General features: G+C 66.2%; 45 protein-coding genes, 6 pseudogenes and 2 riboswitches. Of the genes and pseudogenes, 36 read left to right on the top strand and 15 right to left on the bottom strand.

All coding sequences use genetic code 11. The features are described 5' to 3' along the window. Positions 1-182: 182 nt before the first annotated feature. From ABDV69_RS05125 to ABDV69_RS05115, 3 genes and pseudogenes are all read right to left on the bottom strand, one after another. Positions 183-929 carry a cutinase family protein gene (locus ABDV69_RS05125; RefSeq protein ID WP_343572251.1) on the bottom strand — a complete coding sequence of 249 codons (747 nt, stop codon included), beginning with the start codon at positions 927-929 and terminating at the stop codon, positions 183-185. Between the two features lie 152 nt (positions 930-1,081). Next, positions 1,082-1,642 (bottom strand): annotated as a pseudogene (locus tag ABDV69_RS05120) (hypothetical protein); the annotation flags it as partial. A gap of 11 nt (positions 1,643-1,653) precedes the next feature. Then, entirely contained in the window at positions 1,654-2,151 is a 498-nt protein-coding gene (locus tag ABDV69_RS05115; protein WP_343572249.1) for a hypothetical protein, read from the bottom strand. 421 nt (positions 2,152-2,572) lie between these two features. On the opposite strand from ABDV69_RS05115, the gene ABDV69_RS05110 reads away from it, so the two are divergent. Both ABDV69_RS05110 and ABDV69_RS05105 read left to right on the top strand, forming a co-directional pair. Then, positions 2,573-3,136, top strand: a complete 564-nt coding sequence (locus ABDV69_RS05110) for a hypothetical protein (protein WP_343572247.1) — start codon at positions 2,573-2,575, stop codon at positions 3,134-3,136. Positions 3,137-3,237: 101 nt separating this feature from the next. Continuing rightward, on the top strand, positions 3,238-3,666 hold the full coding sequence (locus ABDV69_RS05105) for an SRPBCC family protein (RefSeq protein WP_343572246.1): 429 nt from the start codon (positions 3,238-3,240) through the stop codon (positions 3,664-3,666). A 16-nt stretch (positions 3,667-3,682) separates the two neighbouring features. On the opposite strand, the gene ABDV69_RS05100 is transcribed toward ABDV69_RS05105, so the two are convergent. Together ABDV69_RS05100 and malQ are read right to left on the bottom strand one after the other, a co-directional pair. Continuing rightward, positions 3,683-3,862: a hypothetical protein gene (locus ABDV69_RS05100; protein ID WP_343572245.1), complete on the bottom strand. Its 180-nt coding sequence runs from the start codon at positions 3,860-3,862 to the stop codon at positions 3,683-3,685. Positions 3,863-3,888: 26 nt separating this feature from the next. Next, positions 3,889-6,024 (bottom strand): 4-alpha-glucanotransferase, encoded by a 2,136-nt coding sequence (gene malQ / locus ABDV69_RS05095; protein ID WP_343572244.1) that lies wholly within the window; start codon positions 6,022-6,024, stop codon positions 3,889-3,891. A gap of 360 nt (positions 6,025-6,384) precedes the next feature. Between malQ and eccB the strand changes: the two genes are divergently transcribed. Together eccB and eccCa are read left to right on the top strand one after the other, a co-directional pair. Then, positions 6,385-7,899, top strand: a complete 1,515-nt coding sequence (gene eccB / locus ABDV69_RS05090) for a type VII secretion protein EccB (RefSeq protein ID WP_343572243.1) — start codon at positions 6,385-6,387, stop codon at positions 7,897-7,899. Next, on the top strand, positions 7,896-12,080 hold the full coding sequence (gene eccCa, locus ABDV69_RS05085) for a type VII secretion protein EccCa (protein WP_343572242.1): 4,185 nt from the start codon (positions 7,896-7,898) through the stop codon (positions 12,078-12,080). Before eccB ends, eccCa begins: the two co-directional genes overlap by 4 nt. 30 nt (positions 12,081-12,110) lie before the next feature. Here eccCa and ABDV69_RS05080 read toward each other — a convergent pair whose 3' ends face one another. Together ABDV69_RS05080 and ABDV69_RS05075 are read right to left on the bottom strand one after the other, a co-directional pair. After that, positions 12,111-13,304 (bottom strand): PPE family protein, encoded by a 1,194-nt coding sequence (locus ABDV69_RS05080; RefSeq protein WP_343572241.1) that lies wholly within the window; start codon positions 13,302-13,304, stop codon positions 12,111-12,113. A gap of 84 nt (positions 13,305-13,388) precedes the next feature. Further along, positions 13,389-14,591: a PPE family protein gene (locus tag ABDV69_RS05075; protein WP_343572239.1), complete on the bottom strand. Its 1,203-nt coding sequence runs from the start codon at positions 14,589-14,591 to the stop codon at positions 13,389-13,391. Between the two features lie 849 nt (positions 14,592-15,440). Here ABDV69_RS05075 and ABDV69_RS05070 point away from each other — a divergent pair. The 3 genes from ABDV69_RS05070 to ABDV69_RS05060 all read left to right on the top strand — a co-directional run bounded on the left by ABDV69_RS05070 (position 15,441) and on the right by ABDV69_RS05060 (position 19,354). Continuing rightward, entirely contained in the window at positions 15,441-16,691 is a 1,251-nt protein-coding gene (locus tag ABDV69_RS05070) for a PPE family protein (protein WP_343572238.1), read from the top strand. Positions 16,692-16,773: 82 nt separating this feature from the next. After that, the gene (locus ABDV69_RS05065) at positions 16,774-18,063 is read left to right on the top strand and encodes a PPE family protein (RefSeq protein ID WP_343572256.1); all 1,290 of its coding nucleotides are present in this window, start codon (positions 16,774-16,776) and stop codon (positions 18,061-18,063) included. 52 nt (positions 18,064-18,115) lie between these two features. Beyond that, a complete protein-coding gene (locus ABDV69_RS05060) occupies positions 18,116-19,354 on the top strand; it encodes a PPE family protein (protein WP_343572237.1) in 1,239 nt (412 codons plus the stop codon). A gap of 363 nt (positions 19,355-19,717) precedes the next feature. On the opposite strand, the gene ABDV69_RS05055 is transcribed toward ABDV69_RS05060, so the two are convergent. The 4 genes and pseudogenes from ABDV69_RS05055 to ABDV69_RS05040 all read right to left on the bottom strand — a co-directional run bounded on the left by ABDV69_RS05055 (position 19,718) and on the right by ABDV69_RS05040 (position 23,055). After that, entirely contained in the window at positions 19,718-20,125 is a 408-nt protein-coding gene (locus ABDV69_RS05055; protein ID WP_343572236.1) for a DUF732 domain-containing protein, read from the bottom strand. A 238-nt stretch (positions 20,126-20,363) separates the two neighbouring features. Next, a pseudogene (locus ABDV69_RS05050) lies at positions 20,364-20,885 on the bottom strand (nitronate monooxygenase); the annotation flags it as partial. Positions 20,886-21,019: 134 nt separating this feature from the next. After that, entirely contained in the window at positions 21,020-21,214 is a 195-nt protein-coding gene (locus ABDV69_RS05045; RefSeq protein WP_343572235.1) for a ferredoxin, read from the bottom strand. A gap of 176 nt (positions 21,215-21,390) precedes the next feature. Continuing rightward, positions 21,391-23,055: a serine/threonine-protein kinase gene (locus tag ABDV69_RS05040; protein ID WP_343572234.1), complete on the bottom strand. Its 1,665-nt coding sequence runs from the start codon at positions 23,053-23,055 to the stop codon at positions 21,391-21,393. 389 nt (positions 23,056-23,444) lie between these two features. On the opposite strand from ABDV69_RS05040, the gene ABDV69_RS05035 reads away from it, so the two are divergent. The 8 genes from ABDV69_RS05035 to eccA all read left to right on the top strand — a co-directional run bounded on the left by ABDV69_RS05035 (position 23,445) and on the right by eccA (position 32,007). Then, positions 23,445-23,744, top strand: coding sequence for a PE family protein (locus ABDV69_RS05035; RefSeq protein ID WP_343572233.1), 300 nt, complete (start codon positions 23,445-23,447; stop codon positions 23,742-23,744). 165 nt (positions 23,745-23,909) lie between these two features. Next, positions 23,910-24,206, top strand: coding sequence for a WXG100 family type VII secretion target (locus ABDV69_RS05030; RefSeq protein ID WP_343571997.1), 297 nt, complete (start codon positions 23,910-23,912; stop codon positions 24,204-24,206). A gap of 20 nt (positions 24,207-24,226) precedes the next feature. Continuing rightward, the gene (locus ABDV69_RS05025; protein WP_343571996.1) at positions 24,227-24,511 is read left to right on the top strand and encodes a WXG100 family type VII secretion target; all 285 of its coding nucleotides are present in this window, start codon (positions 24,227-24,229) and stop codon (positions 24,509-24,511) included. Between the two features lie 88 nt (positions 24,512-24,599). Then, positions 24,600-25,511 carry an ESX secretion-associated protein EspG gene (locus ABDV69_RS05020; protein WP_343572232.1) on the top strand — a complete coding sequence of 304 codons (912 nt, stop codon included), beginning with the start codon at positions 24,600-24,602 and terminating at the stop codon, positions 25,509-25,511. Positions 25,512-25,685: 174 nt separating this feature from the next. Continuing rightward, on the top strand, positions 25,686-27,200 hold the full coding sequence (eccD, locus tag ABDV69_RS05015; RefSeq protein ID WP_343572231.1) for a type VII secretion integral membrane protein EccD: 1,515 nt from the start codon (positions 25,686-25,688) through the stop codon (positions 27,198-27,200). Positions 27,201-27,255: 55 nt separating this feature from the next. Further along, entirely contained in the window at positions 27,256-28,995 is a 1,740-nt protein-coding gene (mycP, locus tag ABDV69_RS05010) for a type VII secretion-associated serine protease mycosin (protein WP_343572229.1), read from the top strand. Next, positions 28,992-30,170 carry a type VII secretion protein EccE gene (gene eccE / locus ABDV69_RS05005; protein ID WP_343572227.1) on the top strand — a complete coding sequence of 393 codons (1,179 nt, stop codon included), beginning with the start codon at positions 28,992-28,994 and terminating at the stop codon, positions 30,168-30,170. The genes mycP and eccE overlap by 4 nt, the downstream gene beginning before the upstream one ends. A gap of 4 nt (positions 30,171-30,174) precedes the next feature. Next, positions 30,175-32,007, top strand: coding sequence for a type VII secretion AAA-ATPase EccA (gene eccA / locus ABDV69_RS05000; protein WP_343572226.1), 1,833 nt, complete (start codon positions 30,175-30,177; stop codon positions 32,005-32,007). 70 nt (positions 32,008-32,077) lie between these two features. Here eccA and ABDV69_RS04995 read toward each other — a convergent pair whose 3' ends face one another. After that, positions 32,078-32,413, bottom strand: a complete 336-nt coding sequence (locus ABDV69_RS04995; protein WP_343572224.1) for a type II toxin-antitoxin system HicB family antitoxin — start codon at positions 32,411-32,413, stop codon at positions 32,078-32,080. Between the two features lie 130 nt (positions 32,414-32,543). On the opposite strand from ABDV69_RS04995, the pseudogene ABDV69_RS04990 reads away from it, so the two are divergent. The 6 genes and pseudogenes from ABDV69_RS04990 (at position 32,544) to ABDV69_RS04965 (ending at position 37,996) form a co-directional block, all read left to right on the top strand. After that, positions 32,544-33,203: pseudogene (locus ABDV69_RS04990) on the top strand (transposase). 106 nt (positions 33,204-33,309) lie between these two features. After that, positions 33,310-33,496: riboswitch (M-box (ykoK) riboswitch) on the top strand. A 192-nt stretch (positions 33,497-33,688) separates the two neighbouring features. Beyond that, entirely contained in the window at positions 33,689-34,981 is a 1,293-nt protein-coding gene (locus ABDV69_RS04985; RefSeq protein ID WP_343572223.1) for a PPE family protein, read from the top strand. A 232-nt stretch (positions 34,982-35,213) separates the two neighbouring features. Continuing rightward, positions 35,214-35,948, top strand: coding sequence for an MgtC/SapB family protein (locus ABDV69_RS04980; protein ID WP_343572222.1), 735 nt, complete (start codon positions 35,214-35,216; stop codon positions 35,946-35,948). A 22-nt stretch (positions 35,949-35,970) separates the two neighbouring features. Continuing rightward, positions 35,971-36,454: pseudogene (locus tag ABDV69_RS04975) on the top strand (sterol desaturase family protein). 151 nt (positions 36,455-36,605) lie between these two features. Further along, entirely contained in the window at positions 36,606-37,187 is a 582-nt protein-coding gene (locus ABDV69_RS04970) for a LysM peptidoglycan-binding domain-containing protein (RefSeq protein ID WP_343572221.1), read from the top strand. A 143-nt stretch (positions 37,188-37,330) separates the two neighbouring features. Continuing rightward, a complete protein-coding gene (locus tag ABDV69_RS04965) occupies positions 37,331-37,996 on the top strand; it encodes a hypothetical protein (RefSeq protein WP_343572220.1) in 666 nt (221 codons plus the stop codon). Here the strand turns inward: ABDV69_RS04965 and ABDV69_RS04960 are convergent. Then, positions 37,993-38,157 (bottom strand): annotated as a pseudogene (locus ABDV69_RS04960) (nitroreductase family deazaflavin-dependent oxidoreductase); the annotation flags it as partial. The gene ABDV69_RS04965 and the pseudogene ABDV69_RS04960 overlap by 4 nt on opposite strands. A 199-nt stretch (positions 38,158-38,356) precedes the next feature. Here ABDV69_RS04960 and ABDV69_RS04955 point away from each other — a divergent pair. The 3 genes from ABDV69_RS04955 to ABDV69_RS04945 all read left to right on the top strand — a co-directional run bounded on the left by ABDV69_RS04955 (position 38,357) and on the right by ABDV69_RS04945 (position 41,175). Then, on the top strand, positions 38,357-39,079 hold the full coding sequence (locus ABDV69_RS04955; RefSeq protein WP_343572219.1) for a TetR/AcrR family transcriptional regulator: 723 nt from the start codon (positions 38,357-38,359) through the stop codon (positions 39,077-39,079). 101 nt (positions 39,080-39,180) lie between these two features. Further along, positions 39,181-39,681, top strand: a complete 501-nt coding sequence (locus tag ABDV69_RS04950) for a VOC family protein (protein ID WP_343572218.1) — start codon at positions 39,181-39,183, stop codon at positions 39,679-39,681. A 15-nt stretch (positions 39,682-39,696) separates the two neighbouring features. Beyond that, positions 39,697-41,175, top strand: a complete 1,479-nt coding sequence (locus ABDV69_RS04945) for an FAD-binding protein (RefSeq protein ID WP_343572217.1) — start codon at positions 39,697-39,699, stop codon at positions 41,173-41,175. On the opposite strand, the gene ABDV69_RS04940 is transcribed toward ABDV69_RS04945, so the two are convergent. Continuing rightward, positions 41,172-43,082 carry an ABC transporter ATP-binding protein/permease gene (locus tag ABDV69_RS04940; protein WP_343572215.1) on the bottom strand — a complete coding sequence of 637 codons (1,911 nt, stop codon included), beginning with the start codon at positions 43,080-43,082 and terminating at the stop codon, positions 41,172-41,174. The two genes, ABDV69_RS04945 and ABDV69_RS04940, sit on opposite strands and share 4 nt — an antisense overlap. Positions 43,083-43,222: 140 nt before the next feature. On the opposite strand from ABDV69_RS04940, the gene ABDV69_RS04935 reads away from it, so the two are divergent. The 12 genes from ABDV69_RS04935 to gcvP all read left to right on the top strand — a co-directional run bounded on the left by ABDV69_RS04935 (position 43,223) and on the right by gcvP (position 56,479). Continuing rightward, the gene (locus ABDV69_RS04935; protein WP_343572213.1) at positions 43,223-44,860 is read left to right on the top strand and encodes an acetolactate synthase; all 1,638 of its coding nucleotides are present in this window, start codon (positions 43,223-43,225) and stop codon (positions 44,858-44,860) included. Between the two features lie 78 nt (positions 44,861-44,938). After that, the gene (gene secA2, locus ABDV69_RS04930; protein WP_343572212.1) at positions 44,939-47,296 is read left to right on the top strand and encodes an accessory Sec system translocase SecA2; all 2,358 of its coding nucleotides are present in this window, start codon (positions 44,939-44,941) and stop codon (positions 47,294-47,296) included. Between the two features lie 13 nt (positions 47,297-47,309). Further along, positions 47,310-47,894 carry a CDP-alcohol phosphatidyltransferase family protein gene (locus ABDV69_RS04925; RefSeq protein ID WP_343572211.1) on the top strand — a complete coding sequence of 195 codons (585 nt, stop codon included), beginning with the start codon at positions 47,310-47,312 and terminating at the stop codon, positions 47,892-47,894. Continuing rightward, complete coding sequence (locus tag ABDV69_RS04920; RefSeq protein WP_343572210.1) at positions 47,887-48,804, top strand: DUF881 domain-containing protein; 918 nt, start codon at positions 47,887-47,889, stop codon at positions 48,802-48,804. The genes ABDV69_RS04925 and ABDV69_RS04920 overlap by 8 nt, the downstream gene beginning before the upstream one ends. Positions 48,805-48,838: 34 nt before the next feature. After that, positions 48,839-49,171, top strand: coding sequence for a DUF1290 domain-containing protein (locus tag ABDV69_RS04915; protein WP_343572209.1), 333 nt, complete (start codon positions 48,839-48,841; stop codon positions 49,169-49,171). 16 nt (positions 49,172-49,187) lie between these two features. Then, on the top strand, positions 49,188-50,021 hold the full coding sequence (locus ABDV69_RS04910) for a DUF881 domain-containing protein (protein ID WP_343572208.1): 834 nt from the start codon (positions 49,188-49,190) through the stop codon (positions 50,019-50,021). A gap of 35 nt (positions 50,022-50,056) precedes the next feature. After that, entirely contained in the window at positions 50,057-50,452 is a 396-nt protein-coding gene (gcvH, locus tag ABDV69_RS04905) for a glycine cleavage system protein GcvH (protein WP_343572207.1), read from the top strand. Between the two features lie 202 nt (positions 50,453-50,654). Further along, complete coding sequence (gene garA / locus ABDV69_RS04900; protein ID WP_343572206.1) at positions 50,655-51,125, top strand: glycogen accumulation regulator GarA; 471 nt, start codon at positions 50,655-50,657, stop codon at positions 51,123-51,125. Continuing rightward, on the top strand, positions 51,125-51,862 hold the full coding sequence (locus tag ABDV69_RS04895) for a MerR family transcriptional regulator (protein WP_343572205.1): 738 nt from the start codon (positions 51,125-51,127) through the stop codon (positions 51,860-51,862). The genes garA and ABDV69_RS04895 overlap by 1 nt, the downstream gene beginning before the upstream one ends. 108 nt (positions 51,863-51,970) lie before the next feature. Next, positions 51,971-52,462 (top strand): bifunctional nuclease family protein, encoded by a 492-nt coding sequence (locus ABDV69_RS04890; RefSeq protein ID WP_343572255.1) that lies wholly within the window; start codon positions 51,971-51,973, stop codon positions 52,460-52,462. A 243-nt stretch (positions 52,463-52,705) separates the two neighbouring features. After that, the gene (locus ABDV69_RS04885; protein ID WP_343572204.1) at positions 52,706-53,350 is read left to right on the top strand and encodes a MerR family transcriptional regulator; all 645 of its coding nucleotides are present in this window, start codon (positions 52,706-52,708) and stop codon (positions 53,348-53,350) included. 68 nt (positions 53,351-53,418) lie between these two features. Beyond that, a riboswitch (glycine riboswitch) is annotated at positions 53,419-53,516 on the top strand. A gap of 131 nt (positions 53,517-53,647) precedes the next feature. Beyond that, positions 53,648-56,479, top strand: coding sequence for an aminomethyl-transferring glycine dehydrogenase (gene gcvP / locus ABDV69_RS04880; protein ID WP_343572203.1), 2,832 nt, complete (start codon positions 53,648-53,650; stop codon positions 56,477-56,479). A gap of 3 nt (positions 56,480-56,482) precedes the next feature. Here gcvP and ABDV69_RS04875 read toward each other — a convergent pair. Next, positions 56,483-57,183: pseudogene (locus tag ABDV69_RS04875) on the bottom strand (hypothetical protein); the annotation flags it as partial.

The following is a 57,183-nucleotide window of genomic DNA, read 5'->3' as shown; positions in this document are numbered from 1 at the left end:
ACCCGCCAGCCCCAAAAACCACCCCCCACCAGCAATAACAGGAGTCTGCCTCAAGCTAGCCCGGAAACTCCCGCTAGCCTTGGAGGGGGCCACGCCGTCGGCCCGGACGCTGCGCGCACGGCCAGGCATGGCTCCGCCGGCGCCGTCCTAGCTCGAGCTCGCGGCCGAAAACCGTCAGCGGATCAGTTGCCGAAGCCCCGGTGCTGCGTCGCGGCGGCAGAAGTGCCACTACCCTGCAGGCGGCTCGCCGCAAAGTCCGCGCCCTGTGCGATGTAGCTTCCGTCATCCACATAACTGTTGTGCGCGGAGAAGTTCATCCCGTCCGAGCAGACTGGGTCTTCGGTGGCGCACACCTCGATGGTCTTGGGCTGGTAAAGCGGGCCGATCGCGAGCTGCGGCTGGCCGAGGAAGTTCATCGCCCGCTCGTTGGGCGTGCCGAACAGCACAACGGCCGCAACATGGTTGGCCACCGCGGGGTCTAACGGTTTCGGTATAGACGCCGGATCGATGTCGTCGGGCACTGAGTCCGGGACAGCGGGGGAGGTGACAAAGCCCATCACCGCGGCCCCCTGCGAGTAACCGCCGAGCACCATCTTGGTGTTGGGGCAGGCGCTGGCCTCGTTGACCACGTGCGTGCTGGCGTCTCTGATGCCGTCCAGGCCGCCGGTCGACCACTGGTCGCTGGCCGGATAGTTCACCGGGTAGACGTCTATCGATCTTCCGCCGATTCGCGACCGCAGCGTATCGACGAAGGCCTGTCCGGTCGGACCCACCCCCGGATCTTCGCCAGTGCCGCGGGCGAACACCACCTCGGTATCGGGGCACGATCGAGCGGATGCGGAAGGAATTGCGTCGGCAGACACAACCGAGGACCCCAGTCCCCATGTCGCGGCGGCCACCGCACCAAGTAGGCAATAGAAGGGTTTCATACCGATCGATGTTCCCACACGAACGCTTGTCCCAAACTAAGAAATCTCTGCGAACGACCCGAGCAGTTGCAGATCCGCTGACAAAGCCGAGTTGCCAACTCGCTCACGCCACCAGTCGGCCACTGCAGCACAATGATCCAGACCGAGGCGGCTACTTTGCTCGGCGCGTCGCAACGCTTGACCAGTCGCACGTCCGGCCGTCCCGAGACGGCATCGGTGCGAAGCCACCGAAACGCTAGTTTGCCGCGGGGATAGTCGAGTGTCGTCAGCGAGTTCAGGTGCGTCGTGTGCCGCTGTTGGTGGCTATGAAACTGGTTCCACACCAACAGCTTCGGAGAATCTGCAGTGCGGCGGTCGGTGGGTGATGACAAGCGCCTCATCCTGGTCGAGCACAAAGCTGCCGTAGAAGTAGCAGGCGTCGCGGGCCGACCAGCCGAAGTTGACATCTGGGAGCTGGTATGGCTCGGCGAATTAGTTTGCCGCGTAGACGATTCCCAGCGGATGAGTGTCATCGATGCGGGCGCTCGCCCGAAGGCGTGCAGCGGGCGCGTCGAGCGCCCCGATCTGCCAGGTGGTCGTGCGTACGGTCAGGGGATCGGCCTACGGGGCGCGAGCCACCGGCACCGCCGCCTCAGGCGTCGGTCCCAGCTCGAACGAAAGGCGTCGATGTCGAGGTCGTCGTCACGCACGATGGCGACGATGCGACCACTAAAGATCACTCACTTCAAACGGGCGGTTGGTCCTGCGGACCGTCGGCCGGAGGGGCATCAGGGTCAGGAGGCGGCGGAGGCTCGGGAGCGACCACGTTCACCAGGATCGGTGGCGGCGGGACGTCCTGCACGGCTTCAGGGTCGACGGGCAGATACATGTGGTGGTTGAACTGTGGCTGAAAGGCGCCGCCGCCACCGATTCGCACGCCGCCGCCGCCTTCGCCGCTGGAAACCGAAGTGCCGTCCGGCAGCGTCACCGCGGTGTGACCGCTGTTCCAGCCGATCACCAGAGCGCCGGGGGCGGTGCCGTACTGGAAGCCACGTGCCAACAATGCCGACTCCTCGTTCCCGGTGTTGAAGCGGTCACCGAAGGCCGGCCGGTCGGTCGCCACATTCGACACCAACGAAGCCAGGCCCGAGCAGTCGACTCCTGCCGGGGAATCTCCACCCCTGATGTAGGGCGTGCCCGACATCTGCTGAAGCAGAGTCATCAGCGTTGCTAAAACAAACATGGGCCGCGACGGTACTAACAAGATCAATTGACAACCAAAATTTGTGCGCGCCATCACTTTTACGCGTGCGCAATGACACACATCTCATTCCTGAGCAAAAACCCTGGTAGGCAAGGATTTCCGAAACGCAAATTTCACACGCGTGGAAGAGATACCCGTTCTTGGCTTTTCGCGGTAACCCGCCGTGGATGCTGCAACTTTAGGTCAAAATCGGCCGTTAGCAAAGAGTTATCTGCCATCTTGCTCAAAACTCCCTGTCAGCTGTCAGCTGGCTCTTCGCAATTCCGGCCCTCGGCGGGATGTGAATCGCCGGCATCGGGGTACCCAGCGGCGGCGTTTGCCTAACGCGTTGGTCACGTGTCCGGCCGACACGGCAGGTTCTGTCGCAGTGTCGGTAGGTGACGTGAGACGGTATTCACTTATGCAGGGCCTCGAGTACATCAGCTACGAGTCCTTCGGGCGGCACTTCTTCGAGGTGGCCGTGACCGAAGAACGTGTCGGCGCCGCGTTCGCCTCGATCGCCGGCGACCAATTCGACATGCCTCCGATGGTTCAGGGTCCGGGCAAGATCGCCAAAGTCAGCGCCAAAGTGACGATCAAGGAGCCGCGGGTCAGCCGTAAAGTCGGCGACAGCATCACCTTTGACATCCACATCCCGCTGGTGATCGATCTGCTCATCGATCTGCGAATCGACAAGCAGCGGTTTGCCGTTGACGGCGATATCGCCTTGAGCGCTACCGCGCGCGCAGCCGCGCCGCTGCTGTTGATCGTCGATGTCGCCAAGCCGCGGCCGGCCGATATCACCGTGCACGTCTCGTCGACAAGCATTCGCGGCGAGCTGTTGCGGATCTTCGCCGGCGTCGACGGCGAGATCCGCCGATTCATCGCGCAATACGTCAACGAGGAAATCGAGTCCCCGCAATCGCAAGCGGCGCAAATCATCGACGTGGCCGAGCAACTCGATCAGACCTGGACGGGTATTTGACCGATCGTGACTGCGCGGTGCGGTTTATCGCGCGGCGGGGTGCGGGTATTCATCGCCGACTCGGCGGTCGAGTGTTCAACCACAGCAGAAAGTGAGACGACGTGGCACAGGTCGATGTCTCGACAACGTCGGATCTCTCGCCGGAATCGGCGTGGAAGCTGGCATCGGACCTAGATCGCTTCGGCGATTGGATGACGATATTCGGCGGCTGGCGCAGCAAAGTTCCGTCGACGATTGAACGTGGCACCAAGGTCTCGTCGCTCATCAAGGTCAAAGGTTTTCGGAGCATCGTCCACTGGGAAGTCACCCGATACGACGAACCCAACGCGATCGAACTGGCCGGCCGCGGTCGGGGCGGGGTTCGGCTCAAGGTGGCCATGGGCGTCGCCGACAACCAGCCGGGGTCCACGTTCGACCTGACTGCCGACTTGACCGGCGGCCTGCTCAACGGCCCGCTCGGGCAGCTGGTGGCCCGCATCGTCAAGTCGGATGTGCGTAAGTCGGTGCGCAACCTCGCCGCGTTGGAATAGATTGGGGCAGCAGCGATTATCCGGCGGCGTAGCGGTGGACCAGGTCGCTGAGCATCGCCCGGTCGGCAACCTCGAGCGTCACGTCGGCAGGGAAAACCGTTGGGCACCCGCTGACCGAATGGCCCAGCGACACCTCGATACCCGCCGGGTCCCGTCCGGCGCCGGCCGCCGATTTGCCGTGCCCGCCGATGTGCACGGGAAGATGTCGACCAGCAACAGGTCTCAGTCGGGCTGACCGCCATCGGTGCGCATGGCCTTGGCCAATGCGGCCGCGCGGGGATCGTTGAATACCTCCTCCAGCAACACCGGCCGACCGTCGGGCCCGCTGAGCGGCACCCGCCAGTTCGGATACTCGTCGGTGGTGCCGGGCTGGTTCTGGGTCCGCCTGTCACCGACCGCGTCGGTCAGGGCCAGTCCCAGCAGTCGCGACGGGGTTCGGCCGAGGTAGCGGTGCAGGGCAAGCACCGTCTCCGCCACGTCAGCGTGCTCGGAGAGCAGGCCTACCCGATGCAGCTCGGCGAGCCACGCCGCCCGTTCGGCCTCGGCAGCGGCGAACTCCTCCTCGACCGGTCGAGTCAACAGTCCCAGTGAATCCCGCAGGCGCACATGGTCTTCGGCCAGATAGCCGGCCGTCGGCGGCAGGTCGTGCGTCGTCACCGACGACATGCAGTACTCCCGCCACCGCCCGGCCGGTAGGGGACCGCCGGCACCGTCGCGGTCCAGCTCGAACCACAGGATCGACGTGCCCAACACGCCGCGCGCACGCAGATAGTCACGAACCCACGGCTCGACCGTGCCGAGATCCTCGCCGACCACCAGCGCCGCCGCGCGCTGCGCCTCCAGTGCGACAATCCCGATCATCGCCTCGTGGTCATAGCGCACATAGGTGCCCGAGGTGGGCGCCTGGCCCTGCGGAATCCACCACAGCCGGAACAAACCGATGATGTGGTCGATTCGTACGCCGCCGGCGTGCCGCAGCACGCTGCGGATCAATTCCCGGACCGGCTGGTACTCCAGCTCCTCGAGCCGATCCGGGCGCCACGGTGGCTGCGACCAGTCCTGGCCCAGCTGATTGAACTCATCGGGCGGCGCGCCGGCGGACACCCCGAGAGCCAGGGCGTCCTGCAGTGCCCAGGCGTCGGCGCCGTCGGGGTGCACGCCAACGGCCAGGTCATGCACGATCCCCAGCGACATCCCGGCCGATACCGCCTGCGACTGCGCGGCGGCGAGTTGCTCGTCGAGTTGCCATTGCATCCAGCGATGGAAGTCCACCGCCGTCTGATGCGTGGCGACGAACCCGGCGACTCCCTCGGCGCCGGGATGGCGCACCGATGCGGGCCACTGATGCCAGTCAGCGCCGTATTTTTCGGCCAGCGCGCACCAGGTGGCGAAGTCGTCGAGCGCAGCACCTTCGCGTCTGCGGTATGCCGCGTAGGCCAGCTCTCGACCCGCCGTGCGGGGAACCCGGTAGATCAGTGTGAGGGCGGCGCGCTTGGCCTTCCACGCGGCGTCCCGGTCGATCGAGTCCAGCTTGGCCGCGTGGTGCTGCAGTTCCTTACGCAGCCGCCGAACCTGGGCGCGTTTACGCAGATCGGCGTACTCCGGGACAGCCTCGACCCGCAGGTACAGCGGATTGACGAAGCGCCGCGACGTCGGCAGATACGGCGACGGCTCCATCGGCTTGGTCGGAGCGGCCGCGTGCAGGGGATTGACCAGCACATAACCGGCTCCGTGCACCGACGCCGACCACACCGCCAGGTCCGTCAGGTCGGTGAGGTCGCCGACGCCCCAGGACTGGCGGGACCGGGCACTATATAACTGTGTCGCCAGCCCCCACGTTCGTCGGGCGCCCAGCCGCTCTGGCAACCCCAGCCATCCCGGCGTCACGATCAGCGCAGCACTGGCCTGATCCGCCCCGGAACGCAGGTGCACCCGGTGATAGCCCGGTGGAAGGTCGTCGGGCAGCACGAAGCTGGCTTCGCCGATCAGCTGCCCGTCCACGTCACAGGGTGCGGTGAAGTTGTCGACCTGGCGAATTCCGGTGCGGACGGTCCCGTCCTCGAGCTGCAACCCAACCTCGGCCGGCTGGCCGTGACCCACGTGAACCCAGAACGACGACGACGCGCCGGCACGCCCCAGAATGGTCGGCGGCAGTGCGCGTGACCAATAGGCACGGTCACGAACGGCCAGCGACGCGGCCCGCTCCGATTCGGTCGTCGCGGCAACGCCGCACGCGGCAAGGACGGCGACCAGGGTGCTTTCCGGGACATCGATCCGACGCCCGCTCCAGTCTTCGTAGTCGGTCGCGATCCCCAAGCGGCCCGCGAGGTCGACCAACGATGGCGGCAACTGGGTCATATACGCCACTCCTGCATCCCGGTCCGGCCGGCATCATCGTCGCCGGCACGTGTCATCATCCCAATCGTCGGTGCCCGGATGACACCCGGACGACCCGAGTGTTCACCTCGACGTCGTATTTTCGGCGGGCGGAGTTTGCTCTTAGCCGTACCATTTGCAGTGAAGACCTTCTCGCATCTCCTCACTACCAATTGGCAGGTGACAGCATTGTGGCGCAAACCACAAACGGCGTGGACGCGGACGTCGCCCGCGCTGGAACGTTCGCGTGGCGGGGTCGCGCGGGGTGCCCTACCGTTAGCCCTGTGAATCGTGGGACGGCACAACTGCCGGTCTTAGCGTCCGACTGGAGCGTGCTCAACAATGGCCGGTGATCAGCAACGGGGATCGGGCTACGGCCTCGGACTGTCCACCAGGACACAGGTAACCGGTTACCAATTCCTGGCCCGTCGTACCGCGATGGCGTTGACTCGCTGGCGGGTGCGGATGGAAATCGAACCCGGCCGGCGCCAGACGCTGGCCGTGGTGGCATCGGTGTCGGCGGCCCTGGTGATCTGTCTGGGCGCCTTGCTGTGGTCCTTCATCAACCCGTCCGGGCAGCTGAACGACACGCCGATCATCGCCGACCGCGATTCCGGGGCGCTGTATGTCCGCGTCGGTGACAAGCTGTATCCCGCGCTGAACCTGGCCTCGGCCCGGCTGATCGCCGGACGCGCGGACAACCCGCACAAGGTGCGCGGCAGCCAGATCGCCGAGCAGCCACACGGTCCGCTGGTCGGCATCCCGGGCGCACCGTCGGAGTTTTCCCCGACCACCCCGGCGACCTCGTCGTGGCTGGTGTGCGATTCGGTGGCGCCGAAGGCGGGAGTGGGCGCACCCTCGCCGGTGACGGTCACCGTCATCGACGGCACGCCCGACCTGTCGGGTCGTCGCAACGTGCTGAGCGGCTCGGACGCCGTGGTGCTCAAGTACGAGAAGGACACCTGGGTGATCCGGCAGAGCCGCCGGTCTAAGATCGACGCGACCAACCGCGCGGTGTTGCTGCCGCTGGGGTTGACCCCGGAAAACGTCAGCCAGGCGCATCCGATGAGCCGGGCCCTGTACGACGCGCTGCCAGTCGGACCGGAACTGTCGGTGCCCAAGGTCCCGGGTGTCGGCCAGCCGGCGGCATTCACCAATGCACCCGGACCGATCGGAACCGTGTTGGTGACGCCGCAGGTCAGCGGGCCGCAACAGTTTTCGGTGGTGTTGGCCGACGGTGTCCAGACGGTCAACTCTGTGGTCGCGCAAATCCTGCAGAACGCCGGGACCTCGGCAGGCAATTCACCCATAGTGGTGGCGCCCGCATCGTTGGCGCAGATGCCGGTTGTCAACGGGCTGGACCTGTCGGCCTACCCCGACAGTCCGCTGAAACCGGTCGACCTGCGGGAAAACCCCGCGACGTGCTGGTGGTGGCAGAAGACCGCCGGGGAGGAGCGCGCCCGCATCCAGGTGATCTCCGGCCCGACGATCCCGGTACCCAACGGATCGACCGACAAGATCGTGTCGCTGGTCAAGGCGGACCCCTCGGGTCGCGAAGCCGATCGCGTCTACTTTGGATCCGACTACGGCAACTGGGTGGTCGTCACGGGCAACGACCCAGCCTCGGCCACCGCCGAATCGATGTGGTGGCTTTCCAGCTCCGGGGTCCGTTTCGGCGTGGAAAACTCTCGCGATTCCCGCAAAGCACTAGGCTTGACGTCGGAGCCGAGTCCGGCGCCGTGGGTCGCACTGCGGTTGCTGGCACCGGGTCCCGCCCTCTCCCGCGCCGACGCAATGGTGCGTCATGACACCCTTCCGACCGATATGAACCCCGCAGAGTTGGTGGTACCCAAGTGAAGCAAGGTTTCGCGCGCCCAACGCCTGAGCGGGCACCGGCCGTCAGGCCCGAGAACATCGTCCTCCCGACACCGCTGAGTGTCCCGCCGCCCGAAGGCAAACCGTGGTGGCTGATCGTGGTTGGCGTGCTGGTGGTCGGCCTGCTGGTCGGCATGGTCGGCATGACGATCGCCAACGGCTCGCGGATGTTCCTGGGCGCCGGTTCGATCTTCCCGATCTTCATGATCGGCGGCGTCGCGATGATGATGTTCGGTCGCGGCGGCGGCCAGCAGCAGATGAGCCGGCCGAAGCTGGACGCGATGCGCGCCCAGTTCATGCTGATGCTCGACATGCTGCGGGAGACCGCCAACGAGTCGGCCGACAGCATGGACGCTAACTACCGGTGGTTCCACCCGGATCCGACGACGCTGTCCGCCGCAGTGGGTTCGTCCCGGATGTGGGAGCGCAAACCCGACGGCAAGGACCTCAACTTCGGTGTCGCCCGGATCGGCGTGGGCATGACCCGTCCCGAGGTGACCTGGGGCGAGCCGCAGAACATGCCGACCGACATCGAGCTGGAGCCGGTCACCGGTAAGGCACTGCAGGAGTTCGGTCGCTACCAGAGCGTGGTGTACAACCTGCCGAAGATGATCTCGCTGCTTGTCGAGCCGTGGTACGCCCTGGTCGGCAACCGTGAGCAGACCCTGGGTGCCATGCGCGCGCTCATCTGCCAGCTGGCCTTTTCACATGGACCCGACCACCTTCAGATGATCGTGGTCACCTCCGACATGAGCAAGTGGGACTGGGTGAAGTGGCTGCCGCACTTCGGCGACCCGCGTCGCCGCGATGCTGCCGGCAACGCGCGGATGGTGTACGCCTCGGTTCGCGAATTTGCCACCGATCAGGCTGAATTGTTCGCTGGGCGTGGATCTTTCACGCCGCGGCACGCCAGCTCGTCGGCCGAGACGCCGACTCCGCACCACCTGATCATCGCCGATGTCGACGACCCGCAGTGGGAGTACGTCATCAGCGTCGACGGCGTCGACGGCGTGACGTTCTTCGACCTGACCGGTTCTGCCCTGTGGACCGGCAACCCGGAACGGGTGCTCAAGTTCACCAACGACGTCGGCGTGATCGAAGCGCTGCCCCGCGACCGTGACACCTGGATGGTGATCGACGACAACCGGTGGTTCTTCGCCCTCGCCGACAATGTCACCGAATCTGAGGCCGAGCAGTTCGCGCACGGGCTGGCCCGCTGGCGGCTGGCCGAGGCCTACGAGGAGATCGGTCAGCGGGTTGCCCAGATCGGCGCCCGAGACATTTTGTCCTACTTCGGGATTGACGATCCTTCCAAGATCGATTTCGAGGCGCTGTGGAGCAGTCGGCGCGATGCGCTGTCGAGCCGCTCCCGGTTGCGCATCCCGTTCGGAAACCGCTCTGACAACGGCGAGCTGCTGTTTCTCGACATGAAGTCGCTCGATGAGGGCGGCGACGGTCCGCACGGCGTCATGTCGGGAACGACCGGTTCCGGTAAGTCGACTCTGGTGCGTACCGTTCTCGAGTCGCTGATGCTGTCGCATCCGCCGGACGAGTTGCAGTTCGTGCTCGCCGACCTCAAGGGTGGATCCGCGGTCAAGCCGTTCGCCCGCGTGCCGCACGTGTCGCGCATCATCACCGACCTCGAAGAGGACCAGGCGCTGATGGAGCGTTTTCTGGATTCGCTGTGGGGTGAGATCGCCCGTCGAAAGGCGGTCTGCGACAACGCCGGTGTCGACGACGCCAAGGAATACAACGAGATGCGCTCGCGCATGCGCGCGCGCGGCCAGGACATCCCGCCGCTGCCGATGCTGGTGGTCGTCATCGACGAGTTCTACGAGTGGTTCCGCATCATGCCGACCGCCGTCGATGTGCTGGACTCCATCGGCCGACAAGGCCGCGCCTACTGGATCCACCTGATGATGGCTTCGCAGACGATCGAGAGTCGGGCCGAAAAGCTCATGGAGAACATGGGTTACCGGTTGGTGTTGAAGGCCCGTACCGCTGGTGCGGCACAGGCGGCCGGTGTTCCCAACGCCGTCAATCTGCCCGCACAGGCCGGTCTGGGCTACTTCCGCAAGAGCCTCGACGAGATCATCCGCTTCCAGGCCGAGTTCCTGTGGCGCGACTACCGCCGTGGCGTATCGCTCGACGACGACGGGCCGGCGATGCTGACCCACGCTGTGGACTACATTCGGCCACAGTTGTTCACCACCGGGTTCACGCCGATCGAGGTCAGTGTGACCGGGCCGGACGAGTTCGCGGCCCTGACCAACGGCGACAGCGGCAACGGCGAGGCCTTCAGTGGTTTCGGCGCCGACGTGGTCGAGGAAGAAGAGGAAGAAGAGGAAGCGATCCGGACGCCGAAGGTCGGTACCGTGATCATCGACCAGCTTCGACGGATCGACTTCGAGCCGTACCGGTTGTGGCAGCCGCCGCTGGACCAGCCGGTGCCGATCGAGAACCTGGTCAACCGCTTCCTCGGGCACCCGTGGCAGGAGCAGTACGGTCAGGCCACCGAACTGGTGTTCCCGGTCGGGATCATCGACCGTCCGTTCAAGCACGACCAGCCACCGTGGACAGTGGATACCTCGGGATCTGGTGCAAACGTGTTGATTCTGGGCGCGGGCGGTTCGGGCAAGACCACCGCGCTGCAGACGTTGATCACCTCAGCTGCGCTGACCCACACGCCCGAGCAGGTTCAGTTCTATGTGCTGGCCTACAGCAGCACCGCGCTGACGACAGTGGCCGGGTTGCCGCACGTCGGTGAGGTCGTCGGTCCGACCGACCCGTACGGCGTCCGCCGCACCGTGGCCGAGTTGCTCGCGCTGCTCCGCGTGCGTAAGCACACCTTCCTCGAGTACGACGTGCCGTCGATGGAGGTCTTCCGGCGACGCAAGTTCGGTGGGGAAGCCGGCCGGGTGCCCAACGACGGCTTCGGCGACGTCTTCCTGGTGATCGACAATTACCGCGCGCTCGCCGAAGAAAACGAAGTGCTCATCGAGCAGGTGAACCTGATCATCAACCAGGGGCCGTCGTTCGGTGTGCACGTGATGGTCACCGCCGACCGCGAATCGGAGCTTCGGCCCCCGGTTCGCAGCGGTTTCGGATCGCGGATCGAGCTGCGTCTGGCCGCGGTCGAGGATGCCAAGTTGGTGCGCTCGCGGTTCGCCAAGGATGTTCCGGTCAAGCCGGGTCGCGGCATGGTCGCGGTGAACTACGTGCGACTGGACAGCGACCCGCAGTCCGGTTTGCATACCCTGGTGGCTCGGCCGGCGCTCACCGATACACCGGACAACGTGTTCGCGTCCGAGAGTGTCGCAACAGCGGTCAGCCAAGTCGCGGTCGGCCACGCGCCGCCGGTGCGCCGGCTGCCGGCGAAGTTCGGGCTGGAGCAGGTGCGGGCGCTGACCCAGCAGGACCAGCGGCAGAACGTCGGCGTCGGTGGAATCGCCTGGGCCATCAACGAATTGGACCTGCAGCCGGTGTACCTCAACTTTGCCGAGAACGCGCACCTGATGGTGACGGGTCGACGCGAATGCGGTCGCACGACGACGTTGGCGACAATCATGGCCGAGATCGGGCGGGTGTACGCGCCGGGGGCCAGCATCGCGGAAGCGACGTCACGTCCGTCGGCGCAGGTATGGCTGGTCGACCCGCGTCGTCAGCTGCTGACCACGCTGGGCACCGACTACGTCGAGAAGTTCGCTTACAATCTCGACGGCGTCTCGGCGATGATGAACGAGCTGGGCGAGGTGCTGGCGCGTCGCGAGCCCCCGCCGGGCTTGTCGGCCGAAGAGTTGCTGTCCCGCGCGTGGTGGAGCGGGCCGGAGATCTTCCTGATCATCGACGACGTGCAACAGCTCCCGCCGGGCTTCGACTCACCGCTACACAAGGCGGCACCGTGGGTCACCCGGGCCGCCGACGTCGGTCTGCACGTGATCGTCACCCGCACCTTCGGCGGGTGGTCGTCGGCGGGCAGCGACCCGATGCTGCGGGCGCTGGCTCAGGCCAACTCACCGCTGCTGGTCATGGACGCCGACCCCGACGAGGGCTTCATCCGCGGCAAGATGAAAGGTGGGCCGCTGCCCCGCGGTCGTGGCCTGCTGATGGCCGAGGATACCGGGGTGTTCGTCCAGGTCGCGGCGACCGAACTGCGTCGATAACCTGCCACGCCGTCAGCGGTCAGCCGCGGGCTATCCACCGAGGGTGGGTCGTGGCATGTGGTAGCTGCGGTTTCTCATGCGGAATGCCTTCTTGTTGGTGGGGCGTCCCGCGCCGCTCGGGATCTGGCCCACGGTCGGCAGGCCGGCCGAGGTTGTGGTCCGGTTTGCCCACGTTGGCAGAGCGCGAAAACCCGTCTCCGCCGAAGCCGCCGGCGCGGCACCCGGGCCGGCCGCCGGAGTCGCCGCGGTCCAGCCCGGCGGCACGGATAAACCGCCGACCGGCACCGTCCGACCCGCGCTGGCCAGCACCCAGTCCGGCGACAATGTTTGCGCCGCCGCAGCGGCGCCGGCCGCGGGCGCTTCGAGTGCCGGCAAACCGGCCGCGAGGGCGCCGTTTCGTTGCAGCGCGGTGACGAACAATCCGATGTAGAAGAACACTTTCGTGAACTGGGCGGCGAAGAAAACCGGCAGGATCAACTCCCTCAAATCCCTGAGGTCGCTGACGAGCGGTATCAACGGCGCTGTCGTGGACGCGGAAGTCTGCGCCGCGGACGGGTTCGTGAGCCCACCCGAGGTGAGGGCCTGTAGCTGCTGTGGCACCGCGGACATCAGCTGCGAGACGCTCGCCTGAGAATGTCCGACGGCGGTGTCGACGGCTTGGCCGACCGCAGCACCCTGGCCGGATTGCCCAGCGGGGTTGGTGGTCTGCGGCGGCTGGCTGAACGGCGTGAGCGTGGCCGCGGCCGAGGCGGATGCGGCGTAGCCGTACATCGCCGCGGCGTCCTGCGCCCACATTTCGGCGTAGACGGCCTCGGTGGCCGCGATCGCCGGCGTGTTCTGCCCGAAGAAGTTGGTCGCGACCAGTGTCGCCAACAGAGTGCGGTTGGCCATCACCACCGCGGGGGGCACGGTCGCGGCGAACGCCGCCTCGTAAGCGGCCGCCGCCGCCCGGGCCTGGCCGGCCGCCTGCCCGGCTTGCCCCGCCGTGGTCGTCACCCATGCGATGTAGGGGGCAGCCGCGGCGGCCATCGCGGTCGAGGCCTGGCCCGACCAGCTCTGGCCTTGCAGCTCCGAGGTCGCCGCGGAATACCCGGCGCCGAACGTTTCCAATTGGGCGGCCAGGCCATCCCAAGCCGCGGCGGCGGCCAGCAGCGGGCCCGGGCCCGGGCCGGTATAGATTCGCGCTGAGTTGATCTCGGGCGGTAGCGACCCGAAATCAACCATCGGCATGGGTGTGGCAGCGGTGGCGGCCGGGCAAACGACAGTCATCGTGAGGGTGTCGGCTCCCGGCCAGCGCAGACACCATCGTTACCCGCCTTGGGGCGGACGCGGCATCGTGAAGCGACGCGGCGGCACGCGCAACGAGCTGCTGACCGACGAACGCGTATTCGCACCTGGGCCCATGCCCACCATCGGACCAGCGCCCGCACTGGGCCCGCTGTCGGCCGATGCCGGAACTGCGCCGAGATCCGTGTTCGACATCCACTCCGGCTCTTCGAAGGCGCTGGCGATCGGAGTTGCCGATGCCCAGGTCTGCGGGACCGACAATCCGCCGATCTTTTCCGCCCGCGCCACGTCGACAAGAACCCGCGCCCGAACACCTTGCGGCACCAGCTGTTCAGCCGCGGCAGCCCGAGCCCCAGCGTCCCCTTCTCCGATCTTCGGCAGATCGTTCTCCTGGAGGGCAGTCCGCTCGGCGGCGAGTTTGAAGCTTCCGCCGCTGAAGAACGTGCGGGTGAAAGCGGCACCGGCAACTGTCGGGAAGAGAGTTTGATTGAAGGCAAAAAGGGCGTTGAGCAGCGGCGACGAAAACGGCCCTAACCCCGCCGCCGCCGACCCTGTCGAAGCCCCCCCGCTGGCGAGACTCTGGAGCTGCTGTGGCAATGCCGTCAGCAACTGGGACAGCGTCGACTGCGAACTCGAGGCGGCGGAACTGCCGACAGCGTGGGCCACCGCGGCGGCCTGTGCGGGTTGGGCGCCGGCAGTGGTGGTCTGCGGCGGCTCGCTGAACGCCGTCAGCCTGCTCGCCGCCGACGACGACGCGGCGTAGCCATACATCGCCGACGCATCCTGTGCCCACATCTGGGCGTATGCCGCCTCGGTGGCCGCGATCTGGGTGGTGTTCTGCCCGAAGATATTGCCCGCGACCAGCGCCGCGTACTCGGCGCGGTTGGCCGTGACCAGCGCCGGTGGCACCGTTGCGGCGTATGCGCTCTCGTAGGCGGCGCCCGCGGCGCGGGCCTGACCGGCCGTCTCCTCGGCCTGCGCCGCCGCCGCCGCCATCCACTCGACATACGGTAGCGCTGCGTCGGCCATCGCGTTCGAGGCGTTACCTGACCACGCTTCGTCTTGTAGCCCCGCGATCACCGCGGTGTAGCCACGCGCGACCGAGTCCAGTTGGCTGGCTATCGCCTGCCACGCTGACGCGGCGGCGATGATCGGACCCGAGCCCGGACCCGCATACATCCGGGCGGAGTTGACCTCGGGCGGCAGTGCGCCGAAATCAAGCATCACCGTCCCCTTTCCCCGAGCAGTCGCAGCCGAGGACCCACCCGCCGCACTTTGCTGACCACCCAACGCCGCGCAGCGGGCCGGTTCGCCCGACGAGCGGCTGCGAGAACAGATGGAAGAGTCAACAGCGACCCGCCGACCACACCACTTTTCTGGCAAGCCCAGGCCAGCATGCCCGCAATACGCAGTGTATTCCGCGTTTGAGCTTTAGACCGGTAACCCCCGATGTGGTGCGGCGGACTTTGTCCAGGCGACCAGCAGGCTCCTCTGCCCGGGGCGCGACTTTGCACCTTCAGCAAACCGCTCCCGGGATTTGGCAGCCGACCGGTGATCGAAGCACAGCGAAGGAACGGGTTTCCACTCGGTGAACGTGAGATGGCCAACCGCTTGGCAACTCGGGTCCGGACTGCAGAAATCTGTTCAGCCTCAGGCCCGCGAACTGGCCGTTTGCTGAAAGTTCCCAGTGCGTCGGCGCAGCGCCGGCGCGCATCCCGCTGTGGTGACCGACCACGCGCTTCTCGTGACCACTGTGCTGACAGCTAAGAGCATCCCGGTAACTGGCAATGAGCTCCGAATATCTTGGGAATTAGCGCCTCTGCGCGAGCCTTGGCATTCGCAGGCCCGCCAACAGCGCACACGCTGCCGAAAAGCGAGGGCAGTCGCCAATCCTGCCTGCCGAGCCGCGACCCAGGCTTCATCAAGGCACCTTCATGCAAACTCACAACCTTCCCTTTCCCTTCATGTGCAGTTCAGCTTCTTGTTGGCGCTGGGTCAATCGACGAACAGAGGCTTAGCGCGCATCGCGACACTCGGTGGGCGTCGCGGACTGCTGACGATAAGGGGAGTCGAATGCTGGGTTTCGAGGTTTTGCCGCCGGAGATCACTTCCGCCAAGATGTACACGGGCCCGGGAGCGGGGCCGATGACGGCAGCCGCATCGGCCTGGGATGCCCTTGCGGCGGAGTTGGATTCGTTCGCGCAGAGCTACTCGTCGGTCATCTCGGCCTTGGAGGGGCAGAGCTGGACGGGTCCCGCTGCCACTGCCATGGCGGCGGCGGCGGCACCGTATGCGCAGTGGGCCGCGTCGACAGCGGCGCAAGCCGAGCAGACGGCCAGCCAAGCGCGCGGGTCGTCAGCCGCCTACGAGACCGCACGTGCGGCAGTTGTGCCGCCGCCGGTGGTGGCGGCCAACCGGACCCAGTTGACCCACCTGATCGCTACCAACCTGTTGGGGCAGAACACCGCTCAGATCGCGGCGACCGAGGCTCAGTACGAACAGATGTGGGCCCAGGACGTCCACGCGATGTACGGATATGCCACGGCGTCGTCGACGGCGACGCAACTCTCGCCGTTCACCGAGCCGCCGCAGACCACCAACGCCGCGGCAGCGGCCAATGCTCCCGCTGCGGCCGCGTCGGCGGCCGCCTCCGCGGGCGCTACCCACGCGCAGACCCTGTCGCAGCTGCTTTCATCGGTGCCACAACAGCTCTCGGCGGCAGCCGCACCGGCGGCGACAAGCTCGAGCACCTCCACGCTGTTCGGCGTGCAGGTGCCGTCATCGCTCCTCACGAGCCTGGGGAACTTCAACACCATTGACGGGCCGGTATCTTTCGGCGCGGCGCTGACCCGTACCGGCGCCAACTCCACCGCCGCCGCCGTGATTGCGTTCCGGGTCTTTGCCGACCTCGCCATCTACTCGCCGCTGACGGGGCTGTCCAGCGCCACGTCGGCGGCTCCGCTGGGCGGGCTGGCATCGGCGGGGCTGGCCGCGTCGGCCGCGGGAAGCGTGCAGAGCGCGACGCTGGCCAGCGTCGGCACAGCCGCTCCGATGGGGCCTCTGTCGGTTCCTCCGGCGTGGGCCAGCGCGACTCCGGTGGCTACCGCGAGCGAACAGCCGCTGTGGCTGTCGGAAGGCGAGGCGATGTGGGCGTCCGATCCGGCGGCGAACGCGGCCGGCGCGGCGCCGGCGGCGGGTATCGGACCGATGGCAGGCATGGCCGGCGCGGTCGCGGCGGGCATGCTGGCACGCCCCGTCGTCAACAACATGCTGCGGGTTGCGCCGCGCCGCTTCAAGATGCCGCGCCCCACCTCCGGTGGATAGCGCTACCCCTTTGCTGCCCCTCAGCCGCGGTGCGCGGCACGGCCAATCTTGTCCAAGTCGAGGAGTGTGAAAAACCGTGGTCCTGAATTTTGCGGCGCTGCCGCCCGAGGTCAATTCGGCTCGGATGTATGCCGGCCCGGGTTCGGCGCCGATGATGGCGGCCGCGACAGCGTGGGATGCGCTGGCCGGCCAGCTGGACGTGTTCGCCACCGGCTACACCTCGGAGCTGGCGAGTTTGCAAGGCCGGGACTGGTCGGGGCCCGCCTCGCATGCGATGGCCGCGGCTGCCGCACCATATGTCGCGTGGGCGAGCACGACGGCCGCGCAAGCCGAGCAGGCGGCCGCCCAGGGTCGGGCGGCCGCGGCGGCCTATGAGGCGGCGTTCGCGATGACGGTGCCGCCCCCGGTGATCGAAGCCAACCGGACGTTGCTGATGGCGCTGGTGGCGACCAACTTCTTCGGGCAGAACACGCCGGCGATTGCGGCCACCGAGGCCCTGTACACGGAGATGTGGGCCCAAGACGCCGCTGCCATGTACGGCTATGCGGGGTCCGCGTTGCCGGCAGCAGCCGCATTGACACCGTTCACCCCACCGCCGCAGACCACCAATGCCAACGGACAATCCACGCAGAACGCCGCGGCAGCTCAGGCGGTCGGCACCGCGACCGCCGACAAGACGCAAATGCTGGCACAGACGGTCTCAGCTGCGCCACACCAGCTGCACAGCCTCTCGACCGGATCAAGCTCGGCCCATTCGGCAGTGTCGTCGGCAACCTCAGCTACATCGCAGGCAACCTCAGCTACATCGCAGGCAACCTCAGCTACGTCGTCGGCAACCTCGACATCGTCGTCTTCACAGTATGTCTACATCACCAATTTCCAAACCTTCAAGCAGTATTACGACATCTACAACGAGGCCATTAACAAAAACTTCTATAACTACGGCGTGACCATCGGGGACCAGGGAGATTTCAACGCCACGCTGCCAAAATTCTTCCAGCATATGGCGCTGCCGAGGGTGCCACCGTTCCTCTATGACAACCCCGAGGAGCCGGAGTTGGTAGGCGCCAGGGGCCTCGCGCTGGCCGGTACCGGCAACGCAGGGTCGGTGGGCACATTGTCGGTTCCGCAGAGTTGGTCGCCGGCGTCACCGGCCAGCGGCCAGACACTGCTGGCGGCCAACGACGCCACCCCGGCGCAGTCGCCGGATACCAGCCACCGTGCCGTCCTGGCCAACTCGGCGAGACCCATGGACCAGGCGCCGCTGTCGGTGGGACCGATGGGAGGTTCGGCGCAGCAGCGCACCGGCAACGCCGTCTTCCGTACGGGAGATCGCCGCTTCCGGATGCCCCGGCCGGCGGTCGGCGGATAGCACCAGTTGAGACCACACGGCTGTCGGGTGTGATCGACGAAAGGGGATGTGGATGTTGGACTTCGGGACGTTGCCGCCGGAGATCACCTCGGCCCAGATGTATTCCGGTCCGGGTTCGGAGCCATTGATGGTTGCCGCGGGCGCCTGGGACCTGCTGGCCGCGCAGTTGGAGTCGTTCGCGCGGGGCTACGCTGCGGAAATCTCGGCGTTGGAGGGCCAGGCGTGGACGGGGTCCGCGGCGGCGGCGATGGCGGCCGCAGCCGGACGGTATGCGCAATGGGCGACGACGACGGGAGTGCAGGCCGAGCAGGCGGCCAGCCAGGCGCGGGTGGCAGCAGCCGCCTATGAGGCTGCGCATTCGGCGGTGGTGCCGCCGGCGGTGGTGGCCGCTAACCGAACCCTGCTGTTGCAGCTCATCGCGACCAACATCTTGGGTCAGAACGCGAACCGGATCGCGGCCGTCGAGGCTGACTACGCCGAGATGTGGGCTCAAGACACCTACGCGATGTTCGGCTATGCGGCGTCGGCGTCGTCGGCGACACGACTGTCGCCGTTCACCGCGCCGCCGCAGACCACCAACGCCGCGGCAGCGGCCGATGCTCCCGCTGCGGCTGCGTCGGCGGCCGCCTCCGCGGGCGCTACCCATGCGCAGACCCTGTCCCAGCTGCTTTCGGCTGTGCCGCAACAGCTTTCGGCGGCGGCAGCGGGTTCGGGCACGGCCGTGCCATCTGGCATACCGGTACCGAAATCGTTCATCACATTCTTAAGCGACATCAATTATGTGAACCAACCCATCGACACCTATGTGTTCATCCAGGCGCGTAATGTCGGGGCGGTCGGTAGCGCCATCATGAATTCCGTCGGCTACTTCAGCGACGGCACAATTGTGGCGGTTCCCGGATTGGCCGACGCGTCATCGCCGTTGGCCGCCGGGCTTGCCGAGTCGACCGCGGGGGCTGAGTCGACCGCGGGGGCCGGTGTTCGCAACGCGGTGCTGGCCAGTGCCGGAACGGCCGCTCCGAGGGGGCTGTTGTCGGTGCCCCAGGCGTGGGCGCAGGCGACGCCGGCCGCGGCGGCGACCGAGCAATGGTTGTCGTCGGGCACCAGCCAGTCGTGGCGGGTAACTCCGGTGGCGCACTACGCCGGTACGGGGCCAGCGGCCGGGATGGGACCGATGGTGGGGGCGGCCGGCGCTGCCGCGGCCCGGAAGCTAACCCGTCCCAGCGTCAGCGCCATCTTGCAGGTCACGCCTCCGCGTTACAAGATGCCTCGGCCGTCGTCGGGCGGATAGCCGAGGCCTGAGGGGCGTGACAAATCCGGCCAAACCCAATTCGGCCGTGGGGCTGACGTGGCCGGTCGGCGTTGATACTCGTCGAGCTGACGTCGAGCTGACCAAGCGCGCCTGCGGTTTCCAGAGCCCGAACGCCCTGATAGCTATGGCACTGCTGACCCGAGACGGACTCTGCCCGCAGCTACCCGGCCGCGCCCCATGAAACCGGGCCCGAAGACGCCAGTTCATCCACCGTCTCACCGGTGGTCAAGATGGCCTGGCAAAACCAGGTCTGCCTATTCTCTGACAGACCCGTCCTCGTGCTGACCCGAATTGTTTTCGGCGGGAACTCGCACACACCGACCAATTCGGCCTCGGCGATGCTCAGGGCAGCGAATCTGGCTCCGTCAACTCCTCAGAGCGAGACGGGCCTCTCTCGACCGCGGTAGTGCGGCAATACAGTGCCCGCGAGACCGCAACGAAATGTGCAGCCTTCAACACGGTCAGGTTGGGATAGGTGCTCCGCACCGAATCTACGGCAGTGCGGGTCTTCTGGCCGCTGGCAATCTGACCGCAGGCGGCTTTGGCGGCGGCGATCGCTTCAGGGCCGGTTGGCTGATCGATGCCGAGACGGCCAAGCGAGTCCAAGAACGTTTCGTCTGTCGCACTTGCGACATACACATCAGTGTCGGTCGGCTCGGCGTATGCCGGCGCGGCCACGCCGACCGCGGCTGCCGCGCCCGCGCCGATCACGATCAGCTTCGCAACCAAACGCGATTTCCCGTTCGCCATCTTGTATCTCCTTGTCCGCACAGGTGATGCCGCCGCAGCTCCGACGTCGGTGTCCGTGAGCCGCTACAGCGTGCCCGTTTCAGTGGTCTACCAGCACGTTAAGTGCTACCGGCGGCCTGGTACAGGTCCGACGGACAAGGTTCGTCGGGGCTTCTACAACTGTTTGTTTTGTGAAATCTTTTGTTCGCCCAATGTTTGCTTTTTCGCAAGGTGACTGCGTCCAGCAAACGGCTCCTCGCTACACCGCGCCTAGCGCGCCGACGATGTCCGCCGCCGGACCCGGGCGAGCGGCAGCGAAGGCCGTGCCCGCCCACAGGTTCGTCCCGTGCGGGTCATCGGCGGCTACCGCGGCTTGTCGGATCGGCGTCGTCATGTGGTGGATCTCGGGGTATCCGAGCGGCGCGACGTCGTCCAGTAGCCGGGTGAAGTCGTTTTCCAGGGCGCGCGCGTAGCGGCCCGAAAACGCCGGGGTCACTTGCGTACTGACGAATTGTGGGTTCTGCAGGGCGGTCCGGTGCGCGGCATTGGTGGCGGCCTCGTCGGCCAGCAGGAGCGCGGTCCCGACCTGGGCGGCCACCGCCCCTCGACGCAGCACGTCGGCGACGGCCTCGGCGGCAACCGCGGCCTCATAGGCCGACGTGACCGTGACGAACAGCAGCATCCCCAACGCCCCGAGCCGTCTCGGCACGTCGGCTGAGGGAACATCGAACGTGAACGACACCACCTCGGGTCGCACATCGGCGATCACCTCGAGCCATCGGAGCGCCCACGATGGGCACCGCGAGATCCCAGAAGCCCACGACCATGGCGCCCCTGTAGTGGAGGCGGCCGAGAAACGGCCGGTGCTCTGCGCCTCGCCCACTGGGCGAACATCGCGGGCTGGAACGCGAGTGGTTAATCCTCTTCCAGGATCAGCGCCATCTCCGGGCAGGCCGCGACCCCGTCGCGGGTTGCTTGCGCGTTCTCGGGCCGCACCTGGTGTTCGTCGAGAATGGAGTAGCCGGACTCGTCGATCGGAAAAACTTCCGGGTCGACCGCGTAGCACTGGGCGTGGCCCACGCATTTCGACTGCGCAAGACGAACCTTCATCGGGCTGCTCTTTCTCGACCGGACACGAGCCAACGGTAAGTGGCCCAGTCACTGCTCGGGCGAGAGCGGAGCTGGTAATGGACGGCAAGAGCCCGAACTCCGGTTTGCCCGTAACAATTTCGCGCTCACGACAGTGCCGCTGCGACTCAGTCGACCAGGTGTTGCGAAGCCCGCGATCAGCGGGTTGGTCTTGTGGTGGCCGGCGCGGGCGGTGTGCTCGTCGGGGGGTCGGGCACCTCAACCCCCGGCGGTACTGCGCCGACATGCGCGGCCACCGCCGGAATCTCAATCGCCGCACCTTGTTGGCTGCATTCGTCGCTGTCGACGGTGACTGTCATCGCGCCGCGCAGCGCACCACCTGCCTGCTGGAGCCGAATCACCTGTGTGGTGGTCTGCGCGCCGGGCACGCCGTTCGGCCCCACGCAGGCGAACAGCACTTTGTCCGGTCGCGACTGCCAGGCGCCGTCGCGAAAATCCAACACGAGCGAGGTATGCCCGCCGGTCGGGCTCACCACTTGGTGGTCGTTATCGTCGAGCAAGGTACCGACCGCGACGCAGGACGTCGGCGTGCATGAAGTGTGAAAAGCCCACCAAGTGCTGACGTTCGGCGGTTGCGGGTCGGGGGTGCTGTTGTAAGTCTGCTGTGCGCGGTTCACGTCGAGACGGTATGACCCGTCGAGCGCTTCTCCCGGACCGGGAAAGTCACGGCCATCGGTCGTCGTTGGGGCAGCGACTGGAGCGGAGCCGCGGATGGCCGCCAGTGGGCCAGTGGCTTGCCTGGACGCGGCGTCATTCCCGCGGCCGATCACGATGCCGACGGCGAGCAGGCCGACGCACAGGGCAGCCGCCCCGCTGCCCAGCCCGACAACCCAGGGCCACCGGCGGCGCCGAATGGCCGCCGGCGCGGTGGACCCGCTGGCACCGACCGGCTGTCCGGTCGCGGCGTGCTGCTGCGCCAGACGCCGAACCGTTCCCGTTGTCGGCGGAGGCTCCGGGCTGTCATCGGGATAATCGACGACGGTGAGGTAGGCCGCGGCACTGCGATCACCGGTCCACGCCCGGGCGCTGTCACTGAGTGCATCCGCGAACGCACGGCAGCTGCGGAACCGATCGTGGGGGTTTTTGGCCAGCGCGGTCGCGAGTGTGTCGTCCAGGCGCGCGAGGTCGGGACGCCGCCCACGCAGGCTTGGCGGCGGTGCTCCGGTGAGCAAGTGGAACGCCGTGACGGCGAGCGCATACTGGTCGGCGCGTCCATCGATGTCGGCGCCCGTCAATTGTTCGGGTGCGGCGTAGACGACCGCTGCATCGGTCAGACCCGGAACCCAGCCGCCGTCGCGGTCACCGAGCCGGCGGGCTATTCCGAAGTTGGTAAGAAGTATTTGTTGTGCACCGTCGGCTGGATTGCCGATCAGGATGTTTGCGGGTTTCACGGCGCGGTGCACCATGCCCCGGCTGTGCGCGTAATCAAGCGCGTCCGCGACGGCCGTCACGATCGACAGCACCCCCCCGACCGGCATTCCGGCCGGAAACCGATTGGCGATGATGTGCGCAGCGTCGGTGCCGTTGACGAAGTCCATGGTGATCCACAGCCGGCCTTCGAACTCGCCCCGATGGTCGACCCTGAGGATGTGCGGATGACGCAGGCTGGTCGCTACCGGAGTCTCGCGGCTGAATCGGTCGCGGAACTCGCGGTCCTCCGTCAACTTCTCTGACAGGACTTTCAGCGCGCTCCAGTGTGGCAACCGTGGATGTTGGACGAGATAGACGTCACCCGTGTCGTCGTGGTCCAGGACCCGCAGAACGCTGTATCCGACGAACGTCGCACCGCTGGAGAACGGCATGGTCAAATCCTAGACACGCCGGCAGCCCGAGGCGTCGCGACGACGAAGCCGGGACGACTCGGGCTATGCCACGCGATAAAACCTCAGCTAGCGCCGTGTAGGCGGGCTTGGGGAGCGGACTTATCGGCGGCTGGATTTCATCCGCTCGGACTGGTCTCCCGGTCGTAGCCAACCGGACCGCAACATATCCGCACTTCGCAGTACTGCGATAGGACAAACCAACCGGTCAGAGCCGTTTAAGTTAAGCGGCTGTTACCGCAGGTGAACAGTTGTTGCTGGCGGGTGAACAGTTGCCGACACGTGGCTTCGGGCCCAGCGCAGAGCCGTGCGCGCGGCTACTCTCATGCACGGACAGATTGGCGGATCGATCGAGAGATAAGGAAACAGCAATGTCGTTCGTGACCACCCAGCCGGAGGCCTTGTCGGCAGCAGCCACCAGCCTTCAGGGTATCGGCGCGGGTATGCAGGCCCAGAACGCGGCCGCAGCGGCTCCCACAACGGGTGTGGTGCCCGCTGCCGCCGACGAGGTTTCAGCGCTCACGGCCGCCCAGTTCGCCGCGCACGCGCAGCTCTACCAGGCCGTCAGCCAGCAGGCCGCAGCCATCCACGAGATGTTCGTCAACACGTTGGGCACCAGCGCCGGTTCCTACGCCGCTACCGAAGCTGCTAACGCAGCCGCTGCCGGCTAAGTGTCGGCATGAAGCCTGTCCCACTGTGGTGCCACGCACGGTGGCTGCCAGTTAGCGGGAAAGGGGGGATCAGCCGTGTGTTCCAAGTCGGCGGTGACCTCAGGTAACTCGTCCGACTTTTACGTTCGTCGCAATCGATCACTACACAAGCAAGGAGATAAATAAGTGCCTACGCGTTTTATGACTGACCCGCACGAGATGCGGTCGATGGCGGGCCGGTTCGACACCCACGCCCAGACCGTCGAGGACGAGGCCCGCAAGATGTGGGCATCGAGCCAGAACATTGCCGGTGCGGGCTGGAGCGGTACCGCTCAGATGACCTCCCACGACACCATGGGGCAGATGAACACCGCGTTCCGCAACATCGTGAACATGCTGCACGGGGTGCGTGACGGGTTGATCCGTGACGCCAACAACTACGAGGCGCAAGAGCAGGCCTCCCAGCAGATCCTGTCCAGCTAGCCTTATCAAGGAGAACACTCATGTCGATCAGCTACCAGTTCGGTGATGTCGATTCCCACGGCGCGCTGATTCGCGCCCAAGCTGCTTCATTGGAGGCCGAACACCAGGCCATCGTGCGCGATGTGCTGGCTGCCGGTGACTTCTGGGGTGGCTCGGGTTCGGTGGCCTGCCAGGAGTTCATCACCCAGTTGGGCCGCAACTTCCAGGTCATCTACGAGCAGGCCAACAGCCACGGTCAGAAGGTGCAGTCTGCCGGCAACAACATGTCGTCGACCGACTCCGCCGTCGGCTCCAGCTGGGCCTAAACAGTCACCACACTGCGCGGCAGCACACCGAACGCGGTGTGCTGTCGCGTCGTGCGATTACCGAGCAAGCCGAGACACGAGAGTAGTGATGGATCAAACCACCCGGACCGATATCACAGTCAACGTCGAGGGATTATGGATGTTGCAGGCGTTGCTGGATATCCGCCACGTCGCGCCCGAGTTGCGCTGCCGGCCATTCGTTTCCACTGACTCGATGGACTGGCTCAACGAGCATCCCGGCATGGCGGTGATGCGCGAGCAGGGCATCGTGACGGGCGAGACCGTCGACGAATCGATCGCGGCTCGAATGCGGGTATTGGCTGCGCCGGACCTGGAGGTCGTCGCCCTGTTGTCGCGGGGCAAGCTGCTGTACGGGGTCAAGGAAAAGGAAGAGGAGGGCGAAGACGAGCCGGTGGGCTCCCGCGAGATCCCGGACAACGAGTTCCGTGTGCTGCTGGCCCGCCGCGGCAGCCACTGGGTCTCGGCCGTGCGCGTCGGCGACGAGATCACCGTCGACGACGTCGCGGTCGCCGACACCGCCTCGATCGCGGCGCTGGTGTTCGACGCGCTGGAATCGATTCACCACGCCGACCCAGCGGCAATCAACGCGGTCAACGTGCCGCTGGAAGAGATGCTGGAGATTACCAAAGCTTGGCAGAGTTCCGGGTTCAACGTGTTCTCCGGTGGCGATCTGCGGCGCCTCGGCATCAGCGCGGCAACGGTGGCCGCCCTCGGTCAGGCGCTGTCAGACCCGGCGGCCGAGGCCGCGGTCTACGCCCGGCAGTACAAAGACGACGCCAAGGCACCCAGCGCCTCGGTGCTGTCACTGAAGGACGGATCGGGCGGACGCATCGCGATGTATCAGCAGGCGCGTACCGCCGGGTCCAATGAGGCTTGGCTCGCCATTTGCCCGGCCACCCCGCAGTTGGTCCAGGTCGGGATAAAGACGGTTCTGGAGACGCTGCCCTACGGCGAGTGGAAAACGCATAGCAGAGTTTAACCAATTGTTACGCAGATACCATGCACGGCAAAGAGTTTCGGTGCAGCATTCACTCATGGTGCAGATGCCGCGAAATGCTCTAGAATTTGCACAACAATTGGGACCAGACGTCACAATTCCACATAGCGAGGCACGACACATGTACACCGAATTCGTCGACAGAGGGGTTGCACAATGACCGCAGTTGCCGAGGCTCCCCAGCCTGGTCTGGAGGCAGTCTCATCGCCGCAGGCCGTCGTGGTCGGCATCATCGCCGGCGAGGGCGCGCAAATCGGCGTGCTGCTCGACGCCAACGCACCAGTCTCGGTGATGGTCGACCCGTTGCTCAAGGTCGTCAACGTGCGACTGCGGGAACTGGGTTTGCCGGCTCTGGAAGCCAAACAGCGCGGCAGGTGGGCGCTGTGCCTGGTCGACGGCACGCCGCTGCGGGCTGCCCAGTCGCTGGCCGAGCAGGACATCTTCGACGGTGACCGAGTGTGGCTGCGGTTCATCGAAGACACCGAACACCGTTCCCAAGTCATCGAGCACATTTCGACGGCCGTGTCGGTGAACCTGAGCAAGCGGTTCAGTGCGGTCAACCCGGCGGTGGCCATTCAGGTCGGTGCGGCGATGGTCGCGGTCGGTGTGCTGCTGGGGTCGGGGCTGCTGGGCTGGTTCCGTTACAAGCACGAGTCCTGGGTTCCGGCGCCGTACGCCTTTGTGATCGCGGTGCTGGTATGCACCGTCGCGCTGTTGATCCTGAACCGCGCGCACACGCCGCAGAACCGGCGCGCCGGCGACATGCTGCTGTGGAGCGGCGTCGGCCCGCTTGCGATCGCGGCCGCGTCTGCTCCGCCTGGACCGGTTGGCGCGCCCCACGCGGTGATGGGATTTGCTGCCACCACCGTCGCCGCAATGCTGGTCATGCGGTTCACCGGCCGTCGACTGGGTATCGGTACCGCGATCGTCACGGTGTCGTTGATCGCGACGATCGCGAGCCTGTTCCGGATGGCCTTCGACACCGGTGCCGTGACATTGTTGACGTCGATCCTGCTGGTCTGTGTGTTCGGCTACCACAGCGCACCGGCGATGTCTCGCTGGTTGTCGGGTATCCGGCTGCCGGTCTTCCCGTCGGCCACCAGTCGCTGGGTATTCGAAGCCCGGCCTGACCTTCCGACCACCGTCTCGCACGGCGTCGACGGTGGGCGTCCGACCCTGGCGGGCCCTGAGTCCATCCAGGACGTCGTGCTGCGGGCCGAGCGGGCCCGCTCGTTCCTGACCGGACTGTTGGTCGGGTTCGGCGTGCTCACCATCTTCTCGCTGGCCGGCGTATCCGACCCACGGACCGCCGACCGCTGGCTGCCGCTGCTGCTGGCCGCCTCCACTGCGGGCTTCTTGATGCTGCGTGGTCGTTCATACGTAGACCGTTTGCAGGCAATCATTCTCGCGGTGACGTCCGTCTTGATTATCGGCGCGGTCATCGTTCGCTACTCGTTGGTGCTGTCCTCGACGGCCTCGATTGCGGTCACAGCCGGCCTCGCAGTGCTACTGCCCGCGGCTGGACTGACGGCAGCGGCAACCGTGCCCAACACCATCTACAGCCCGCTGTTCCGCAAGCTCGTCGAATGGGTTGAATACTTCTGCCTGATGCCGATCTTCCCGCTGGCGTTGTGGTTGATGAATGTCTATGCCGCGATCCGTTACCGGTAGTCGCCGACTCATGGCGACCGCAAGCGCGGCGAAGCCGGCCGCAGCGGGTCGCCACGTGACACTGAAGCCGCTTCGTGCGGCCGCAGTTACGGCCACTACGCTGATCGTCGCTTCGGTCGCGCTGTCCGGCTCGCCGGCCCACGCGATCAACCCGCCTGGTATTGATCCGGCCGCAACGCCAGCGAACGGTACCCCCGGACCGCCTCAGCCGATGAAGCAGAACGCTTACTGCACCGAGGTTGGGGTCTTGCCCGGCACGGACTTTCGGGTCCAGCCGAAGTACATGGACATGCTCAATCTGCCCGAGGCGTGGAAGTTCGGGCGCGGCGCCGGGGTGAAGGTTGCCGTCATCGACACCGGTGTCACGCCTCATCCGCGGTTGCCGCACCTGATTCCCGGCGGCGACTACGTGATGGCCGGCGGCGACGGGCTGTCCGACTGCGATGCGCACGGCACGCTCGTAGCGTCGATGATCGCCGCCTCGCCCGGCACCGCCGGGGTGCTCGAAGGACCTGCGCCGCGTCGGCCACCGCCGGTGCCCACCAAGGAACCACCGCCAACGGCGCCGCCGCAGACCATCAGCGTCGTGCCGCCGCCGCCGCAGACCATCACCATGGTTCCGGCGCCGCCACCCGAGCCGCAGTCGGAGGAAGCTCCGGCGTGCCCGGGGTGCCCACCGGCGCCCAAGGTGGGCGGAGCGGCCAGCCATGACCGCGGCACGGCGGTGCTACCCGGGCTCTCCGGCAGCAAGCACGGCACGGTGGTCTCGGTGGATTACCCGCGGCCGGCCGCGCCGCCACGGCCGCTGGACCCGCCACCGCAGCCGGCGCCGAGTGACGCCTACACCGGGATCGCCCCGGATGTCGAACTGATCTCGATCCGGCAATCCAGCCAGGCTTTTGGACTCAAGGACTCCTACACCGGCGACGAGGACCCGCAGACGCGGCAGAAGCGGGACAACATTTTGACCATGGCGCGCGCGATCGTGCATGCCGCCGATATGGGCGCGCGGGTCATCAACATCTCTCAGGTGATGTGCATGAGCGCGCGCAGCCTGATCGACGCGCCTGACCTCGGTGCGGCGGTGCATTACGCCGCGGTCGACAAGGATGTCGTCATCGTCGCCGCCGCAGGTGACACCAGCCAGCGAGACTGCAAACAGAACCCCTTGGTTGATCCGTTGCACCCCAACGACCCTCGCGGATGGAACGGCGTGACCACGGTAGTGACACCGTCCTGGTACAGCGACTACGTTTTGACGGTCGGCGCGGTGGACTCCTCCGGTACGCCGATGGACAAATTGAGTGTCGCCGGGCCGTGGGTCGGAATTGCAGCGCCTGGTACCGACGTGGTCGGGCTCTCGCCGCGAGATGACAATCTGATCAACGCAATTGACGGTCCGGACAACAGTTTGCTGGTGCCGTCCGGGACCAGCTTCTCGACCGCGATCGTGTCCGGCGTGACGGCTCTGGTGCGGGCTAAGTACCCGAATCTGTCTGCGCATCAGATCATCGATCGTCTGACTCGAACTGCGCGAGCACCTGCTCGCGGGGTCGACAACCAGATCGGCTACGGGATCATCGACCCGGTTGCCGCGCTGACCTGGGATGTACCCGAAGGCTCTGTCCTGCCGAAGGATTCGGCGAAGCCGCTGACGATGCCGCCCGCCCCTGCCCCGCGCAACATGGCTCCGGTGTGGGTCGCCGCCGGCGGGTTGGGTGGCGCGTTGCTGCTGGCCGGTCTCGTCTTCGGCGGAGCCGTCTTGATGAGAAAGACAGCAGGGAGACAAGAATGAAAGCGCAACGTGAGTACGGGCTGTCGCTCTCGTGGCCGCGAGTCACCACGGTGTTCCTGATTGACGTTGCGCTGCTGGTCAGCACGAGCCACCTGCCCGACTCGTGGCAAGCCGGCCGCAACCTCTGCTTCTGGATCGGTGTCGCGCTGGCGGTGATCGTGACCGTCGTCGCCCTGCTGACCAACGGGGGAGTGGCCGTTTCGTCGGCTCCGATCGTGCGGATCCGGAACTGGTACGCCGACCCGGAGGCGTTGACCGTCGGCTGCACCCCGGCCACCGATCACCGTCGTCAGTTCAGCCGCGAAACGGTCGGAATCCGGGAATACGACGGCCAACTGGCCGCTGTGATCGCCGTCGACGGTGCGGGTGAGGCCGGCAGACACCGTCATCGGGATGGGCTCTCGACGAGTATCCCGCTGGAAACCGTGGTCGCATCGCTGCGTCAGTTCGACGTCCGCCTGGACAGTGTCGACATTGTCTCGGTCGGAACCCGCCACGCCAACACGGGCGTTCAGTCGGCCGTCAGCGACGATTTCGGCGGCGGTCGCGATCCACGCCCTGTCGAGGAGAGCAACACCTGGCTGGTGCTGCGGATGGACCCTCAGCACAACGTGAGTGCCGTCGCTGCCCGTGACTCGGTGGCATGCACGCTGGCCGCCGCCGTCGAGCGTCTGGCCCACGACCTGGACGGAGGCAGCTGCGTTGCCCGACCGCTGACCGCCGAGGAGATCGCCGACGTCGACGGTGAGGTGCTGGCCGGGCTGCAACCGGCTCACGTCCGCCCGTACTGGCGCTACCTGAAGACCCCGGACGGCTTCGTGACCAGCTTTTGGGTGTCTCCTGGCGACATCACCAGCGAGACGCTCGAGGAGCTGTGGCTCACTGACGCCGATGTCACCGTGATGACGATTCGCATCATCGCGGCGCGTCACGAAGCCGAGGTGTCGGTGTGGGTGCGCTACCACAGCCGCCAGCGCCTGCCTAAAGAGGCCTTCAGCGGATTGAATCGACTCACCGGGCGTCAACTCGGCGCGGTGGCCGCCAGCCTCCCGGCACCGATGTCGCGCCGGCCGCTGCCGATGCCGAGCCGCGCGTTGACTCACGGCGAAGACATTCTGGTTCCGGTTGGTGCAACGGCGGGCATGCAGGCGAGCGGCGCTGAAGCTTTACGATGACAGGATGACGCGACCGCAGACCACCGCACCGGACTCCCGCAATGCGATGGTCGCGGGCCTCTTGGCGTCCGGCATTTCAGTCAACGGGCTTCAGCCCAGCCACAATCCGCAGGTGGCCTTGCGAATGTTCACGACGGCCACCAGTCTCGACCCGCAGATGTGTGACGCCTGGTTGGCGCGGCTACTGGCCGGCGACCAGAGCATCGAAGTGCTCACCGGCGCATGGCAATCGGTCAAGACCTTCGGTTGGGAGATCCGCCGGTTGGGCTTGACGGAGCTGGAGTTCCGTCCCGAGGTTTCCGATGGGATGTTCCTGAAGCTGGCGGTCACCAGCGTGGAGTCGCTTGCTGCCGGCTACGCGGCCGCCCTGACCGAGGCGAAGCGGTACGCCGAAGCGGCCGAGCTGCTGGATTCGATCACACCGCGGCACGGCTCGGACGAGGAACTGATCAAGTATGTGCGCGGGCTGCTCTATTTCCGCACCGGCCGCTGGCCGGACGTGCTCGTCCAGTTCCCGCCGGGGGCCGGTTGGCGTCACCCCGAACTGAAGGCTGCCGGGGCGGCGATGGCGACCACCGCGCTGGCGTCGCTCGGCGTGTTCGAAGAGGCAACCCGACGCGCTCAAGAAGCGATCGAGGGCGACCGCGTGCCCAGCGCGGCCAACGTCGCGATCTACACCCAGGGAATGTGCTTGCGGCACCTGGGCCGCGAAGAAGAGGCTGTCGAGAGCCTGCGCCGGGTGTACTCGCGCGACGCGAAGTTCACGCCGGCCCGCGAGGCGTTGGACAACCCGAGCTATCGGCTGGTGCTGACCGATCCGGAAACCATCGAGGCACGGACAGATCCGTGGGATGCAGACAGTGCACCGACCCGCGAGCAAGCCGAGGCCGCCCGGCACGTCGAGATGGCCAAAAAGTACCTGGATGAAGGCGATGCCGAGCTCAATGCGATGCTCGGCATGGATGCGGCCAAGCGGGAAATCAAGCTGATCAAGTCCACCACGAAGGTGAACCTGGCCCGGGCGAAGATGGGCCTGCCGGTCCCGGTGACGTCGCGCCACACCTTGCTGTTGGGCCCGCCCGGCACCGGCAAAACGTCTGTGGCGCGGGCGTTTTCGAAGCAGTTGTGCGGACTGACCGTGCTGCGTAAGCCGCTGGTGGTGGAGACCAGCCGGGCAAAGTTGCTGGGCCGCTACATGGCAGATGCGGAGAAGAACACCGAGGAGATGCTCGAGGAGGCGCGCGGCGGAGCCGTCTTCTTCGACGAAATGCACAACCTGCACGAGAGCGGCTACTCCACCGGCGACGCATACGGTAACGCGATCATCAACACCTTGCTGCTCTACATGGAGAACCATCGAGACGAACTGGTGGTCTTCGGAGCCGGGTACGCCAAGGCGATGGACAAGATGCTCGAAGTCAACCAGGGTCTGCGACGCCGGTTTTCCACCGTCATCGAGTTCTACAGCTACAACCCGAAGGAGCTCGTCGCGCTGACCCAGCTGATGGGCCGGGCAAACGAAGACGTCATCACCGACGACGCCGTCGAGAGCTTGCTGCCGTCTTACACCAGGTTCTATGACGACGAGACCATCTCCCCCGACGGCGACCTGATCCGCGGCATCGACACGCTGGGCAACGCCGGTTTCGTGCGCAACGTGGTGGAAAAGGCCCGCGATCACCGCAGCTTCCGCCTCGACGACGAGGACCTCGACGCGGTGTTGGCAAGTGACTTCGACGAATTCAGCGACGACCAGTTGCGCCGGTTCAAGGAGTTGACCCGCGACGACCTCAACGAGGGCCTCAGCGCGGCGGTGGCAGAGAAGAAGAGCGACTAGGGCCACATCGGTCACATTGGCACCAAGACTGGGGACATATTCTTTTTTGCAAACGTGACCACATGCGATATCACAAGTCGAACAAGCCAATTGGTGGCCGACCCGCCAGCTTCTGCACGACCCACTGATTCATCGACACGTTCTGCTCGGCGGCCTCGACAGCGAGCTGAGAATGCAATGTCGGCGATGTCCGCACCAGAAACTTGCCGCTGAACTTTCGCTCGGTGAGCGGTGGCGTAACCTCCCCTTCGCAGTCCGCGATGTAGTCATCGACGGCCTGCGCGACGCCGGCGATCGCTTCCTGCAGCGTCGGCGCCCAGTGCCGCAGCCAGCTCAGTTCAAGGCAGCGGGCCAGGTATTCGCCGTGCTCGGAGGACCATTCGGCGCGGTAGGTGTAGCGGTTCACCCCAACGTGATAGCGCATGCGCGTCGAAATCGAAAAGTCACTGTGTCCCCGCTTGTGGAGACTCCTGCGACTGGTGGGACTAGTGCGTGTCGCCCATATTTTTCGGGTGCTGACCAGCCAGGATTGGCTGGTGACGCGGATTGGTGTGATTCCTGACGAGTTCTGGGCGGTGGTTGAGCCGTTGATGCTTTCGGATGTGGGCAAGCGGGGCAACAGGTTCGGTGATCGCCTGATGCTGGAAGGCATTGCGTGGCGGTTTCGTACGGGCAGCCCGTGGCGGGGCCTGCCTGCTGATTTCGGGCCGTGGCAGACGGTGTGGAAGCGCCATCATCGATGGTCGCTGGATGGCACCTACGACGCGATGTTTGCGAAGGTAGCGGCGGCGTTCGGGGTTGACCGCTGGCCAGGCCGGCGACAATCCGCAGTTGATGCCTTTGCTCGACGACTACCACGACCCATCCGCTGAGCGCGGTGTGGCCGGCCGCGACTTCCGATTGCTCGCCGACAAGGCGTATTCGCATCCGAGCACCCGCACCGAATTACGTTCCCGCAGAATCAAGCACACGATTCCTGAACGCACAGACCAGATCGCCCGGCGCACGGCCAAGGGATCAGCCGGGGGTCGCCCGCCCGCATTCGATACCGAGCTCTACGGGCTGCGCAACACCGTCGAACGAGGCTACAACCGGCTCAAAACAAATACGCCCTGACCTACCTCGATGGTGTCCTGTTGGCCTGTGCCGTCATCCATTCCCGCGTAGGAAGCAACAAATCGGGAGACACGCCCTAGCCACTGCGCGGGGGCGCCAGGGCACATCCATCCGACATCTTGCTGGGCGTTGAGCTGAATTGACCAAGTGCCGTAGCGCTGTCACCATCACCTCGAACAGGCGTTACATGCACCTCGCTAGGTGAGGCGTCTGCGCGGACACAGACCACTGACCTCGAACGTCGAAAGACGCCCAGGGTCAGGACAGCTCCTCCCGGCTTAAGGGTTGAGCCCAAGTTGTTTCCGGCCTTGCATTTTCTGTCTAGGCCCGGATACGCCGTGCAGTGCCAAAGCTCCGGCGAGAGGGGTGCTCTCCGACCGTTGTATCGGGCAATGCTCCTCTCTTCGAACTTCCGCGGCGGGTGTGCCGGCGGGGAGGAGGGTGGCCAACACCCGCGCTCACGGGGATGGTCCTGCGCAGAGCTGTCCGAAATCGATGACTGTGCCGCACCTGACGGCACAGCCGACACCACCGCCATTTCTGCGAGTTAAGAGGCTCTACTGCAATGGATTACGGAAATTTGCCACCAGAAGTCAATTCCGCCCGTATCCATGCCGGTCCGGGTTCGGCGCCGATGCTGGCTGCCGCGTCTGCCTGGGATGGCTTGGCCGCCGAACTGAGGTCCGCTGCGACGTCGTATCTGACGGTGGTCTCCGAGTTGACCGAGGGATCGTGGCAAGGTCCGGCGTCAGCGGCGATGTCGGCAGCGGCCACGCACTATGTCGCGTGGATGAATTCTGTTGCCGCACAGGCCGAGCAGACGTCAGGCCAGGCACGAGCGGCTGCGGCGGCATTCGATGCCGCGTTTGCCTCGACGGTTCCGCCAGCCGTCGTCGCAGCCAACCGAACTCAGCTGGCCACGCTGGTCGCCACGAATGTGCTCGGCCAGAACACCCCGGCGATAGCCGTCACCGAAGCTCTCTACGGGGAGATGTGGGCGCAAGACGCGGCGGCCATGTACTGCTACGCAGGTTCCTCGGCCGCTGCCGCCACGGTGACTCCGTTCAGCCCACCGCCAGACACCACCAACCCGGCGGCGGTGGCAGGCCAAGGGGGAGCGGTAGCCCAAACAGCCGCCAGCTCGGCCGGCAGCGGTGTCCAGTCAACGCTGGCGCAGGTGGTCTCGAACCTTCCCAACACCCTGCACCAACTCGCGTCGCCCCTGTCATCGGCGTCATTGGGGCTCAATCCCTTTGCGCCCGGTTCGAATACCGCCACCACCGGAATCGCGGGCCTGTTCAATCTCATGGACGGACAGACCGGCTCGGCCATTGGCAGCTATTTGACGTCTGGCCTTTCCAACGGGATCCTCTCGGGCAACTGGTTCAATCCGGCCAGCCTCAGTCCGGCTGTCACCAGCTCGTTCAGCGACATCGGATTCCTCGCCTTAGCAGGCCAAGGCTTCGGCGGCGTGAACCCGGGCCTGCTGATGACGGCCACCGCACCCGCGGCGATGAGCGCAGCGGGCCACGTCGCACCGGCTCTCGGTTCAATCGGGTCGCCGGGTTTGGCGTCGGCTGACGTCGGTCGCGCCACCCTGGTCGCGAAAATGTCCGTGCCGCAAAGCTGGACCGGCACCGCTTCTGCGGGCGATACCGTGGCTGGATCGTTGCCGGCGGCAGCCGAAGGCTGGGCCATCCCGCCGGGCGCGGGGATGGCGGAGATGGCAGCTCCGGCGGGGCTGCCCGGACTGCCAGGTGTGCCGGGCGGCGGTCTCGCCAACCGCGGCTATGGCTTTGCCGCACCTCGCTACGGATTCAAACCGACTGTGGTCTCTCGCCCACCGGCGGCCGGATAAGAACCCAATCAAGTGGTCGATGGATACTCCACGGGGCATGCTGGCACCTGGTGGACACCCGACCGTCAGCGGGATCTTGTTGGCCGTTAAGGCTATACAGCTTGGCAATGCTTGAGCTCACGCGCACGATGGAACCGGCCGCCGGCAGCAACTGCCCGGTGACGTGCAGGTCGCCTGCTGCATTCGTCCACACTGAAACGCGCCTCGGCGAACAGAAAAGGAGAGTCGCGTCATGCAGACGCTGAGTATCGCGGAATTCACGCTGCGGCTAGGGGTGGGACTCGGCTGCGGCGCCCTCATCGGAATCGAGCGGCAATGGCAGGCACGACGGGCCGGGCTGCGCACGAACGCGCTGGTGGCGACGGGCGCAACGCTGTTCGTGCTGTACGCGGTGGCCACCAACGACAGCAGCCCCACCCGGGTGGCGTCCTACGTCGTCTCCGGAGTCGGCTTCCTCGGTGGTGGTGTCATCCTGCGGGAGGGATTCAATGTGCGCGGGCTCAACACCGCGGCGACGCTCTGGTGTTCGGCCGCGGTCGGTGTTCTCGCGGCCGGCGGGCACCTGGTGTTCGCGTTGATCGCCACCGGCACCATCGTGCTGGTCCACCTGCTGGGACGTCCGTTGGGCCACCTGATCGATAACGACAACGTGGTGGAGGAGGACGAAGACGACCAGCCGTACCAACTGCAGCTGATCTGTCGGCCCAAGTCCGCGAAGTACGCCCGCGCCCAGGTTGTGCAGCGTACCGGGGGCGGCGGTGATCGCCTGCAGTTACGTGGCATCCGAACTGGCCGCACGAGCGACGACAACGTCGCCCTGACTGCGTATCTGCTCAGCGACGGCCACGCGCCTGGCCGGCTGGAGCAACTCGTCGCGGAATTGTCGTTGCAGGAAGGCGTTCAGGCGGTGCATTGGTACGCCGGAGACCAAGACGACCGGATGCCCCCGGAACAGGAGATGGAGTAGCCGGGCGTCGTAGGGTGCGGGCGTGAATGCGCTCGCGGGTTTGTTGTCCGTGCTCCCCGAGCCCATGCGGGATCCGGTGCTGTTTGATCGCGCTTCTCGGCTATGCGGCGATCTACGCCTACGTGGCTCCCTGGCAGCTGCCGGCGACGCGTTGGTACACCTGGGCGATCGCGATTCTCGGCGTCGACCTGCTCTACTACCGTTATCACCGCAGCGCACACCGGATTCGGCTAATGTGGGCGACCCATCAGGCCCACCACTCCAGCCAGTACTTCAATTTCGCCACCGCGCTGCGTCAGAAATGGAACAACAGCGGCGAGATACTCATGTGGATTCCGTTGCCACTCTTGGGGATTCCGCCGTGGATGGTGTTCTTCAACGTCTGGAAGCTGCAGACTCACGAATACCGGTCTATTGCTGGCGATTTCCGTTCCGCGACTTGTCTGCGCGACCGGGTCGGCTACGTGTTCGGGCCGCCGGGCTGGCAGCCCTCATCTGCGGCCTGACCCAGAGCAACGACACCTGCTCAGCGGTGAGCCCTTGTTCACCCCGCGTTTCTAAAACCGCCAGCCGAAAACCCCCGCGGTTTGGCCGAGGTCAGTAAGTTCGACGGCGAGGCTGGTATCCGCCTGCCGTGACCACGAGAAGGGAATCGCTGTGGGAGACACTCTCACCGAGGGGCACAAGCTGGTCAAAGGTGAATCGCTCACCTCGAGCAACGGGGCTTACACCCTGACGTTGCAGGACGACGGGAACCTGGTGCTGGCATCGCGCGGGCACGCGATCTGGGCGTCGGGCACCAACGGAGAAGATGTGGTCCGCGCCGAGGTCCAGAGCGACGGCAACTTTGTTCTGTACGCGGGCGACAAGCCGGTGTGGCACACCGACACCGAAGGCAAGAAGAACGTGCGTCTGGTCCTGCAGGACGACCGTAATCTGGTGCTCTACTCCGGCGATGCTGCCGCCTGGTCGACTAAGACCGAGACCGACGCACCGCCGCCGCCGGAGCCAGCGGCCGCGGCACCGGCAGTTGCGGAAGAACCTGCGGTTGAGGAAGCCGCTCACGCGGAGCCCGAGCCCGCAGCCGCGCGCACCTACACCGTCGAATCCGGCGACACGTTGTGGGCCGTCGCCGAGCAGTTCTACGGCGACGGCAGCAAGTACCAGATCATCGCCGACGCCAGCGGCATCTCCAACCCGGATCTGATCCAGCCGGGACAGGTGCTGACCATCCCTTGAGCGTCAATGCGAGCGCGCCGGTCGTACCCGCGCTCGGCGCATTCCCAACTCACCCGCTCCGCGAGGTCGGCTCGCCTAATATTGACTAAGTAGCCTAATGGCCGGCCGGTGGGGCGTCGGCCGCGACGGATCGGAGTCGGCGGGTGGGGGGTCCGGTAATCCGCGCTTTCGGCGCGACGGTCATCGCGGCGGCGCTGTCGGCGTTTGTGCCCATCTGCGCCCACGCCGACCCGGTCGTCGTGTTTCCCGGGATGGAGATCCACCAGGGCGCGCACCGGTGCACCCTGGGTTACGTGGACCCCGGTCTGCGGGTGGCATTCAGCGCGGGCCACTGCCGTAGCGACGGCCCAGTGCTCGACCGGGAGAACAGGGTCATCGGCAAGGTGGCCAGCTTCCGGGACAACACACCCAACGGGGCATTCGTCAACACCGACCAGGAGATCTCCGACTACGAGTCGATCGTGCTGGCCCCTGACGTCACGGCGAACAACGTCCTGCCCGGCGGCCGCGTGCTGCAATCCGACCCCGGCCTGGTCGTCACGCCGGGCGAATCCGTCTGCCACTTCGGCGTTGTCACGGGCCAGAGCTGTGGAACGGTCGAAGCCGTCAACAATGGCTGGTTCACGATGGGACACGGCGCGGTCAGCCAACAGGGCGACTCGGGCGGACCGGTCTACCTCACCAACGCCCCCGGTCCCGCACGAATCGTCGGGATCTTCAACAGCCTCTGGGGCAACTTCCCGGCCGCGGTGTCGTGGCAGTCGACCATCCAGCAGATCCGTCAGGACGTGGGCGGTCCGGCGATCTAGGCGTCGGCCTGCAGCGCGAAGACCGGGATCGACGGTGCCGCCGCCGCGATCTGGGCGGGGCTGGAATCGGGGGTCAGCCCCGCGATGTGCTCTTTGACCTGCCAGTACCACCTGTCCAAGTAGCGCCTCAGTAGCTCGGGCTTCGCCGCGTCGTCGACCTCGATCGCCTGGAACCCGCGTCGGCCAGCCAGCGGACCAGTGTGTTGGCGGCCTTGGCCAAGCCGTTGGGTGCGTCGTATCGGACCTGCACGATATGTCCTCTCTCGGACCAGGAGAGCACCGCTCTCTACCGTTTCGACACTGACATGCTGAACCCGAAAAAACAAGAGCACTGATCTCCCGTTGTGTCAGACTTGACCGATGGCGAACCGGCGTGATTCGCGCGAGCGCATCGAGGCGCAGATCATCGAGCTCGGCCGGCGGCACCTGGTCGAGCACGGGGCGGCCGGACTGTCGCTTCGGGCGATCGCCCGTGACCTGGGCATGGTGTCCTCGGCGGTCTATCGGTACGTGTCCAGCCGCGACGAGTTGCTGACACTGTTGCTGATCGACGCGTACTCCGAACTCGCCGACGTGGTGGATCTCGCCCGCGAGGCCGTGCCATACGTGTGGAGCGATGACGTGGTGGCGATCGCGCACGCGGCGCGCACCTGGGCCGTTACCCACCCGGCCAGCTGGGCGCTGCTGTACGGAAGCCCGGTGCCCGGCTATCACGCACCGGCCGAGCGAACGGTCGGCCCCGGAACGCGGGTTATCGGAGCACTTTTCGACGCCGTTGCGGCCGGCATCGCCACCGGTGACATCATGCTGACCAATTACCATGCACCACAACCGATATCGTCTGACTTCGAGCGGATTAGACACGAATTCGGTTTTCCTGGTGACGATTCCGTCATCGCGAAGTGCTTCGCGATCTGGGCGGGCGTGGTGGGTGCCATCACCCTCGAGGTGTTCGGGCAGTACGGCGCTGACACGCTCAGCGATGTGCGGACGGTTTTCGACACCCAGGTGCGACTGCTGCTCGGGATGCTGAGCCACGCCGACGCCGACGTGGCTCCTTTCCGCGTGACAACCCAAAATTAGAACGTGTTCAGCGGGGTTCCTACCGGCTCGCCCGCACCGATACCGGCAACATTCCGGTGGCAGTTTCAGCCACCGGAGATGCTGGGTTATTCTGCCAGACGATGAGCGTGTCTTTCCGATCCCCGGTCCAAACCGCGTGGGTGACACCCGGCCTGGATGCCACAGAAACCGCTCTCACCGGCCTGTTAGGGGTCAAAAAGTGGGTGCGGCTGCCCGATGTTCACTTTGCTCCGCAGACCTGCAGCTACCACGGCGCACCGGCTGACTTCGTCGCCAACATCTCGCTGAGCTATCTCGGCGACATGCAACTCGAACTGATCGAACCGGTCCGCGGGCCTAATATCTATAGTGACTTTTTGCAGAGCAGCGGACCGGGTCTGCACCACATCTGCGTCGAGGCCGACACCCGCGAGGACTTCGATGCCGCGCTGGCCTGCGCCGCCGGGCAAGGAGCCACCGTGCCGCAACAGGGTGTGATGCCCGGCGGCCTGCGGTTCGCCTATCTGTCCGCCCCGCAATTTGGGCTGCCCTATGTCGAGATCGCGCACTTCTCGGCCGAGATGCGCCAGTTCTTCGACTACATCAAGCAGGAGCAGCGATGAGCAGGAGTGGCGCCAATGAGCTCTGACATCCCAGCAACGTTGCGTGTCAACGACATCGCGTCATGGTCGGATGAGGTCGACGTCGTGGTGATCGGCTTCGGCATCGCGGGCGGATGCGCGGCGGTCAGCGCGGCCGCCGCCGGCGCGCGGGTGCTGGTGCTGGAGCGGGCCGCCGCCGCGGGTGGCACCACCGCGATGGCCGGCGGGCACTTCTACCTGGGCGGCGGTACCGCGGTCCAGGAGGCGACCGGCCATCCCGACTCGGCCGAGGAAATGTACAAGTACCTGGTGGCGGTGGCGCGTGAACCCGATCACGAGAAGATCCGCGCCTACAGCGACGGCAGCGTCGATCACTTCAACTGGTTGGAAGACTTGGGATTTGAGTTCGAGCGCAGCTTTTACCCGGGCAAGGTAGTCGTCCCGCCGGGCACCGAAGGCTTGAGCTACACCGGCAACGAAAAGGTCTGGCCGTTCTGCGAGCAGGCCGTTCCCTCGCCACGCGGTCATTCGGTGCCGGTGCCGGGCGAGTTGGGCGGCGCGTCGATGGTGATGGATCTACTCGTCGAACGCGCCGATGCGTTGGATGTGCAGTTCCGATACGAGACCGGGGCCACCAACCTGATCCTGGATGCGGACGGCACCGTGGTCGGCGTCGCCTGGAAACACTTCACCGAAACCGGTGCCGTCAAAGCCAACTCGGTCATCATCGCCGCCGGCGGCTTCGCGATGAACCCGGAGATGGTCGCCGAACACACGCCTGAACTGGGCCAGCCGCGACGCACCAAACACCACGGTGTGGTTGCGCCCTACATTCTGGGCAACGCAGGCGACGACGGCCTGGGCCTGCGGATGGGTATATCGGCGGGCGGGGTCGCCGAGAATATGAACGAGAAGTTCATCACCGCGGCCGCCTATCCACCCGAGATTTTGCTGACGGGCGTGATCGTGAACAAGGAGGGCAAGCGCTTCGTCGCAGAGGACTCCTACCATTCGCGCACATCGGCTTTCGTGTTGGAGCAACCGGAGCAGACCGCGTACCTGATCGTTGACGAGGCGCATACCGAGATGCCCGCGATGCCGTTGATCAAGTTCCTCGACGGCTACGAGACGATCGGCGAACTCGAGACCGCACTTGAGATCACCGCGGGCAACGTCGCGGCGACATTGGCACGTTACAACGACTTCGCCGCCAAGGGTGCGGACCCGGACTTCCACAAGCAGCCGGAATACCTTGCGCCGCAGGACAATGGCCCCTGGGCCGTGTTCGATCTGTCACTGGGGCGAGCGATGTATTCCGGATTCACGATGGGCGGTCTGGCGGTCACGGTCGACGGTCAGGTGCTGCGCGACGACGGCACGACCGTCGCCGGCCTGTACGCGGTGGGGGCGTGTGCGTCCAACATCGCCCAGGACGGTAAGGGATACGCCAGCGGCACCCAGCTCGGTGAGGGATCCTTCTTCGGTCGTCGAGCCGGCACGCACGCGGCTGGCTAGACTGCCGCCGGCTCGCTCTCCAGCGGGCCCAGCCGCCATTGGCCTTCGCCGAGTAGCTCGAGCCGCTGATTGTGATGGTGCTCGACCGTGCTGCGGTGACTGACGCTGACCACGATGGTGTGCGGCAATTCGCCGCGCAGCAGCCGATACATCTCCAGCTCCAGACCCTCATCCATCGCCGAGGTGGCCTCGTCGAGGAAAATCGCTTTGGGTTTGGTCAACAGCACCCGCGCGAACGCGACCCGCTGCTGCTCGCCGGGGGAGAGAACTTTCACCCAGTCCTGAAGGTCGTCGAGCCGGTCGACCAAGTGGCCCAACATAACTCGGTTGAGCACATCGCGGAGGTCGTCGTCGGATATGTCGCCGGCGTCGGCCGGATAGGACACCACCGCCCGTAGATCACCGAGCGGCACATAGGGCAGCTGCGACAGGAACATGGTTGCAGGGCCGTCGGGCCGGCGCAGTGTTCCGGTCGCGTACGGCCACAACTGGGCGAGGCTGCGCAGCAGCGTTGTCTTACCGCTGCCGGACCGGCCGGTGATCACCAATGCGTCACCGGTCGTCAAGTGCACGTCGAGGGTGTCGATGAGCTGGTCGCCGTCGGGGGTGCGCACCTCGACACCCTCGATGTCGACGGCACCGTCGGCACTTGGCCGGACTAGCAGCTCGGGCAGCTCGCGGGCCTTCTCGTCGGCCTCCACCAGGCCGTTGAGCCGGATGATCGCCGCCCGATAGCTGGCGAACTGGTCATAGGCGTTACGGAAAAAGGACAGCCCGTCGCTGATGTTGCCGAACGCCGCCGCGGTCTGCGTGACGTCGCCGAATTTGATCTGGCCGGAGAACAACCGCGGTGCCTGCAGGACCCACGGCAGCGGGACGATTGCCTGGCTCATCGACACGTTGAAGCCGAACCAGCCGACGGTCCGGTTCACGAACCGCAGATAGTTGTCAATGATCGGGCGGAACCGGGCGCTCAACTGCGCGCGTTCGGCCCGCTCGCCGCGGTAGAAGCCCACCGCCTCGGCGGCGTCGCGCACCCGCACCAGCGCATAGCGGAAGGCGGCGTTGGTGAGCTCGTTGCGGAAGCTGAGCCCGATCAGCGGTCGCCCGATCCAGAAGCCGCCAATCGTCGCGATCAACACGTAGAGGAGGAGAATCCAGAACATCGCCTTGGGCAGACTGACACCGAGCACCGTCAGCGTTCCGGACAAGTTCCACAGAATCGCCGTGAACGACACCACCGACAGCATCGCATCGATCGCGCCGAACAACAGCACGCTGCCGGTGCCGTTGGACGGCACGTTGGGAGTGGCTCCCACATTGGCGGTAAACACGTCGATGTCCTGCTGAATACGTTGGTCGGGGTTATCGATGGTGCTATCGATGAACCGGCCGCGGTAATACGCCCGCCCTTCCATCCAGTCGCCGGTCAGCCGGTCGGTGAGCCAAACCCGCCACGCGACAATGAATCGCTGGGTCAGATAAATGTCGAGTACAAAGCGAGCGATGAACAGCACCGCCATGATGCTGAAGATCAACAGCGACATCCAAAAGCCATGTACGCCAGACTGTTTCACGGCCTGATCGTGGGTAGCCATACCCTGCACAGCGGTTTGGACGGACGAGCTCAGATCGTTGGCCTGGTAGCTGAATAACACATTCAGGCGCACCGAGATGACGACCGACAACAGCAGCACACCGAGCAGCAGCCACACCCGGAAGCTATGCCTGCCGATGAAGTAATCGCCGGTGATCCGCCAGAATTGCCGACCCCACGGCGTGAGGAACCGCAGTAGCACCAGCACGGCGATCGCGCTCACGGCGCTGATCAACCACGCCAGCGCAACCCAGGACACTGAATCGGTCAGCGCGTGACCCCAGTTGATGGATGGCTTGAACAGCTCCACGGTGCGCCTGCTCCTCCGGTTTTTGGCGTGCGGTCCATGGCCAGCGTCGAACGCCCGCCAGACGAATTACTCCGCGAAGCTACCGCAGCGGGCCTGAGGCGGGCATCTTCGCTACCGACGCCCGGTCGTACGCTCGGCGGATGGACACCGACGCGGCGACCACTTTCCACGCCGGCCGGCTGATCGCCCGCCGCCTGAAGGCCAGCGGAATCGACACCATCTTCACGTTGTCCGGTGGCCATCTGTTCTCGATCTACGACGGCTGCCGCAGCGAGGGTATCCGGCTGATCGACACCCGCCACGAGCAGACCGCAGCCTTCGCGGCCGAAGGCTGGTCGAAGGTGACGCGCCAGCCCGGGGTCGCCGCGCTGACCGCGGGCCCGGGCGTCACCAACGGCATGAGCGCGATGGCCGCTGCCCAGCAGAACTCCTCGCCGCTGCTGGTTCTCGGCGGAAGGGCGCCTGCCGGGCGATGGGGCATGGGCTCGCTGCAGGAGATCGACCACGTGCCGTTCGTGGCGCCGCTGACCCGATTCGCCGCCACCGCGCCGTCGGCGCAGGCCGTCAGTGGGTTGATCGACGACGCGCTGCGGGCCACCGTCGGCGCGCCGTCGGGGGTGGCGTTCATCGATTTCCCCATGGACCACGTGTTTTCGGTCGCCGCCGACAGCGGGCAGCCTGGCGCCCTGACTACGCCGCCGGTACCGAAACTGCCCGACGGCGACGCCCTCGACCGCGCGGTCAGCCTGCTCGGGTCGGCCCGGCGTCCGGTGATCATGGCCGGCACCAATGTGTGGTGGGGGCACGCCGAGGAGGCGCTGCTGCGACTGGCCGAGCAGCGAGGGATACCAGTGCTGATGAACGGTATGGCCCGCGGCACAGTGCCCGCCGATCATCGGCTGGCGTTCTCTCGGGCGCGCTCAAAAGCGCTGGGGGAGGCCGATGTCGCCGTGGTGATCGGGGTGCCGATGGACTTCCGGCTGGGATTCGGCGGCGTATTCGGAGAACAGACCCAGCTGATCGTGGCCGACCGCGTCCGGCCCGATCGCGCGCATCCCCGGCCGATCGCCGCGGGGCTCTACGGTGACCTGTCGGCGACCTTGACCGCGCTGGGCGAAACGACGGTAGCCGGCCACGACGAATGGGTCGCCGATCTGCGGGCGACCGAGATTGCCGCGCGTCAGCGTGAGCAGGGCGAATTGGCCGACGACCGCAGTCCGCTGCACCCGATGCGGGTTTACGCCGAGCTGGCCCCGATGCTGGACCGCGACGCGATCGTCGTGGTCGATGCCGGTGACTTCGGCTCTTACGCGGGCCGGGTGATCGACAGCTTCGTGCCCGGGGCATGGCTGGACAGCGGCCCGTTCGGTTGCCTCGGCTCGGGCCCGGGGTACGCGCTGGCCGCCAAGCTGGCCCGGCCGGACCGCCAGGTGGTGTTGCTACAGGGCGACGGCGCATTCGGTTTCAGCGGGATGGAATGGGACACGTTGGCGCGACACGACGTTCCCGTCGTCTCGGTGATCGGCAACAACGGCATCTGGGCCTTAGAGCATCATCCGATGATGGCGCTCTACGGCTATTCAGTGGTGGCCGAACTGCGCCCCGAGACCCGCTACGACGAGGTGGTGCGTGCGCTGGGTGGGCACGGCGAGCTGGTTTCGACGCCCACCGGGCTGAAGCCGGCGCTGCAGCGCGCCTTCGACAGCGGCCTGCCGGCCGTGGTCAATGTGCTGACCGATCCCGACGTCGCCTATCCACGCCGGTCCAATCTCGCCTGACGCGCGCTCCGGCTTAAACGGCCGACTTCTCCCCGGGGCGTCCCGCCCCGCATCGTCGTCGGCCGGTACCGTTGACCTGTGACAAAGACCACCAGCTCAACGTCGGGCCGTCTGAGCGGTCGCTTCTGGCGACTGCTCGGTGCCAGCGCTGAGAAGAACCAGGGCCGCTCGCTGGCCCAGGTAACCGCATCGGCCGAGTACGACGAGAAGGCCGCCGGGCTCGACGACGAACAGGTGCGCAAGGCCGCGGGCCTGCTCAACCTCGACGACCTGGCCGAGGCCGCCGACATTCCGCAGTTCCTGGCGATCGCGCGGGAAGCCGCGGAAAGGACGACCGCACTCCGTCCATTTGATGTACAGCTGCTCGGCGCGCTGAGGATGCTGGCCGGCGACGTGGTCGAAATGGCGACCGGCGAGGGCAAGACGCTGGCCGGGGCGATCGCGGCCGCCGGTTATGCACTGGGAGGCCGACACGTTCACGTCGTCACCATCAACGACTATCTGGCCCGCCGCGACGCCGAATGGATGGGCCCGCTGCTGGAGTCCCTCGGGGTCACCGTCGGCTGGGTGACGGGGGAGTCGACCGCGCAGCAGCGACGCACGGCCTACCAGTGCAACGTCACCTACGCCTCGGTCAACGAGATCGGCTTCGATGTGCTGCGTGACCAGCTGGTGACCGACGTTGTCGATCTGGTGTCGCCCAACCCGGACGTGGCCCTGATCGACGAGGCCGACTCGGTGCTCGTCGACGAGGCGTTGGTGCCGCTGGTGCTGGCCGGAACCAGCCACCGCGAGCAGCCGCGGCTGGAGATCATCCGGCTGGTAGGGCAGCTGGTCAGCGGAGAGTCCGCTGACGAGTACTTTGCCACCGACGCCGACAACCGCAACGTCCACCTGACCGAGGCCGGGGCGCACAAACTCGAAAAACAGCTCGGCGGAATCGATCTCTACTCCGAAGAACACGTCGGGACCACGCTCACCGAAGTCAACGTCGCGCTGCACGCACACGTGCTGCTGCACCGCGACGTGCACTACATCGTGCGCGACGACGCCGTGCACCTGATCAACTCGTCCCGCGGTCGCATTGCTGCGCTGCAACGCTGGCCCGATGGTCTGCAGGCCGCGGTCGAGGCCAAGGAAGGCATCGAGACCACCGAGACCGGCGAGGTGCTCGACACCATCACCGTGCAGGCGCTGATCAACCGCTATCCGACGGTGTGCGGGATGACCGGAACCGCTTTAGCCGCAGGCGAACAGCTGCGCCAGTTCTACAAGCTCGGGGTGTCGCCGATCGACCCGAACACACCCAACATCCGCGAAGACGAAACCGACCGGGTGTACATCACCGCCGCGGCGAAGATCGACGCGATCATCGCCCACATCATCGACATCCACCAGACCGGACAGCCCGTCCTGGTCGGTACGCACGACGTCGCCGAATCCGAAGAGCTGCACGAGCGCCTGCAGCGTCGCGGCGTGCCCGCGGTGGTGCTCAACGCCAAGAACGACGCCGAGGAAGCCTCGGTGATCGCCGAGGCCGGCAAGCTCGGGGCCGTCACGGTCTCGACCCAAATGGCCGGCCGCGGCACCGACATCCGCCTGGGCGGCTCCGGCGTCGGCGACCACGACCCTGAGAAAAAAGAGGTGGTCGAGCTGGGCGGCCTGCACGTGGTCGGCACCGGCCGGCATCACACCGAGCGGCTAGACAATCAGCTGCGCGGCCGCGCCGGCCGCCAGGGTGATCCGGGTTCGTCGGTGTTCTTCTCCAGCTGGGAAGACGACGTCGCGGCGGCCAACCTCGAGCCCAACAAGCTGCCGATGCAGACCGACTCAGAAAAGGGGGACGGCCGCATCGTCAGCACCAAGGTCGCCGGGCTGCTCGACCACGCGCAGCGGGTCGCCGAGGGCCGTCTGCTCGACGTGCACGCCAACACCTGGCGCTACAACCAGCTGACCGCGCAGCAGCGCGCCATCATCGTCGAGCGACGCAACACGCTGCTGTCCACCGCCGCCGCTCGCGAAGAGCTGGCCGAGCTGGCTCCTGAGCGTTACCAGGAACTGTCCGGCGAGCTTTCCGAGGAGCAGCTGGAGAAGATCTGCCGGCTGATCATGCTGTTTCATCTCGACCGCGGCTGGGCCGACCACTTGGCCTACCTGGCCGACATCCGGGAGAGCATTCACCTGCGGGCGCTGGGACGGCAGAACCCGCTCGACGAGTTCCACCGGATGGCGGTCGACGCGTTCGCGTCGCTGGCCGCCGACGCCATCGAAGCGGCCCAGCAGACCTTCGAGACGTCGCCGTCCATCCAAGACGAGCCGGGCGTCGATCTGTCGAAGTTGGCCCGGCCGACCTCGACGTGGACTTACATGGTGCACGACAACCCGTTGTCCGACGACTCACTTTCCGCGCTGAGCCTGCCCGGCATTTTCAGATGATGATGGCCCACACATGAATTACGACCGGGTGCTGACGGTGCCCAACGTGCTGAGCGGCCTCCGCCTGGTATTGATCCCGGTCTTCATCTACCTGCTGTTGTTCGCGCACGCCGACGCGCTCGCGGTCGCCGTCCTGATCTTCAGCGGCGCATCCGACTGGGCCGACGGCAAGATCGCGCGGCTGATGAACCAATCCTCGAAGCTGGGTGCATATCTCGATCCTTTGGTGGACCGGCTGTACATGGTGGCCACGCCGATCGCATTCGGGCTGGGACACCTCCTGCCGTGGTGGATCATCGCCGTCCTGTTGATCCGCGACATCTTGCTGGCCGCCGAAGTGCCACTGCTGCGCACCCGAGGCATCACCGCGTTGCCGGTGATCTACGTCGGCAAGGCTGCGACGTTCGCGTTGATGTCGGCCTTCCCGCTGATCTTGCTCGGCCAGTTCGAGGGGCTGTGGAGTCGCGTCGTATTTGCTTGCGGCTGGGCGTTTTTGATCTGGGGTACCTACATGTACCTGTGGTCGTTCATGATCTACGCCTGGCAGGTGGTCGTTGTGCTGCGCCGGATGCCACCGGTGAAGGCGCGCAATGCCTGACCCGGCGCTGGGTGGCTACGAGCCCTACTCCGGTCTTGGTGCGCACGAGGCCGGGCGGGTGCAGCGGATCCCGGTTCCCTCGCTGCTGCGCGCCCTGCTCTCCGAGCACCTGGACCCCGGTTATGCGGCGGCCGCCGCGCAGCGGGACAGCAGCGCCAAGCCGACCGGTCGCGCCCGCCTTCAGGGCTGGTTCTGGCAGGCGCTGGCCGCGTTGCTGGTGGCAGCGGTGTTCGCCGCCGCGGTCGCCCAGGCCCGGCTGGTCGCCCCCGGAGTGAGCGCTGCCCAGCGGGTGCTGGCGGCCGACGTGCGCTCCGAGGAGGCGACGACGGGCCGGCTCATCGAGGAGCGCAATACGCTTGCGGCGCACCGTGATGACGTGCAGCGACGGACGCTTGCCGAGGACGCGGCGGGACGGCGGCTGCTGGCCGGTCTCGACCGGCTCAGCCTGGCGGCCGCGAGCACCCCGGTCATCGGCCCGGGGCTGAGCGTGACCGTGACCGACCCCGGCGTTGGACCGAATCTGTCCGACGTGTCCAAGCAGCGGGTCGCCGGCAGTCAGCAGATCATCCTGGACCGCGACTTACAGCTGGTGGTCAACGCGCTGTGGGCCAGCGGCGCCGAGGCGATCTCGGTCGACGGGGTCCGGATCGGACCGAACGTCACCATCCGGCAGGCGGGCGGCGCCATTCTGGTCGACAACAACCCGGTCAGCAGCCCGTATGTGGTCCTGGCGGTCGGGCCACCGCATGCCATGCAGGACGTGTTCGACAGCAGCCCCGGCTTGCGCCGGCTACGACTCCTGGAAACCTCCTATGGTGTCGGTGTCGACGTCAGCGCCGGGGCCAATCTCACGCTGCCGGCCGGGGCGGCGCGAGATATCAAGTTCGCCAAACAGATTGGTTCGCCGTAGTGCGAAGAGTCCAGCGACTGGGAGCAGAGCGCCGATGATCGGGATCGTAGCGCTGGCCGTCGGTATCGTACTGGGCCTGGTTATCCATCCCAACGTGCCGGAGGTCATCCAGCCGTATCTACCGATCGCGGTGGTCGCCGCGCTGGACGCGGTCTTCGGCGGGTTGCGGGCTTACCTCGAGCGAATTTTCGACCCCAAGGTCTTCGTGGTGTCGTTCGTGTTCAACGTCTTGGTCGCGGCGCTGGTCGTCTACGTGGGCGACCAATTGGGCGTCGGCACACAGCTGTCCACCGCGATCATCGTCGTGCTGGGTATCCGCATCTTCGGTAACGCCGCCGCGCTGCGGCGCCGGTTGTTCGGGGCATAACGGGTATGCGGCCGGCATGAGCGACGCCGATCCCGAACCGGACGACACCGCCACGCGCAAGCTCGAGCGGGTACCGGATGAAGAACACAGGCGACACGAGTTGGCGCCGGATCAGCCGGAACCCGCGATCGGCGGACTGCGGGCGCGCGGATTTCTGCGCCGCGGCCGAACCGTATTCGGCACGCTGGCGGTGATGCTGTGCCTGCTGCTGGGCGTGGCCATCGCGACCCAGGCCCACCAGACCACGACCGGCGACTCGCTCGACACGGCGCGGCCCGCCGATCTGCTGGTGCTGCTGGACTCCCTGCGTCAGCGCGAAGCCACGCTGAGCGGCGAAGTCACGGAACTGCAGCGCTCATTGAACGCGCTGCAGGCCTCGGGCAGCAACGACCAGACGGCCATCCAGAATGCCCAGGCCCGTTTGGCGGCGCTGTCGATTTTGATCGGCACCGTCGGAGCCACCGGGCCCGGTGTCACGGTCCGGATCGACGACCCGGGGCCGGGGGTGGCGCCCGAGGCGATGCTCGATGTGCTCGACGAGCTGCGGGCCGCCGGGGCCGAAGCGATTCAGATCGGCGATCGCAACCAGGCGGTGCGAACCGGTGTCGACACCTGGATCGTCGGGGCACCTGGCGCGCTGACCGTCGACGGCAAGACCCTTACTCCACCGTATTCGGTTGTCGCCATTGGTGATCCGCCAACGCTCGCCGCGGCGATGAACATCCCCGGCGGCGCGGCGGACAGCGTCAAGCGGGTCGGCGGCACCATGTCGGTGCAGCAAGCGGACAAGGTGAGCATCACCGCCTTGCGGCAACCGAAACCGCGCCAATACGCTCAGCCCGGAAAGTGATTTACCCCTGATCAGTCGAGCAGAACAGGAACACCGTGAGCGAAATCCCACCAGATTTGCACTACACCACCGACCACGAGTGGGTTCGGCGAACCGGTGAGGACACCGTCCGGGTGGGGATCACCGACTTCGCCCAGTCGGCGTTGGGTGACGTGGTGTTCGTGCGGCTGCCCGACGTGGGTGACGAGCTGACCGCGGGTGAGGCTTTCGGAGAGGTGGAGTCCACCAAATCCGTGTCGGACCTCTATGCACCTGTTTCGGCGAAAGTCGTTGCCGTCAACCCGGATCTGGACGGCAGACCCGAACTGGTCAACTCCGAGCCGTATGGCGGCGGCTGGCTGATCGATCTCCAGGTCTCCGAGGCTGCGCTGGAGAAGAGTTTCGCCGAGATCCTGGACGCCGAGGCGTACCGCGGCTCGCTGTCCGAGTGACCGCTGTTATCGTTTCCCCGCCAGCCCGACCGGGGCGGAAGTTACGTGGCTAGCAGATGATGTAGCCGCCGATCCGGCGGGGGACGGCACATTGGGCTCCGGTGCGGGGTACGGTCGTCACATCGACGGCCACCGCGGGTGTGAAGCCTGACCGGCCGGACCCAAGTGAGACAACGCAGCAGCGGCCAGTGAGGAGCAGCGGGTGACGGACAAGGACAACGACCTGACTTCTGATGAAGTCACCGTGGAGACGACATCGGTGTTCCGCGCCGACTTCCTCAACGAGCTGGACGCTCCCGCGCCGACGAGCTCCGAGACCACGGTGTCCGGCGTCGAGGGACTGCCGGCCGGTTCGGCGTTGCTGGTGGTCAAGCGGGGGCCGAACGCCGGCTCGCGCTTCCTGCTCGATCAACCGACCACCTCGGCGGGCCGGCACCCAGACAGTGACATCTTCCTCGACGATGTCACCGTCAGCCGGCGGCACGCTGAATTCCGTTTGGAAAGCGACGAGTTCCAGGTGGTGGACGTCGGCAGCCTGAACGGCACCTACGTCAACCGCGAGCCGGTCGACTCGGCGGTGTTGGCCAACGGCGACGAGGTCCAGATCGGTAAATTCCGCTTGGTCTTCCTGACCGGGCCCAAGGTCGGTGAAGACGGAGGGTCCGGAGGCTAGTGACCGCGCCCGAGACTCCCGCACTGGGCGGGATGTCTATCGGAGCGGTCCTCGACCTGCTACGGCCAGACTTCCCGGACGTGACGATCTCCAAGATTCGCTTCTTGGAGGCCGAGGGTCTGGTGACGCCGCAACGCGCGGCGTCGGGCTACCGCCGGTTCACTGCGTACGACTGCGCTCGCCTGCGCTTTGTCTTGACGGCGCAGCGTGATCAATACCTGCCGCTCAAAGTCATCAAGGCACAGTTGGACGCTCAGCCTGACGGCGAGCTGCCGCCGGCCAAATCGCCTTATGGTGCACCGCGATTGGTGACGGTCGGTGACCGCGCCCCCGCCGACACGGATCCGGTGACTGTCGCGCCGACCCGCGTGCGGCTCAGCCGCGAGGACCTACTGGACCGCTCGGGCGTTGACGGCGACCTGCTGACGGCGCTGCTCAAAGCGGGGGTGATCACCACCGGTCCGGGCGGGTTCTTCGACGAGCACGCGCCGGTGATCCTGCAGTGCGCACGTGCGCTCGCCGATTACGGCGTCGAACCCCGCCACCTGAGGGCATTCCGCTCGGCCGCCGACCGGCAGTCCGACCTGATCGCGCAGATCGCCGGGCCCCTCGTCAACACCGGAAAAACCGGTGCCCGTGACCGCGCCGACGACCTGGCTCGCGAGGTCGCTGCCCTCGCGATCACGCTTCATACGTCGTTGATCAAGTCCGCCGTGCGCGACGTGTTCCACCGCTGAAGGACTAGACTTCCAAACCACAGCTTGCGTTCGGCGGCTTGGTCTTTCCATCGCGGCGTCGGGGCAGGTCTGACACGGAACGGCAGCACGTGCGGAGGGCAGACACAGATGGGTGAAGTTCGCGTCGTCGGCATTCGCGTCGAGCAGCCGCAAAACCAGCCGGTGCTGTTGCTGCGCGAGGCCAACGGTGACCGCTACCTGCCCATCTGGATCGGCCAGTCTGAAGCTCAGGCGATCGCTCTGGAGCAGCAGGGAGTCGAGCCGCCCCGTCCGCTGACCCATGACTTGATTCGGGATCTCATTGCCGCACTTGGTCATTCACTCAAAGAGGTGCGGATCGTCGATCTCCAAGAAGGAACTTTCTACGCCGACCTGATCTTTGACCGCAATATCACCGTCTCGGCGCGGCCATCGGACTCGGTGGCCATCGCGCTGCGGGCGGGCGTTCCCATCTACGTCGAAGAGGCGGTGCTCGCCGAGGCCGGCCTGCTGATCCCCGACGAGAACGACGACGAGCCGGCGGGTGTTCGCGAGGACGAGGTGGAGAAGTTCAAAGAGTTTCTGGACAGCGTTTCGCCCGATGATTTCAAGGCCACCTAAGGTGCCGGCAGGTGCATTGGCGTCCGACCCGGCCACATCACGGATGCGTCTCATCTGCGAGTTCGACCTCGACACGCCCTTTGCATAGCGTGGAGACACCGTCACGACCGCCATACTTTGCTTCGACTGATTAGTTCTACGAACACCACAGCGCGTCGAAAAGCGTATGCTCACAGGCACTCGATTGAGCAAACGCGAAAACGGCAGCCCGTAACGAGCGCGCGATCGGCGAGAGGATGCACCGTGGGTGACCAGCCACGTCAGGATCAACTGGATCTCGAGTCTGTGACCACCCTCGACGACGGTCCAGCAGCCAGCCCCGAACCGGTGATCCGCGTGTCGAGCGAACCCGTGCAAGGCGGCTTGTTTCCCGACGACTCGGTACCGGACGAACTGGTCGGGTACCGCGGCCCGAGTGCCTGCCAAATTACCGGCATCACCTACCGCCAGTTGGACTACTGGGCCCGCACCGCACTGGTCGTGCCGTCGATCCGCGGCGCCGCCGGCTCCGGTAGCCAACGCCTGTACTCCTTCAAAGACATCCTGGTGCTCAAGATCGTCAAGCGACTTCTCGACACCGGCATCTCGCTGCACAACATTCGCGTCGCGGTCGACCATCTGCGCCAACGAGGTGTTCAGGATCTGGCCAACATCACCCTGTTCTCCGACGGCACCACGGTCTACGAGTGCACCTCAGCCGAGGAAGTCGTCGACCTCCTGCAGGGCGGACAGGGCGTGTTCGGCATCGCCGTCTCCGGCGCAATGCGCGAATTGACCGGCGCCATCGCAGATTTCCCCGGCGAGCGGGCCGACGGCGGCGAGTCGATCGCCACGCCGGAAGACGAGTTGGCCTCTCGTCGCAAACACCGCGACCGCAAGATCGGCTGACCCGCTTTTTTCTTGTCGGTGCCGCCGGCCGCGCCGGCGCCGCCGAGTCGGTAAACTGGTGTATGCATCGTTCTTGCGCGGGAGAGTTCCGTGGCTGCCAGCCACGGACGCCGAAGGAGCAACACCTCTCCGTCAACCTCTCAGGCACCCGGACCGCGCCGGACCCCGATGCCTCTGGAAAGCGGTGGCAATCAGTCACCCGCCCATGGGGAAAGACACATGTCGAATCTCTCAGGCGCCCGGTTCGGGTAGACGACAGAGGGGGAGGGCCTGGTACCTCTTCGTCAGGAGTTCGCCATGTCCGACCACACCAATCCGCTTTTCGCCGACCGGCACATCGGCCCGGACAGCGTCGCCGTCGCGGCGATGCTCGAGGTGATCGGGGTGGACTCGCTCGACGAACTTGCCCGCCGGGCTCTGCCTGCCGGGATTCTCGACGCACTGACCGATTCGGGTGCCGCGCCCGGCCTGGATCAGCTGCCGCCGGCGGCTACCGAAGCCGAAACGCTGGCCGAGCTGCGGTCACTGGCCGACGCCAACACCGTCGCGGTGTCGATGATCGGGCAGGGCTACTACGACACCTACACACCGCCGGTGTTGCTGCGCAATATCTTGGAGAACCCGGCCTGGTACACCGCCTACACGCCTTACCAACCGGAGATCAGCCAGGGCCGGCTGGAGGCGCTGCTGAACTTCCAGACCATGGTGGCCGACCTGACCGGGCTCGAGGTGGCCAATGCGTCGATGCTGGACGAGGGCACCGCGGCCGCCGAGGCGATGACGCTGATGCGGCGGGCAGCGAAGGGGACCGCCAACCGGCTGGCGGTGGACGTCGACGTGTTCGCCCAGACCGCGGCGGTGCTGGCCACCCGCGCTGAGCCGCTGGGCATCGAGATCGTGACTGCCGACCTGCGGGACGGCCTGCCCGAGGGTGAGTTCTTCGGCGTGATCACCCAACTGCCCGGCGCCAGCGGCCGGGTCACCGACTGGTCGGCGCTGGTTGCGCAAGCGCATGAGCGCGGCGCGCTGGTGGCCATCGGCGCCGACCTGCTGGCGCTGACGCTGATCACCCCGCCGGGGGAGATCGGCGCCGACGTGGCGTTCGGCAACACCCAACGTTTCGGTGTGCCAATGGGATTCGGCGGCCCGCACGCCGGATATCTGGTGGTGCACGCCCAACATGCTCGCCAACTGCCGGGCCGGCTGGTCGGCGTTTCGGTCGACGCGGACGGTTCACCGGCGTTCCGGTTGGCGCTGCAGACGCGCGAGCAGCACATCCGTCGCGACAAGGCGACCAGCAACATCTGCACCGCCCAGGTGCTGCTGGCGGTGATGGCCGCCATGTACGCCAGCTACCACGGCGCAGACGGACTGCGCGGCATCGCCCGGCGAGTGCACGGCCATGCCGGGGCCATCGCCGCCGCGCTCGGCGATAAATTAGTGCACGACAAGTACTTTGACACCGTCGTGGCGAAGGTCCCGGGTCGCGCCGACGAGGTTGTCGCGGCGGCCAAGGCACACGGCATCAACCTCTGGCGGGTCGATGGCGACCACGTGTCGGTGACCTGTGACGAGGTGACCACCGATGCCCATGTCGCTGCGGTGCTGGACGCGTTCGGCGCCGCGCCCGCGGCGCCGGTCTGTGCGGGAATCGTCAACCGCACATCGGAGTTCCTGACTCATCCAGCGTTCGTCAAGTACCGCACCGAGACGTCGATGATGCGGTACCTGCGTTCCTTGGCCGACAAGGATCTTGCGTTGGACCGCACCATGATTCCGCTCGGCTCGTGCACGATGAAGCTCAACGCCGCAACCGAGATGGAGTCGATCAGCTGGCCGGAGTTCGCCCGCCAGCACCCGTTCGCGCCGGCGTCTGACAGCCCGGGCCTGCGCCGGCTGATCGCTGACCTGGAAACCTGGCTGGTGCAGTTGACCGGATACGACGCGGTGTCCCTGCAGCCCAACGCCGGATCGCAGGGCGAGTACGCCGGCCTGCTGGCCATCCACGCCTACCACGCCAGCCGCGGCGAGTCGGAGCGCAACATCTGCCTGATCCCGTCCAGCGCGCACGGCACCAACGCCGCGTCTGCCGCGCTGGCCGGCATGAAAGTCGTGGTGGTGGCCTGCCGGTCCAACGGTGACGTCGACCTCGACGATCTGCGCGCCAAGGTCAGTGAGCACGCGGATCGGCTGTCGACGCTGATGATCACCTACCCGTCCACCCACGGTGTGTACGAGCACGACATCGCCGAGATCTGCGCGGCCGTGCACGACGCCGGCGGACAGGTCTACATCGACGGCGCCAACCTCAACGCACTGGTCGGGCTGGCCCGGCCCGGCAAGTTCGGCGGCGACGTCAGCCATTTGAACCTGCACAAGACGTTCTGCATCCCGCACGGCGGCGGCGGCCCCGGCGTCGGACCGGTGGCGGCGCGTTCGCACCTGGCGCCGTTCCTGCCCGGCCACCTGTATGCGCCCGAACTGCCGTCGGGTCCGGCGGTGTCGTCGGCACCCTACGGGTCGGCGTCGATCCTGCCGATCAGCTGGGCCTACATCCGGATGATGGGTGCCCCCGGGTTGCGGGCGGCGTCGCTGACCGCGATCGCCTCGGCCAACTACATCGCCCGCCGCCTCGACGAGTACTACCCGGTGCTCTACACCGGCGAGAACGGGATGGTCGCCCACGAATGCATCCTGGACCTGCGGCCGATCACCAAGTCGACCGGCGTCACCATCGACGACGTCGCAAAACGGTTGGCGGACTATGGGTTCCACGCGCCCACCATGAGCTTCCCGGTGGCCGGCACGCTGATGGTCGAGCCCACCGAAAGCGAGAGCCTCGACGAGGTCGACGCGTTCTGCGACGCGATGATCGCCATCCGCGGCGAGATCGACAAGGTCGGCGCCGGCGAGTGGACGGTGGACGACAATCCGCTGCGCGGCGCGCCGCACACCGCCGAGTGCCTGCTGGTCGACACCTGGGAGCACCCGTACACCCGCGAGGTGGCCGCCTACCCGCTGGGCAAGGGTTTCCGGCCCAAGGTGTGGCCGCCGGTGCGCCGCATCGACGGTGCCTACGGTGACCGCAACCTGGTGTGCTCCTGCCCGCCGGTCCAGGCCTACGCCTGAGCCTTACATGCCCAGCGAGGCGAGAACCTGTTGCGGGACAAGGTCCACCAGCAACGTGTCGAAGCCGCCGAGCGGTTGCACACTGACGTTGGCCAGGTCGCCCAGACCCAGATCGCCGATCAGGCCGCCCAGCGTCAGGTTCGAAAGATCACCCAAGTTGGACAGATCGACGGGCAGGTTGGACAGACCGAGGTCGCCGAGCAGATTGCCCACGTTCAGACCGTTCAGCAGGTCGGTGATGTTCAGGGCCCCGAAGGGGTTACCCAGATCGCTGAGCAGGCCACCCAGTGTCAGATCACCGGTTGAGCTGGAGAAGCCGAGGTCGCCCAACACCCCGCCGATGCTCAGGCCGGTGCCCGGCGCGATACCCAGGTCACCCAGCAGGGTGTCGAGGCCCAGGCTGTTGCCCGACAGACCCAGATCACCCAGCAGACCACCTACAGTCAGGCTATTGCCCGACAGACCCAGGTCAGTGAGCAGACTGCCGACCGACACGCCACTGCTCGACAAGCCCAGATCGCTCAGCAAACTATCGACAGATATCGTACCACTCGACGAAGTCAGATCGTGCAACAGGTCACCGACCGTGTTCCCACCACCGGTCAAACCCAGGTCACTGAGCAACGTGCCGACATCCACCCCGTTACCCGACAAACCCAGATCAGCCAGCAGAGTGCCGACCGACGCAGTACTCGACAAACCCA

The sequence above is a fragment of the Mycobacterium sp. genome, from assembly GCF_039583785.1.
Taxonomy (GTDB): domain Bacteria; phylum Actinomycetota; class Actinomycetes; order Mycobacteriales; family Mycobacteriaceae; genus Mycobacterium.
This window is presented reverse-complemented; position numbering and strand designations above follow the sequence as displayed.

What these genes read in the sequence shown, in the direction of transcription:
- eccE (WP_343572227.1), top strand. Translation starts at nt 28,992, where the DNA reads ATGAAAGCGCAACGTGAGTACGGGCTGTCGCTCTCGTGGCCGCGAGTC.
- ABDV69_RS04890 (WP_343572255.1), top strand. Translation starts at nt 51,971, where the DNA reads ATGGGTGAAGTTCGCGTCGTCGGCATTCGCGTCGAGCAGCCGCAAAAC.
- eccD (WP_343572231.1), top strand. Translation starts at nt 25,686, where the DNA reads ATGACCGCAGTTGCCGAGGCTCCCCAGCCTGGTCTGGAGGCAGTCTCA.
- eccB (WP_343572243.1), top strand. Translation starts at nt 6,385, where the DNA reads ATGGCCGGTGATCAGCAACGGGGATCGGGCTACGGCCTCGGACTGTCC.
- ABDV69_RS05035 (WP_343572233.1), top strand. Translation starts at nt 23,445, where the DNA reads ATGTCGTTCGTGACCACCCAGCCGGAGGCCTTGTCGGCAGCAGCCACC.
- ABDV69_RS05045 (WP_343572235.1), bottom strand. Translation starts at nt 21,214, where the DNA reads ATGAAGGTTCGTCTTGCGCAGTCGAAATGCGTGGGCCACGCCCAGTGC.
- gcvP (WP_343572203.1), top strand. Translation starts at nt 53,648, where the DNA reads ATGTCCGACCACACCAATCCGCTTTTCGCCGACCGGCACATCGGCCCG.
- ABDV69_RS05070 (WP_343572238.1), top strand. Translation starts at nt 15,441, where the DNA reads ATGCTGGGTTTCGAGGTTTTGCCGCCGGAGATCACTTCCGCCAAGATG.
- ABDV69_RS04980 (WP_343572222.1), top strand. Translation starts at nt 35,214, where the DNA reads ATGCAGACGCTGAGTATCGCGGAATTCACGCTGCGGCTAGGGGTGGGA.
- ABDV69_RS05060 (WP_343572237.1), top strand. Translation starts at nt 18,116, where the DNA reads ATGTTGGACTTCGGGACGTTGCCGCCGGAGATCACCTCGGCCCAGATG.
- ABDV69_RS05020 (WP_343572232.1), top strand. Translation starts at nt 24,600, where the DNA reads ATGGATCAAACCACCCGGACCGATATCACAGTCAACGTCGAGGGATTA.
- ABDV69_RS05110 (WP_343572247.1), top strand. Translation starts at nt 2,573, where the DNA reads ATGCAGGGCCTCGAGTACATCAGCTACGAGTCCTTCGGGCGGCACTTC.
- ABDV69_RS04955 (WP_343572219.1), top strand. Translation starts at nt 38,357, where the DNA reads ATGGCGAACCGGCGTGATTCGCGCGAGCGCATCGAGGCGCAGATCATC.
- ABDV69_RS04920 (WP_343572210.1), top strand. Translation starts at nt 47,887, where the DNA reads ATGCCTGACCCGGCGCTGGGTGGCTACGAGCCCTACTCCGGTCTTGGT.
- ABDV69_RS04945 (WP_343572217.1), top strand. Translation starts at nt 39,697, where the DNA reads ATGAGCTCTGACATCCCAGCAACGTTGCGTGTCAACGACATCGCGTCA.
- ABDV69_RS04950 (WP_343572218.1), top strand. Translation starts at nt 39,181, where the DNA reads ATGAGCGTGTCTTTCCGATCCCCGGTCCAAACCGCGTGGGTGACACCC.
- ABDV69_RS05125 (WP_343572251.1), bottom strand. Translation starts at nt 929, where the DNA reads ATGAAACCCTTCTATTGCCTACTTGGTGCGGTGGCCGCCGCGACATGG.
- eccA (WP_343572226.1), top strand. Translation starts at nt 30,175, where the DNA reads ATGACGCGACCGCAGACCACCGCACCGGACTCCCGCAATGCGATGGTC.
- ABDV69_RS05040 (WP_343572234.1), bottom strand. Translation starts at nt 23,055, where the DNA reads ATGCCGTTCTCCAGCGGTGCGACGTTCGTCGGATACAGCGTTCTGCGG.
- ABDV69_RS05025 (WP_343571996.1), top strand. Translation starts at nt 24,227, where the DNA reads ATGTCGATCAGCTACCAGTTCGGTGATGTCGATTCCCACGGCGCGCTG.
- ABDV69_RS05080 (WP_343572241.1), bottom strand. Translation starts at nt 13,304, where the DNA reads ATGGTTGATTTCGGGTCGCTACCGCCCGAGATCAACTCAGCGCGAATC.
- ABDV69_RS04925 (WP_343572211.1), top strand. Translation starts at nt 47,310, where the DNA reads ATGAATTACGACCGGGTGCTGACGGTGCCCAACGTGCTGAGCGGCCTC.
- ABDV69_RS04935 (WP_343572213.1), top strand. Translation starts at nt 43,223, where the DNA reads ATGGACACCGACGCGGCGACCACTTTCCACGCCGGCCGGCTGATCGCC.
- ABDV69_RS04915 (WP_343572209.1), top strand. Translation starts at nt 48,839, where the DNA reads ATGATCGGGATCGTAGCGCTGGCCGTCGGTATCGTACTGGGCCTGGTT.
- ABDV69_RS04910 (WP_343572208.1), top strand. Translation starts at nt 49,188, where the DNA reads ATGAGCGACGCCGATCCCGAACCGGACGACACCGCCACGCGCAAGCTC.
- ABDV69_RS05115 (WP_343572249.1), bottom strand. Translation starts at nt 2,151, where the DNA reads ATGTTTGTTTTAGCAACGCTGATGACTCTGCTTCAGCAGATGTCGGGC.
- malQ (WP_343572244.1), bottom strand. Translation starts at nt 6,024, where the DNA reads ATGACCCAGTTGCCGCCATCGTTGGTCGACCTCGCGGGCCGCTTGGGG.
- ABDV69_RS04985 (WP_343572223.1), top strand. Translation starts at nt 33,689, where the DNA reads ATGGATTACGGAAATTTGCCACCAGAAGTCAATTCCGCCCGTATCCAT.
- ABDV69_RS05075 (WP_343572239.1), bottom strand. Translation starts at nt 14,591, where the DNA reads ATGCTTGATTTCGGCGCACTGCCGCCCGAGGTCAACTCCGCCCGGATG.
- ABDV69_RS05055 (WP_343572236.1), bottom strand. Translation starts at nt 20,125, where the DNA reads ATGGCGAACGGGAAATCGCGTTTGGTTGCGAAGCTGATCGTGATCGGC.